The sequence below is a fragment of the Spirosoma litoris genome, from assembly GCF_054776755.1.
Map to the genome: position 1 here is coordinate 114,176 of NZ_BAAHBI010000055.1, position 57,517 is coordinate 171,692.

56 protein-coding genes and 1 tRNA gene (2 of these 57 cut by a window edge) are annotated in these 57,517 nt (G+C 45.8%); 30 read left to right on the forward strand and 27 right to left on the reverse strand.

Annotation, left to right across the window (positions count from 1 at the left end):
- From ACYVGR_RS29075 to ACYVGR_RS29095, 5 genes are all read left to right on the forward strand, one after another.
- Positions 1-333 carry the final stretch of an oxidoreductase gene (locus tag ACYVGR_RS29075; RefSeq protein ID WP_460963458.1) on the forward strand. The gene continues 573 nt to the left of window position 1, outside the view, so 333 of the gene's 906 nt are visible here — the last part of the coding sequence; the start codon falls outside the window, past its left edge; it ends in the stop codon at positions 331-333.
- 78 nt (positions 334-411) lie between these two features.
- Entirely contained in the window at positions 412-861 is a 450-nt protein-coding gene (locus ACYVGR_RS29080) for a carboxymuconolactone decarboxylase family protein (protein ID WP_460963460.1), read from the forward strand.
- A gap of 313 nt (positions 862-1,174) precedes the next feature.
- Positions 1,175-1,534 (forward strand): YciI family protein, encoded by a 360-nt coding sequence (locus ACYVGR_RS29085; protein WP_460963462.1) that lies wholly within the window; start codon positions 1,175-1,177, stop codon positions 1,532-1,534.
- A gap of 36 nt (positions 1,535-1,570) precedes the next feature.
- Positions 1,571-2,815: an RNA polymerase sigma factor gene (locus tag ACYVGR_RS29090; protein WP_460963464.1), complete on the forward strand. Its 1,245-nt coding sequence runs from the start codon at positions 1,571-1,573 to the stop codon at positions 2,813-2,815.
- Between the two features lie 157 nt (positions 2,816-2,972).
- A complete protein-coding gene (locus ACYVGR_RS29095; RefSeq protein WP_460963466.1) occupies positions 2,973-3,518 on the forward strand; it encodes a DNA-3-methyladenine glycosylase I in 546 nt (181 codons plus the stop codon).
- 34 nt (positions 3,519-3,552) lie between these two features.
- On the opposite strand, the gene ACYVGR_RS29100 is transcribed toward ACYVGR_RS29095, so the two are convergent.
- From ACYVGR_RS29100 to ACYVGR_RS29115, 4 genes are all read right to left on the reverse strand, one after another.
- Positions 3,553-4,722 (reverse strand): IS701 family transposase, encoded by a 1,170-nt coding sequence (locus tag ACYVGR_RS29100; RefSeq protein ID WP_460963468.1) that lies wholly within the window; start codon positions 4,720-4,722, stop codon positions 3,553-3,555.
- A complete protein-coding gene (locus ACYVGR_RS29105; protein WP_460963470.1) occupies positions 4,694-4,906 on the reverse strand; it encodes a hypothetical protein in 213 nt (70 codons plus the stop codon). The genes ACYVGR_RS29100 and ACYVGR_RS29105 overlap by 29 nt, the downstream gene beginning before the upstream one ends.
- 118 nt (positions 4,907-5,024) lie before the next feature.
- Positions 5,025-6,419 (reverse strand): glycosyltransferase family 39 protein, encoded by a 1,395-nt coding sequence (locus ACYVGR_RS29110; RefSeq protein ID WP_460963472.1) that lies wholly within the window; start codon positions 6,417-6,419, stop codon positions 5,025-5,027.
- On the reverse strand, positions 6,416-7,003 hold the full coding sequence (locus ACYVGR_RS29115) for a hypothetical protein (RefSeq protein ID WP_460963474.1): 588 nt from the start codon (positions 7,001-7,003) through the stop codon (positions 6,416-6,418). The genes ACYVGR_RS29110 and ACYVGR_RS29115 overlap by 4 nt, the downstream gene beginning before the upstream one ends.
- Positions 7,004-7,232: 229 nt before the next feature.
- Between ACYVGR_RS29115 and ACYVGR_RS29120 the strand changes: the two genes are divergently transcribed.
- The 5 genes from ACYVGR_RS29120 (at position 7,233) to ACYVGR_RS29140 (ending at position 10,303) form a co-directional block, all read left to right on the forward strand.
- Positions 7,233-7,748 (forward strand): molybdopterin-dependent oxidoreductase, encoded by a 516-nt coding sequence (locus ACYVGR_RS29120; protein ID WP_460963476.1) that lies wholly within the window; start codon positions 7,233-7,235, stop codon positions 7,746-7,748.
- Between the two features lie 74 nt (positions 7,749-7,822).
- Positions 7,823-8,062, forward strand: a complete 240-nt coding sequence (locus ACYVGR_RS29125) for a hypothetical protein (protein WP_460963478.1) — start codon at positions 7,823-7,825, stop codon at positions 8,060-8,062.
- Positions 7,977-8,726 carry a molybdate ABC transporter substrate-binding protein gene (gene modA / locus ACYVGR_RS29130; RefSeq protein WP_460963480.1) on the forward strand — a complete coding sequence of 250 codons (750 nt, stop codon included), beginning with the start codon at positions 7,977-7,979 and terminating at the stop codon, positions 8,724-8,726. Before ACYVGR_RS29125 ends, modA begins: the two co-directional genes overlap by 86 nt.
- A 96-nt stretch (positions 8,727-8,822) precedes the next feature.
- Positions 8,823-9,488: a molybdate ABC transporter permease subunit gene (gene modB / locus ACYVGR_RS29135; RefSeq protein WP_460963482.1), complete on the forward strand. Its 666-nt coding sequence runs from the start codon at positions 8,823-8,825 to the stop codon at positions 9,486-9,488.
- Positions 9,485-10,303 carry an ATP-binding cassette domain-containing protein gene (locus ACYVGR_RS29140; protein ID WP_460963484.1) on the forward strand — a complete coding sequence of 273 codons (819 nt, stop codon included), beginning with the start codon at positions 9,485-9,487 and terminating at the stop codon, positions 10,301-10,303. Before modB ends, ACYVGR_RS29140 begins: the two co-directional genes overlap by 4 nt.
- A 26-nt stretch (positions 10,304-10,329) precedes the next feature.
- On the opposite strand, the gene ACYVGR_RS29145 is transcribed toward ACYVGR_RS29140, so the two are convergent.
- Complete coding sequence (locus tag ACYVGR_RS29145) at positions 10,330-10,857, reverse strand: YceI family protein (RefSeq protein WP_460963486.1); 528 nt, start codon at positions 10,855-10,857, stop codon at positions 10,330-10,332.
- A 137-nt stretch (positions 10,858-10,994) separates the two neighbouring features.
- Positions 10,995-12,542, reverse strand: coding sequence for a c-type cytochrome (locus tag ACYVGR_RS29150; RefSeq protein WP_460963488.1), 1,548 nt, complete (start codon positions 12,540-12,542; stop codon positions 10,995-10,997).
- A gap of 243 nt (positions 12,543-12,785) precedes the next feature.
- On the opposite strand from ACYVGR_RS29150, the gene ACYVGR_RS29155 reads away from it, so the two are divergent.
- Complete coding sequence (locus ACYVGR_RS29155; protein WP_460963490.1) at positions 12,786-13,838, forward strand: spore photoproduct lyase family protein; 1,053 nt, start codon at positions 12,786-12,788, stop codon at positions 13,836-13,838.
- Positions 13,839-13,879: 41 nt separating this feature from the next.
- Here ACYVGR_RS29155 and ACYVGR_RS29160 read toward each other — a convergent pair whose 3' ends face one another.
- The 3 genes from ACYVGR_RS29160 to ACYVGR_RS29170 all read right to left on the reverse strand — a co-directional run bounded on the left by ACYVGR_RS29160 (position 13,880) and on the right by ACYVGR_RS29170 (position 16,503).
- Positions 13,880-14,314 carry a DoxX family protein gene (locus ACYVGR_RS29160; RefSeq protein ID WP_460963492.1) on the reverse strand — a complete coding sequence of 145 codons (435 nt, stop codon included), beginning with the start codon at positions 14,312-14,314 and terminating at the stop codon, positions 13,880-13,882.
- Between the two features lie 197 nt (positions 14,315-14,511).
- Positions 14,512-14,892 (reverse strand): DUF779 domain-containing protein, encoded by a 381-nt coding sequence (locus ACYVGR_RS29165; RefSeq protein ID WP_460963494.1) that lies wholly within the window; start codon positions 14,890-14,892, stop codon positions 14,512-14,514.
- A 96-nt stretch (positions 14,893-14,988) separates the two neighbouring features.
- On the reverse strand, positions 14,989-16,503 hold the full coding sequence (locus ACYVGR_RS29170; RefSeq protein WP_460963496.1) for an aldehyde dehydrogenase family protein: 1,515 nt from the start codon (positions 16,501-16,503) through the stop codon (positions 14,989-14,991).
- 115 nt (positions 16,504-16,618) lie between these two features.
- Between ACYVGR_RS29170 and ACYVGR_RS29175 the strand changes: the two genes are divergently transcribed.
- On the forward strand, positions 16,619-17,554 hold the full coding sequence (locus ACYVGR_RS29175) for a helix-turn-helix transcriptional regulator (protein WP_460963498.1): 936 nt from the start codon (positions 16,619-16,621) through the stop codon (positions 17,552-17,554).
- Positions 17,555-17,662: 108 nt separating this feature from the next.
- Complete coding sequence (locus tag ACYVGR_RS29180; protein ID WP_460963500.1) at positions 17,663-18,373, forward strand: DUF2461 domain-containing protein; 711 nt, start codon at positions 17,663-17,665, stop codon at positions 18,371-18,373.
- 24 nt (positions 18,374-18,397) lie between these two features.
- Here ACYVGR_RS29180 and ACYVGR_RS29185 read toward each other — a convergent pair whose 3' ends face one another.
- The 7 genes from ACYVGR_RS29185 to folP form a co-directional block, all read right to left on the reverse strand.
- Positions 18,398-19,429: a hypothetical protein gene (locus ACYVGR_RS29185; protein ID WP_460963502.1), complete on the reverse strand. Its 1,032-nt coding sequence runs from the start codon at positions 19,427-19,429 to the stop codon at positions 18,398-18,400.
- Positions 19,426-21,258 (reverse strand): hypothetical protein, encoded by a 1,833-nt coding sequence (locus tag ACYVGR_RS29190; protein WP_460963504.1) that lies wholly within the window; start codon positions 21,256-21,258, stop codon positions 19,426-19,428. Before ACYVGR_RS29190 ends, ACYVGR_RS29185 begins: the two co-directional genes overlap by 4 nt.
- A gap of 382 nt (positions 21,259-21,640) precedes the next feature.
- The gene (locus ACYVGR_RS29195; protein WP_460963506.1) at positions 21,641-23,131 is read right to left on the reverse strand and encodes a glutamate synthase subunit beta; all 1,491 of its coding nucleotides are present in this window, start codon (positions 23,129-23,131) and stop codon (positions 21,641-21,643) included.
- A gap of 6 nt (positions 23,132-23,137) precedes the next feature.
- The gene (gene gltB, locus ACYVGR_RS29200; protein ID WP_460963508.1) at positions 23,138-27,715 is read right to left on the reverse strand and encodes a glutamate synthase large subunit; all 4,578 of its coding nucleotides are present in this window, start codon (positions 27,713-27,715) and stop codon (positions 23,138-23,140) included.
- Between the two features lie 385 nt (positions 27,716-28,100).
- Positions 28,101-29,387 carry a metal-dependent hydrolase family protein gene (locus ACYVGR_RS29205; protein WP_460963509.1) on the reverse strand — a complete coding sequence of 429 codons (1,287 nt, stop codon included), beginning with the start codon at positions 29,385-29,387 and terminating at the stop codon, positions 28,101-28,103.
- A gap of 208 nt (positions 29,388-29,595) precedes the next feature.
- A tRNA-Lys gene (locus ACYVGR_RS29210) sits at positions 29,596-29,668 on the reverse strand.
- An 80-nt stretch (positions 29,669-29,748) separates the two neighbouring features.
- Complete coding sequence (folP, locus tag ACYVGR_RS29215) at positions 29,749-30,606, reverse strand: dihydropteroate synthase (protein ID WP_460963511.1); 858 nt, start codon at positions 30,604-30,606, stop codon at positions 29,749-29,751.
- A gap of 73 nt (positions 30,607-30,679) precedes the next feature.
- Between folP and ACYVGR_RS29220 the strand changes: the two genes are divergently transcribed.
- The 3 genes from ACYVGR_RS29220 (at position 30,680) to ACYVGR_RS29230 (ending at position 33,029) form a co-directional block, all read left to right on the forward strand.
- Positions 30,680-31,219: a DUF1599 domain-containing protein gene (locus ACYVGR_RS29220; protein WP_460963513.1), complete on the forward strand. Its 540-nt coding sequence runs from the start codon at positions 30,680-30,682 to the stop codon at positions 31,217-31,219.
- Between the two features lie 75 nt (positions 31,220-31,294).
- Entirely contained in the window at positions 31,295-32,437 is a 1,143-nt protein-coding gene (locus tag ACYVGR_RS29225) for a BT_3928 family protein (protein ID WP_460963515.1), read from the forward strand.
- Between the two features lie 85 nt (positions 32,438-32,522).
- Complete coding sequence (locus ACYVGR_RS29230; RefSeq protein WP_460963517.1) at positions 32,523-33,029, forward strand: shikimate kinase; 507 nt, start codon at positions 32,523-32,525, stop codon at positions 33,027-33,029.
- A 13-nt stretch (positions 33,030-33,042) separates the two neighbouring features.
- Here the strand turns inward: ACYVGR_RS29230 and ACYVGR_RS29235 are convergent, their stop codons facing one another.
- Positions 33,043-33,420, reverse strand: coding sequence for a VOC family protein (locus ACYVGR_RS29235; RefSeq protein ID WP_460963519.1), 378 nt, complete (start codon positions 33,418-33,420; stop codon positions 33,043-33,045).
- Positions 33,421-33,507: 87 nt separating this feature from the next.
- Here ACYVGR_RS29235 and ACYVGR_RS29240 point away from each other — a divergent pair, with 87 nt between their 5' ends.
- From ACYVGR_RS29240 to ACYVGR_RS29265, 6 genes are all read left to right on the forward strand, one after another.
- Positions 33,508-34,374, forward strand: a complete 867-nt coding sequence (locus ACYVGR_RS29240) for an alpha/beta fold hydrolase (protein ID WP_460963521.1) — start codon at positions 33,508-33,510, stop codon at positions 34,372-34,374.
- Between the two features lie 501 nt (positions 34,375-34,875).
- A complete protein-coding gene (locus ACYVGR_RS29245) occupies positions 34,876-35,307 on the forward strand; it encodes a hypothetical protein (protein ID WP_460963523.1) in 432 nt (143 codons plus the stop codon).
- A gap of 230 nt (positions 35,308-35,537) precedes the next feature.
- The gene (locus tag ACYVGR_RS29250) at positions 35,538-35,909 is read left to right on the forward strand and encodes a LytTR family DNA-binding domain-containing protein (protein ID WP_460963525.1); all 372 of its coding nucleotides are present in this window, start codon (positions 35,538-35,540) and stop codon (positions 35,907-35,909) included.
- A gap of 17 nt (positions 35,910-35,926) precedes the next feature.
- Complete coding sequence (locus ACYVGR_RS29255) at positions 35,927-36,268, forward strand: hypothetical protein (protein WP_460963527.1); 342 nt, start codon at positions 35,927-35,929, stop codon at positions 36,266-36,268.
- Positions 36,269-36,467: 199 nt separating this feature from the next.
- Entirely contained in the window at positions 36,468-36,788 is a 321-nt protein-coding gene (locus ACYVGR_RS29260) for a hypothetical protein (RefSeq protein ID WP_460963529.1), read from the forward strand.
- A gap of 118 nt (positions 36,789-36,906) precedes the next feature.
- Entirely contained in the window at positions 36,907-37,398 is a 492-nt protein-coding gene (locus ACYVGR_RS29265; protein ID WP_460963531.1) for a hypothetical protein, read from the forward strand.
- Here the strand turns inward: ACYVGR_RS29265 and ACYVGR_RS29270 are convergent.
- The 4 genes from ACYVGR_RS29270 to ACYVGR_RS29285 all read right to left on the reverse strand — a co-directional run bounded on the left by ACYVGR_RS29270 (position 37,395) and on the right by ACYVGR_RS29285 (position 39,732).
- Positions 37,395-38,039, reverse strand: a complete 645-nt coding sequence (locus ACYVGR_RS29270) for a DedA family protein (RefSeq protein WP_460963533.1) — start codon at positions 38,037-38,039, stop codon at positions 37,395-37,397. The two genes, ACYVGR_RS29265 and ACYVGR_RS29270, sit on opposite strands and share 4 nt — an antisense overlap.
- Before the next feature lie 131 nt (positions 38,040-38,170).
- Entirely contained in the window at positions 38,171-38,407 is a 237-nt protein-coding gene (locus ACYVGR_RS29275; RefSeq protein ID WP_460963535.1) for a hypothetical protein, read from the reverse strand.
- Positions 38,408-38,417: 10 nt separating this feature from the next.
- Positions 38,418-38,984, reverse strand: coding sequence for a metallophosphoesterase family protein (locus ACYVGR_RS29280; RefSeq protein ID WP_460963537.1), 567 nt, complete (start codon positions 38,982-38,984; stop codon positions 38,418-38,420).
- Positions 38,985-39,153: 169 nt separating this feature from the next.
- Complete coding sequence (locus ACYVGR_RS29285; RefSeq protein WP_460963539.1) at positions 39,154-39,732, reverse strand: DUF4142 domain-containing protein; 579 nt, start codon at positions 39,730-39,732, stop codon at positions 39,154-39,156.
- A gap of 128 nt (positions 39,733-39,860) precedes the next feature.
- Here ACYVGR_RS29285 and parS point away from each other — a divergent pair, with 128 nt between their 5' ends.
- The 4 genes from parS to ACYVGR_RS29305 all read left to right on the forward strand — a co-directional run bounded on the left by parS (position 39,861) and on the right by ACYVGR_RS29305 (position 45,063).
- A complete protein-coding gene (gene parS / locus ACYVGR_RS29290; protein WP_182462951.1) occupies positions 39,861-40,244 on the forward strand; it encodes a type II RES/Xre toxin-antitoxin system antitoxin in 384 nt (127 codons plus the stop codon).
- Between the two features lie 9 nt (positions 40,245-40,253).
- Positions 40,254-40,703, forward strand: coding sequence for an RES family NAD+ phosphorylase (locus ACYVGR_RS29295; RefSeq protein WP_460963541.1), 450 nt, complete (start codon positions 40,254-40,256; stop codon positions 40,701-40,703).
- Positions 40,704-40,969: 266 nt separating this feature from the next.
- Complete coding sequence (gene gyrA, locus ACYVGR_RS29300) at positions 40,970-43,483, forward strand: DNA gyrase subunit A (protein ID WP_460963543.1); 2,514 nt, start codon at positions 40,970-40,972, stop codon at positions 43,481-43,483.
- A 143-nt stretch (positions 43,484-43,626) separates the two neighbouring features.
- Positions 43,627-45,063 carry a tetratricopeptide repeat protein gene (locus tag ACYVGR_RS29305; protein WP_460963545.1) on the forward strand — a complete coding sequence of 479 codons (1,437 nt, stop codon included), beginning with the start codon at positions 43,627-43,629 and terminating at the stop codon, positions 45,061-45,063.
- Between the two features lie 744 nt (positions 45,064-45,807).
- Here the strand turns inward: ACYVGR_RS29305 and ACYVGR_RS29310 are convergent.
- From ACYVGR_RS29310 to ACYVGR_RS29320, 3 genes are all read right to left on the reverse strand, one after another.
- Positions 45,808-46,401, reverse strand: a complete 594-nt coding sequence (locus ACYVGR_RS29310; protein ID WP_460963547.1) for a TetR/AcrR family transcriptional regulator — start codon at positions 46,399-46,401, stop codon at positions 45,808-45,810.
- A 51-nt stretch (positions 46,402-46,452) separates the two neighbouring features.
- Complete coding sequence (locus ACYVGR_RS29315; protein ID WP_460963549.1) at positions 46,453-46,971, reverse strand: helix-turn-helix transcriptional regulator; 519 nt, start codon at positions 46,969-46,971, stop codon at positions 46,453-46,455.
- Positions 46,972-47,192: 221 nt separating this feature from the next.
- Positions 47,193-48,008: a 2,3,4,5-tetrahydropyridine-2,6-dicarboxylate N-succinyltransferase gene (locus tag ACYVGR_RS29320; RefSeq protein WP_460963551.1), complete on the reverse strand. Its 816-nt coding sequence runs from the start codon at positions 48,006-48,008 to the stop codon at positions 47,193-47,195.
- A gap of 1,116 nt (positions 48,009-49,124) precedes the next feature.
- Between ACYVGR_RS29320 and gap the strand changes: the two genes are divergently transcribed.
- Positions 49,125-50,117, forward strand: a complete 993-nt coding sequence (gene gap, locus ACYVGR_RS29325; protein ID WP_460963553.1) for a type I glyceraldehyde-3-phosphate dehydrogenase — start codon at positions 49,125-49,127, stop codon at positions 50,115-50,117.
- A gap of 91 nt (positions 50,118-50,208) precedes the next feature.
- Here gap and trmB read toward each other — a convergent pair whose 3' ends face one another.
- Genes trmB through ACYVGR_RS29340 form a run of 3 tightly spaced genes read right to left on the reverse strand, consistent with a single transcriptional unit; the run spans position 50,209 to position 53,103 of the window.
- Complete coding sequence (gene trmB / locus ACYVGR_RS29330) at positions 50,209-50,871, reverse strand: tRNA (guanosine(46)-N7)-methyltransferase TrmB (protein ID WP_460963555.1); 663 nt, start codon at positions 50,869-50,871, stop codon at positions 50,209-50,211.
- Position 50,872: 1 nt separating this feature from the next.
- Positions 50,873-52,159, reverse strand: coding sequence for a bifunctional folylpolyglutamate synthase/dihydrofolate synthase (locus tag ACYVGR_RS29335; RefSeq protein ID WP_460963557.1), 1,287 nt, complete (start codon positions 52,157-52,159; stop codon positions 50,873-50,875).
- A complete protein-coding gene (locus tag ACYVGR_RS29340) occupies positions 52,159-53,103 on the reverse strand; it encodes an energy transducer TonB family protein (RefSeq protein ID WP_460963559.1) in 945 nt (314 codons plus the stop codon). The genes ACYVGR_RS29335 and ACYVGR_RS29340 overlap by 1 nt, the downstream gene beginning before the upstream one ends.
- Before the next feature lie 176 nt (positions 53,104-53,279).
- Between ACYVGR_RS29340 and menD the strand changes: the two genes are divergently transcribed.
- The 3 genes from menD to ACYVGR_RS29355 form a co-directional block, all read left to right on the forward strand.
- Positions 53,280-55,028: a 2-succinyl-5-enolpyruvyl-6-hydroxy-3-cyclohexene-1-carboxylic-acid synthase gene (gene menD / locus ACYVGR_RS29345; protein WP_460963561.1), complete on the forward strand. Its 1,749-nt coding sequence runs from the start codon at positions 53,280-53,282 to the stop codon at positions 55,026-55,028.
- Positions 55,029-55,139: 111 nt separating this feature from the next.
- The gene (locus ACYVGR_RS29350; RefSeq protein WP_460963563.1) at positions 55,140-56,738 is read left to right on the forward strand and encodes a serine hydrolase; all 1,599 of its coding nucleotides are present in this window, start codon (positions 55,140-55,142) and stop codon (positions 56,736-56,738) included.
- Positions 56,739-56,785: 47 nt separating this feature from the next.
- Positions 56,786-57,517, forward strand: the 5' portion of a protein-coding gene (locus ACYVGR_RS29355) for a sensor histidine kinase (RefSeq protein WP_460963565.1). It continues 552 nt past the right edge of the window; 732 of the gene's 1,284 nt are visible here — the first part of the coding sequence; the start codon lies at positions 56,786-56,788; its stop codon lies beyond the right edge, outside the window.

Consider the following 57,517-nt stretch of genomic DNA (forward strand, 5'->3'; position numbering starts at 1 on the left):
TTTGAGCGGGTAGGCGATACGCTTATTTCAGTAGCTGCCCATCCCGGCGTAACCCAAACAGCCTTGTCCCGGCATATGCCTACTGCTGAGTATCAGGCAGCCGTCACCCGATTCGGGGAGCTAATGCCTGCCTGGCAGGGTGCTTTACCAGCCCTATTTGCGGCAACATCCCCAACCGTAAACGGTGGTGACTATTACGGGCCTGATGGCGAAAGTGAACTGCACGGTTATCCGGCATTAGCCAGGATCAGTGATGCGGGTCGAAATATAGAGGCTGCTAAACAGCTCTGGGAATTTGCCGAACAGACAACGGGAGTGCGGTTCCCTGAATAAAATTTGAAAAAAGTTTTGTCAGTTTGTCCAATCTGGAAAGTTCGATTGTCAATGGGGCGTAAAACAAAAACGTAAACCATGGAACAACGATTGAACGTCCACGAAAAAGGGCAAGCTGCCCTGAAAACACTTTTTGGAATCGGAGGCTATCTAAGGAAATCTTCAGTTGAACCGGCCCTTCAGCATTTGATTTATTTCCGGGTATCGCAGATCAATAGTTGCGCGTATTGTCTGGATATGCATTACAAAGACGCCCGCGCTAACGGCGAAACCGAGCAGCGATTATATGGCCTGAGTGCCTGGCGGGAATCTCCCTATTATACCGACCGAGAACGGGCCGCTTTCGCCTGGGCCGAAGCGGTTACGGCCTGTCATGTGCCGGATGACGTGTACAGTCTGGCAAAAAGCCAATTTTCTGATGAGGAATTAATTGACCTGACGCTGGCCGTTACGACTATTAATACCTGGAATCGCATGAATCATGCGTTTGAAAACACGCCAGGAAGTTATCAGATCGGCCAGTTTTGATGCGCTTATGGCAGACAATGGCAGTATCAACGCTCCTGACCTCATCCATTGGTCGAAAAGTGGCAATGGCACTCTCGGGTGTTTTTCTGATCTCGTTTTTGGCGCTACATGTCTCGCTGAATATGACATCGGTAATTGACAGAGTAGGGGCATGGGATTGTTTCATCCCTGCAATCGATTGGGTTTACTAATCAGTATGCACGAGCATTGGGAAAGTTGGGGAGGATATTTGCCGTTGTTGTACCTGCCGGTTTTATCGTAATCGCTTTGTATCATCATTTCGGTCATTTAAATTTCTAAATTTAGACACGCCATGAACGAATTCTTGTTAGTGATTCATCGGGACCTGATCAGCAAAGATGCCAGCCCGTCGCCCGAACAAATGCAGGCATCCATCAAGCCTTTCCAGGATTGGATTGGCGGTATTGCCGCCCAAAACAAACTAGTCAGTCCACCTAAACGCTGGGACGGCGGTGGTCGGGTTATCAAACAAAATAACACAGTGATCAATGGCCCATATGCCGAAATCAAGGAATCGGTAGGCGGTTTGTTCCTGATTCGGGCTGCCGACTACGACGAAGCCGTCGAAATAGCCAAGGGCTGTTCTGGAATGGGGAGCCGTTGTAGAGGTGCGTATGGCTCTATGAACTATGCCGTAAATTTTCTCGAATGACCTCTGCCCACTGGTAAAGATCGTTCTATCAACGCTATGGAAAACAGTGACCTGTTGCCACATTTATTCAGAACAGAGTACCGAAAGCTGGTTTCGGTACTCTGTTATTTGTTTGGGATTGAGCATATTGAGATCGCTGAGGATATTGTCAGCGATACGTTTCTGTCGGCAACTGAACTGTGGAGTTTCAATAAAGTACCCGAAAATCCAACGGGTTGGCTGTATACAGTTGCGAAAAACAAGACCAAAAATTACTTAAAACGGAATGCACTTTTTGATCAGAAACTTTCGGCCGACCTAAAATACAATGCGCCCAAAGGTGAAGAACTGGATCTGGATTTATCGACCAAAAACATCGCCGACAGTCAGTTAGCCATGATTTTTACCGTATGTAATCCATGTATTTCTGGCGAATCGCAAATTGCGTTAGCCTTAAATTTGCTTTGTGGCTTTGGTATTCAGGAAATTGCAGACGCCTTTTTGACCAGTAAAGACGTCATTTATAAGCGAATAAATCGGGCGAAATCAGCCCTAAAAGAAGCTCAGATAAAAATTGAGCAACCTACAGTAACGGAAATCAGTAATCGGCTGGATACTGTTCTGACAACCTTATACTTATTATTTTCTGAGGGCTATTTTTCGACGGCTCAAAACAGACTTCTCCGTAAAGATCTGTGCGCGGAAGCCATGCGCCTGACCTATTTGTTGATCGAGAATGAAGCGACCAATACGCCTTCTGTCAATGCCCTGTTTGCCCTGATGAGTTTTCATGCGTCTCGATTTGATACCCGGACGGACGACCAGGGCGACATTATTCTGTATCAGGATCAGGATGAAACCCGATGGAACAAGGAGTTGATTGAACAGGGTACCTATTATTTAAATCTGGCGTCAACGGGTACTATACTGACCAAATTTCATCTGGAAGCAGGCATCGCCTATTGGCATACGCATAAAGAAGATACCCCCGAAAAATGGGAGAGTATTCTGCAGCTTTATAACCAATTGCTTATGCTGGACTATTCGCCATTAGCGGCATTAAATCGAACGTTTGCGCTGGCCAAAGCAAATAGCAAGCAGGAGGCCATTCGCGAAGCCGAAAAGCTGAAGCTCACCGACAATCATTATTACTACGCCTTGCTAGGCTATCTATACACTGCTATTGACAGTACAAAGGCAGTACGTCATTTTGAAACAGCCTTAACATTAACTAATTCAACCGCTGTGAAAACGGCTCTACTTAAAAATATCGACCGACTGATGAATCCAGTAGCCTTATAGCAAGTGGCTGTTTGTCAGACTGCTTAGTGTGAAATTTGACGTAGACATACCTTCATCCAAAGTTTAGCTTTGCTACAACAAACCTCGATTGGGATACATTTTTCTGGGTATGATGTTCGAGTTTTGCGGTATTTTTAAGCCCAAACTCACCCATTCTATGTCTTACTGTCGTGCCATCGACTTTATGCCCGAAGAGCGTAAAGCTTTACACAAAGCTTACCACGATCACCTCTATGGTTTCCCCATCCACGACGATAATGAATTGTTCTGTCGTCTGGTATTGGAAATAAACCAGGCGGGTCTGAGTTGGGAAACCATTCTGAAAAAGGAAGCCACCTTCCGGAAAGCCTACGATAATTTTGACCTGCAAACCGTAGCCGCCTACACCGATGCTGATCGGGAGCGCCTGCTGGCTGATCCGGGTGTCATACGTAATCGCCTGAAAGTGAATGCTGCCATTGACAATGCCAAAACCATCCTGCGGCTGCAAGAAGAGTACGGATCGTTTGAAAAATGGCTGGAATCGAATCATCCAAAAACTAAAGCAGAGTGGGTGAAGCTGTTTAAAAAGACGTTTCGGTTTACGGGCGGTGAAATTGTGAACGAATTCTTAATGAGCATTGGCTACCTACCCGGCGCCCATACCGAAGACTGTGCGATTTATGGCAAGGTAGTGGAGGCTAAACCATTATGGGCTCAATAGTTTTTTCTGACAGGATTTACACTTGACTTTAGCTTTACGCAGCCCATGCTAAGGCCTGCTGCCATAGCTGGTACTGCTGTCGACTCATTTTTACATGGATTAGCTCCTGATCAGACATCGAAAAATGCATTCCTGACCATAAATACTGACGCACACTCGCTAACGCATCACTGAACGTGGGAGTCGATTTGGTATACCAGCTACTAACTTGACTAGTGAGTAAACCCATCGATTCAAGTCGATGGGCCACCAAGGTGACCACCGAAAACAAACCTAATAAACTCGGGGTGGTGCGGCCAATGGCCTGGCTACTCCACTGTCGTTGGGTTTCCACCCCTAAATGCGCACGTACCAAACCAAAGGTGGTTTCCATTGACCAGCGACGGACGAAATAGCCGATGATCTGTTCACCACTCAGCGAAACATCATTACTCACTAAACCCGTTACTTTTCCCTCAAACCGAGCCAATACCCAACGAATGGCTAGTGGCTTTTTGCCGCCATGATACCATAAGGCCGTCCCGCTTGTACACTCGAGCTGGCGGGATTGCTTTCCATACCAAGCGATGGTCACAGACTGCCACTGGGTAGCCGGATCAGTCGCCACTTGCCCTAACGAGGCTAAGCGCGCCCCCGTTAGCCGGTTGCGGCCACGCTGACCGGGTTGACGGGCCACAACGGGGCCATACAAAGCCGCATCCAGCCGAAGCCGACTGATCAGGCTCACTTGCCCCTGTAGAGCCAGTAACAAATCAATCACCGCATAGCTGCTGTCTCCCACGGCAATCAGTTGACGATCAGGCAACCATCGCTTGACTTGCCGCAACAACTGGCGGGCCCAGTCGGTCAGCGTTTTGGGCGCACGGGGCTTGTTTTGATAGTATCCACTAGCGGGGGCCAGAGCCGTCAGAAAGGGTAGAGCCCAGACCCCACCCGCCCAACTAATACGTATCAAGGCCATCACACTCACCCATCGTAAGCCACTGCACTTGACGGTATACTTTTCACTACTGCGAACGGCATCCCGAAAAATACCTTTGGCCGCAATGCGTTTGCCCCAGCGCCGTTCCAGGGTCTCATCGATACCGACCACCAGTGGCCCTTGTCCAATGAAGACACGCACCAGTTGAGCCAGCAAAACTCGACTGGCTTGTAAAGCTGACCACTGGGCCTGACTAAGTACTCGCCGGGTGGCCGGTGCCATGGTACTTGTGGAAGGTAGTGTTGGTGGCTTGTCCCATGATGCGCAAGACGGAAGAAATGGTTCGCTTTCCCGGCGTAAGTAGGGCACCGGCAAGCAAGAGTTGAACATGGTTAAATACTCGTTTGCAAAACAAGCTGGCAAACGGTAGTATTACAGGTAGAAACTCGCTGGGTAGTGTAAGCATGGAGAGATAAGTTTGGCGACCTAAATCTACATCGTAAACCCTCAGCGGGTTTCCCATAAATGCGAAAGTCAAGTTACAGGATAAAACAAGATTCTAATTGTAGAAAAGAAAATCCTGTTTATCCTGTAAATCCTGTCGAATAAACCTTAATCCGGTCTGACAACCAACGGAACAGGCTCGTCGTGCCGAGATAGAAATACATCAGAAAAAGGAGCTTGAAGAAACCGCGCCGGAACGTAAAGGGGACATTCGCGCCATCGACATGCTGAATAATCAGGCCAAACAGCATATAAATACTTACAATCCAGATAAGCGTGAAAAGTCCCTGCCTATCTCTGAAAACTAGGACATTAACCACGCTTACTAGTAGAAAAAACCATACCGCGTAGCCCCAATATACATCGTGGAAAACTACCTCTTTACCCATGTTAGCGTATGTTCGTATAAGTTGAGCCAGATAATCGTCGGTGATGCCATGAAGTAAACCCGGCTTTGCATGGGCAGGTAGAGGAAGATATCCGCGTAAAAAGATATAATTCCAGAAAATGACCGGTAGCAAACAAGCAATTGATAGCGCAATTGCCCGAAGAATAGCCTTGTTTCCAGGGATGTCAGGGGATTGGATTAGTACTAATAACGCTCCAATGGGCACGAAGAAAATTGTTTCGGTACGTGTCCAGCAAGCAAAGGCCAGAAGCAGTGCACTTCCTATAAATGGACCTCGCTGCCCTGATTCACAATAGTGTTGCAGTAAAATAACGCCCGTTGCAAAGAAGGCCGCATTCGCCCAATCGGTTTGAACCAGAAATGTGTAGGCAAATAACTCTGGGGAACAGGCCAGAATTGTGAGAAGTACACCCGCCAGCATCGGATGAATACGCTCGCGTAGTTCGGCGTAGAAAAACAGACCAAAGGAAATGACCAATATCGTAAGCCAGCTTTTCCCGAAAGCAAAAGGGCCCACACCGTCGGCAGCCAGTAAATAGATGACTTGTTGCATCGCCGTAAACGGCGCATAAAATGGCTGATTGCTAAAGGTCGATACCGAAGAGAGGTGTTGTGTAAAGACAGATGATACCAGAGTATGTTCGCGAACGGCATAGGTGGCTACCAGATCGGGCCCGACGATGGTATCGAAGGGTAGATTCGGGAACCACGCACATTTCCAGGCGCTTATGAATAACAGATAACCCCAGAATCCCAGAAATGGCAATTCGTAGGGCTGTACCTTAAGTTGCTCTGAACTAAAGGCTTCGCGCAGATATAGCCACTGTCCTCGTAGTAGCACAAGCGAAAGTGCTGTCAGCAGACCCAGGCCAATAAATAGGGGAGTGGTGGCTATGGGTAGATGTAAAAATTGCAACAGAAAAGGGAGTATCGAACTAAAGCCAAGCCCTGTCAGCATCGCCAGTCCCAGCAAACTATACCCACTTTTTACGGCTCTAAGTCGGGTTATTGGCCCGAAACCAACTAGGAATTGGGTTAGCATAACGAATACGGTAGCTGAACTCATGGCTTCGATTGGTAGTAGGCCCGTGCCTGTTCAGGCGTATAGGCAAAAAAATGAGGGTCGTATTTTTTGAATTCAGCCATCACTAAAGGACGATTATGAGCCTTGAATGTTAGTAGGAAAACCTTGTTCTCATACACCCAAAACGTATGCGTAGCCCGCTGTAAAAGCGAATCGGGTGCCGTCATTTCCAGCAGGTGAACCGACTTGCCCAAGTGATAATAGAGCACGCTGGGGTACAGCCAGTTATAGCCATTCGCTTTGCCTTGCTGCCAGGCGTTCCGAATAAGATAGCGTTGTGGAGGAATCAGAAAGTAATCAGTTGGTTGACAACGTTTTCGGATTAATTCGGTATAGGTGTAGGCGTCTTTATAACCTTCCTGTTTTCGAATCGAAATATCGCTTTGCTGCCCAAGCGTTTGGCGTTGTTTATAAAACCGATCAATGGTTGTCGTCAGCCATTTCTGATTCCTGGGCAAGAGGAGAAAGATCAGCAAAAAAAGACCGCTTGCTACCAGATAAATAACCTGCATCTGCCAGAATTGCCTGCGTGCTGCCGGGCCTGGAAAGTTGTGAAGAGTTGCCATACCGCAAAATCAATCGGCGAAGATAAAGCGCAAAGTCAGGATAGATAGTATCAAACGGTTTATCTAAGCTGATTTATCGCGTTATATTTGTTGAACTATAGCGACCTGGTTTTTGCTCAACTTTACGTAGGTAGCTCTTTGGTCGGAACTGTGCGCTGGCAGAAGGTTTCCCAGGAGCGGGGCGAAATTTCTTTGTTCACCTAGTAATCACCAATTTATAAGACGTGTCATGAACCAACCGAAATCCCGAAATCAGTCTGCTACTCGCTTATTCATTGCCATAACACTTTCCTTTTTCTTTTCGACATTGGTTAGTCGGGCCCAGACCGTGTTGACTATCTCCGGTGAAGTAACAAAACCTTTGACTCTCCAGGCGGCTGATTTGAAAGCAATGCCACATACCGAAGTGATGGGAAATGACCGGGATGGCAAAGAACATAAGTACTCGGGCATACCGCTTTCCGAATTGCTCAAGCAAGCGGGCGCTACGCTGGGGAGCGCACTTCGGGGTGAAAACCTGACGAAATATGTGGCTATAAAAGCCATCGACGGCTATGAAGTCATCTTCGCGCTCGCTGAAATCGATCCTGAATTTGCAACCCGGACCATTATCTTAGCCGATGCGGTCGATGGAGCGTCATTGCCCAAGGGTGTTGGGCCTTACCGAGTGGTAGTGCCCGGCGAGAAAAAGCCCGCTCGTTGGATACGGGAAGTAAAGTCGATCGAAGTGCGATTTGCGAAGTAATAATTAATGGATAATGTGTGATGTATTTTGCTGGTAATCATTCATTTACATTATTAATTCAAACGAAACACATAATGCGAAAGGGGTATAACGGTCTTGGTTTGGCATTGGTTGCTGTTTGGGTTTCGGCCTGGACGGCTGCCGATGACCCTGTGCCAACTGGCCCGTATACTCTGCATTACCCTACGTTGTTTGGTGGACGGTTTACTATTCCAGCCTACTATGGACATGAAAAAATTGCTTATACTCTTACTTCTTCTTCCTGCAACGCTATTAGCCCAAACCCTCCCATTGCGGGTGGCGGTGGCGGCTAATGCACAGTTTGTGATGGTGCAATTGAAAACGGCGTTCCAGAAAAAGACGGGCATTGAGGTCGAATCGATCGTCAATTCGTCAGGGAAATTGACAACCCAGATTCAACAGGGCGCTCCTTACGATATCTTTTTGTCGGCTGATATGGAGTACCCGCAAACACTCCACAAAGCCGGACTCACGGTGGCAGCGCCGGTAATCTACGCCTATGGGTCGCTGGTGTTGTGGACGCTGACGGATTTGCCACTATCGACCAATTTGAAAATACTCTCAGATCCGGCGGTTCGGCATGTTGCCATTGCCAATCCAGCCACGGCTCCCTATGGCGAAGCGGCTGTTTCGTTTCTGAAACACAAAAAGTTACTGGATCAGGTGCAGCCCAAGGTTGTATACGGTGAAAGTATTGCCCAGGTGAATCAATACATTCTGTCGGGAGCGGCAGAGGTTGGCTTCACGGCCAAATCGGTAGTGCTCGACCCTAGTTTGACGAAGCGCGGTCACTGGATTGATTTGCCGACAACGGGTTATTCGCCCATTGCGCAGGGTGTAGTGGTGTTGAAACGAACTACAATCCCTAAAGAAGCCGAGCAGTTCATGACGTTTTTGCGTAGCCCGCAGGCCCAACGTATTTTGCAACAGTTTGGGTATCGTTCGGCTGGAAAATAGGTTTACGGTTTGTGGTTTACGGTTGACTGACGCTCCAGCAATTTAGGCGTCAGCCAACTGTAAATCATAAACCGTAAACCACAAACCCATAATCTTATGCCCATCGACTGGGAACCTATCTGGCTAACATTGCGCTTAGCGGGTATCACAACCTTCATTCTGCTCCTGATTGGCGTTCCGTTGGCGGGTTGGCTGGCACTTAGTCAGTTTCGGCTCAAACCAGTTATTGAAGCCATCATTAGTCTCCCGTTGGTATTGCCTCCATCGGTAGTTGGCTTTTACCTATTGCTCGCGTTCAGTCCGACCAGCTCGTTCGGGGCCTGGCTATTGAAAACGGTCAATCTACAACTCGTCTTTTCGTTTCAAGGGCTGGTTGTGGCTTCACTGTTGTATAGCTTGCCGTTTATGGTGCACCCGATTCAGGCCGGATTGGAAAATCTGCCTGCTTCCTGGCGAGAAGCGTCGTACACACTAGGCCAATCGCGTAGGCGAACCTTGTGGCGGGTGCTTTTACCCAACTGTAAACCAGCCTTGCTCACCGGAATTGTGCTCACATTTGCTCATACCATTGGTGAATTTGGTCTGGTGCTAATGATTGGCGGCAACCTGCCCGGTCAGACAAGGGTCGCGTCAATTGCTATCTACGATGAAGTCGAATTGCTTCATTTCGAAACAGCTCATGCCTATGCAGCGCTCTTGCTAGGTCTCTCGTTTGCTATTTTGTTGCTGGTCTATGCGATCAATAAACGCGTAACGGTATGATCCACATCGACGTTGTAATGCCACGATTGTTTGTGGAAGGAGCCAGTGACCTTCACGTACAACTTGAGATAGCATCGGGTAGTTTAACGGCAGTGGTTGGGCCTTCTGGGTCGGGAAAAACGACTTTGCTTCGCTTACTGGCTGGTCTGGAGAATCCGCAACAGGGCCGAATTATGGTTGAGAATGACGTCTGGTTAGACAAAAATCAGGGGATAAATTGGAAACCTCAACAACGATCGATTGGCTATGTGTTTCAGGATACAGCCCTGTTTCCAAACATGACCGTTCGGGAAAATATGCAATACGCTGCCCCAGCAGGCCAACAAACGCTACTGGATGAATTGATTGAAGCTACGGGTCTAAACGCATTGGTCAATCAGAAGCCTGAGCGTTTGTCGGGAGGCCAACGTCAGCGAGTGGCATTGGCCCGTGCGTTGGTGCGTCGGCCCCAGCTCTTGCTGCTGGATGAACCGTTTGCCGCGTTGGATGCTGAGGCCAGTCAAACGCTTCGGCAAGTATTGTTGACCCTTCATCAGACATGGGGAACAACAACGCTTCTGGTGAGCCATCACGAGGTAGATGTGCAGACACTCGCCGACCGGGTCGTTCGCCTGGTACAAGGTCGTATTCAAACAGATGAGATTATAGCGAACCGAATTGCTGACAAAAGTGAACTGGAAGTAATTCTACATATTGCCTATGATGACGCCCGACAACAATGGGTTGTTGAAACCGCGACGACGCAAATTCAATCGTCTAATCCGATTTGGGCAAATCGACGCGTGGGCGATTTAATTCGGATTGGGGGACGATAGACCAACGTGAATCAGCTTAGGTGGAATTATGATCCCTCGGCCATTTTAACCCGAATGCTGACCGTTACATCATCGGCTAAAACCAGACTGGATTTACCGATATTAAAATCCAGGCGATTGACTTTCAGACTACCCATAAACTCGTTTTTGGCCGATACGGAAAACGGCATCTTTACCTCTCGGCGAATACCTTTCATGGTTAGCTCAAAAATGCCTTCGTACGTGTTAGAACTGATTTTTTGGATGCTCTTCGACTGTAGCGTAATCAATGGATTCTTTTCGGCGTCGAAATAATCCGGTTTCTGTAAATGCTTATCTCGTAGAGCCAGTCCCGTTTTGATGGTATTGACCGGAACCGACGCTGAAATTTGAGCCTGTTCAGGATGTTCAGGATTAAACTGAATGGTTGCCTCCAGGCCTGTAAACGAGCCATTTACAGTTAATCCCGCATTGGTGATCTGAAAACGGATTTCCGATTCGTCAATTTTGGTGCGCGAAAAAGCAGCACCGACAAACAGGCAAAGCAGCAAACAAAGCCGTGAACGTGAGTACATACTAGTGCTTTGGTAAAATAGATTCTAGATGTTTCTATAGATTCTCGGGGCCGCCCGCGCGGTTGATTCTATTGTGCTGATAATCAGAAACGATAGAGCCAAGAGGATCTATAGAATCTAAATTGGAACAGCACTGGTTAAAGCGTTTTTAGGAAAGCCAGTAACGCATTTCGATCGGTTGCTGATAGCTCAAGCCCAAACTCATGTCCCCGAACGGCTCTCGTTTTAACATCGGCTCCTTTAAATCCTGTTGGTACATACTTGTCCTGTAGTCGATTTGGGTCGAGCATATCAGGTAGGGTGGCTAACGAACCATCGTGTAAGAAAGGCCCTCGATACCAAACACCCTTTAATGATGGCACTTTATAATAACCTGTACCACGTCGTGTTTTCATCGTATAACCCGGATCGGTCCCGATCGAAATATCGAAAATGTCGTATTTTTTTAGATGGTCATCAGGCACGGTAAACCCATCGGCAGGGGTTAGCATATTGTTCGTATAGAGCGGGGGCGTATGGCAACTAACACAGCCTTGCTCAATGAAAATGGTTTCACCACGCTTCGACAGTGCACTGGGTTTATTCGGATTGACGGGTGGTTTCAGGGAATAAACGTACTTGGATATGGCATACAGCTGGGCTTCGCTATGCCGATCGAATGTGCCTGTAAACTGACTTTTACCGGCTTCGGGTCGCGTTTTATGCTGAGCACCAACGGGAATGTAGCCGTCATAATCGCCTAAAAAATCCAGTGCCTGATTGAGAGCAATGTAACGCATCATATCACCAATATTCCGATGGCGGGATAAACCGCCGTGATCCAGATAGGTGCGTTCCTGAACGCCAATTAAGTCTGGCACCGAAGGAGGGAACAATATACTGGTACCCTGACGCCCAAATGCGCCAGGCGGTACGGCTTCGAAAGCTTTAACAATAGCCGCTTTTGAGCTATGGCTAAGCTGACTATTGGGATCGTCTTTGACAAAGGGGGCATCGAACAAAACACCCGTTAAAAATTGGGCGCTTGCCTCCGGAAAATTAGGATTACGGATCAACCAGGCGGTGGCCAGATCGCCAGGGAAGTTGCCCTGAGCGCCTTTGAGTACCGTACCGTTCGGCTCAACACGCGTATGGCACATACTACAGGCAAGATTTCCAGTGAGTACTTTCCCTTTTTCTGTAATAACGTAGCGGGCATAGGGCATAATGCCCTCTTGGGTTACTGGCATTTTGGTATACGCATAAAAAGCCGGATCGCGAACGTCTTCATTCGATAGGATAGCGCCGTCGGTGTCAATAGGCGTATCGAAAAGCACCTCGCCCGCCTTGATCCAGTCCGCTTCGGTTTTGAGCTTTGCTGGATCGAAAACAACCTGAGGCTCCTGTTTCTTCAGCCATTCCCAATAGCCTTTGGGTTCGCGCCCTGGTGCGTAAACCGGATAGCTTTTATAAATAACCCGTTCGGGCAGTTTATAATAATAATCACTCGACACGTGTTTGGGCGAAGCCTTTGAGGTAGCTAAAGGCAGTTCAACGGTCGCCATTGCGGTACTGTCCCAGGTGCGTGGAATATCGGGTGTGTAGGAAATGGATAAGTTAGCTTTATCGCCCTTTTCCTGAGTCGTATAGCTAAGAATACCCAGAAATAAACAGCTTAATAAGAGAATGGATAGAACCTGCTTCATGCGGTATAACCGGTTTTTTAGCAAAATATACCATCAGGTAATGTCTTTCACAACTCTTTGAGCGTGCGGTCAAGGTTAAAAGAAGGTAAGGCTATGAGTCATTATTCAAGAGAAGCATAAACTAAGACTGTTTTGCCTAGGTGAGGTTGTTATTTGTTTGTAAATCAATGTGTTGTGATAAGTTGATTTTGAACTTAGCCATGCAATAAGGCGTTTAGTTACTAGACACTCAACAACTGATTAATGCCTGATTTCAATCCATCGATTATTCTGTATACAGCCGATTCACTCAACGAACGGGGCGAAGCTGTGCTGGCCCAATTTCCGAATGCCGAAACGCTCGAATTGAAGCAGCATAACCGACTACCCGAGTTGGGTATGAATCATTTTAAGGTTAAATCCGATGTGCTGGTGCTGGGTAAATTGAAGGCCCAGGATATTAAATGGAGTGGTCGCAGTGCCGATTATATTGCGCCGAGTCTGGCGAATGGATGTTTTGGAGCCTGTACGTACTGTTACGTCGATCGGCATAAAAATGTCAATCCAATTACCTTGTTTACCAACATCGATGAGAATCTTGCCAGCGTTGATCGGCATGTTCATTCGCTTGCCTGGCCCAAACCAGCTAACCAGACCGATCCAGCTTTCTGGACGTACGACATCGGTTGTAACTCGGATATCTCGATTGATTATGACCTGACGGATGGCATACAGCAAGTATTTGCTTTTTACCGCGACCATCCACGAGCCAAGGCCACCTTTGCCACTAAATTTGTCAACCCGGCACTTCTCAACTTTGATCCCAAACGGAAAATACGGATTCGGTTTAGTCTGATGCCCAGCCATGTTAGTAAGCTCGTTGACGTTCGAACGGATAGTATCGAAAAGCGAATAGCGGCTATTAATGACTTTTACGATGCAGGCTACGAGGTTCATGTGAATTTCTCGCCCGTCATCGTTTATAGTGGCCCCGACGGTGACCGTAAGGCATGGCGTAACGACTATCGGGAGCTATTTCGCCAACTCAACGCGGCTGTTCGTCCTGAGGTCCGGCAGCAGCTCAACTGCGAAGTTATTTTCCTGACCCATAATCAATGGCAACATCAGGCCAATTTAATCATTAACCCAAAAGCCGAAGAGTTGCTGTGGGTGCCTGAATTACAGGAGAGTAAAGTCAGTCAATTTGGCGGGTGGAACATCCGTTACCAACATCAGTTGAAGCGAAAAATGATTGCCATTTTTGAGCAGTTGGTACAAGAGGAGATCCCGTGGTGTGGAGTTCGGTATATTTTCTGAACCGCACGGGCGGCCCCGCGGGGCCGCCCGTGCGGTTCAGACTAATGACTATGCTGCTTCACATATTCATCCATCGAAAACTTGCCTGAGCCGATGACCAGAAATAAGAGGAGGAGCAACAGAACGATGACGGACAACCAAAGTTCAGAATTCATGGGGGAAAATCCCTGACGAATGTTGACGAAGAAGAGCGCACCCACTAGAATGGGTAATTGGAGGATGACCATTAAACGGGTCAGGCAACCGAGTGCAATCAGAAAACCGCCCATGAGGTGGGCAAAGGCTACATAGTGGACCAGCATAACTGGCCAGAGGCTAAAATGTAAACCACCGACAAGTCGGGTCAAGTAGGCCGTATCACTAATAAAACTGACGCCTTTCAGCACCAGTATAATGCCCAGCATAATGCGTAGGGCGTCGGTCCAGGCTGGGTGATGCGTATCACCCCAGTTTTCAATTCGATTTAAAACATTCATACCTGTAAGCGTTTAGTGAAAACTAATCGAATCTACAGATACGATAGCTAAAAAACAAGCTGATTGTTAGTAGTTTACGGTATTCGGTTTGCGGTTTTTGGTATAAGATAACGAGTTGGTCTGCCTTAGGATAATTTCACGGGAGCTACCGTAGCGACGGATTGCCGTAAACTCAAAACCGAATACCAAAAACCGTTTTATACTTCCTCTAACGGGCCAACATGAACGGGTGGCAGTTTCGCATATTCGTCGTCATCAAAAATTCTTGACCGAATCAGAAACCGAACGCCCAGTGGAATTTCGAGTGAGAAACTGGCTCCCCGTCCACGGGTCACATCGACGGTTAAGTGCGTATGTTTCCAGTACTCAAACTGATCGCTCGACATCCAGAAGTCGCAACCATCAATTTGCCCGAGCAGCACATCCGACGAACCAATAATAAATTCACCCACGGCATAACACATAGGAGAGGAACCATCGCAACAACCGCCACTCTGATGAAACATGAGTGGTCCGTGTTCAGCGCGGAGTTTATCAATAATCTCGGCAGCCGCCGGAGTGAGGTCTATTCTATCCATAATGAGCGAAAGAATGAATGAGCGAAAGTGTGAATGAGTGAAGAATGCTATCCATTGTAATTCGCACTTTCACTCATTCACACTTTCGCTCTTTAATCAAAAGAAGCCCAATTTATTCTTGCTGTACGAAATCAGGAGGTTTTTAACCTGGCGATAGTGATTTAACATCATCAGGTGGTTTTCCCGTCCGAAGCCTGACTTCTTATAACCTCCAAACGGTGCATGAGCTGGGTAATCATGATAGCAGTTCACCCACACTCGACCCGCCTGAATCTGCCGGGGAATAGTGTACAGTTCATGCGCATCCCGTGACCAGAAACCCGCACCTAGCCCGTAAAGCGTATCATTGGCGATGGCAACAGCTTCCTCGGCATCTTTAAACGTCGTAACCGACAGAACAGGCCCGAAGATTTCTTCCTGAAAAATCCGCATTTTGTTGTTGCCCTTAAAAATGGTCGGTTGAATATAGAAACCACCTTCTACGCTGTTGGCTGGACCGCCACCTGTCAGTACTTCGGCACCTTCCTGCTTGCCAATGTTGATGTACGACAGAATTTTCTCGTACTGGTCGTTACTGGCCTGCGCTCCCATCATGGTTTCTGGATCGAGTGGGTGGCCGAGTTTGATGGCTTTGGTCCGCTCGATTACCCGCTCGATAAACTTATCATAAATGTCCTCGTGAACCAGCAGACGTGACGGACAGGTACAGATTTCGCCTTGGTTCAGTGCGAACATCACCGCGCCTTCCACACATTTATCGAAGAACTCGTCGTCGGCATCGGCAATGGATTTCATGAAAATGTTCGGCGACTTACCCCCCAACTCCATCGTAACAGGAACCAGGTTTTCGGAAGCGTACTGCATAATCAGTCGTCCGGTGGTGGTTTCGCCCGTGAACGCCACTTTGTTCACTCGCTTGTGTTGCGCCAATGGCTTACCCGCTTCGGGGCCAAATCCCTGAATAATGTTCACCACGCCAGGCGGTATGATACCTTCCAGTAATTCAATCATAATAGCCAGCGACGTAGGTGTTTGCTCGGCTGGTTTAATCACGACGCAACAGCCAGCGGCCAAAGCAGGCGCCAGTTTCCAGGTTGCCATCAATAACGGGAAGTTCCAAGGAATAATCTGGCCAACTACCCCAACTGGCTCCTTGATAATCAGCGACAGTGTATCGGCATTCAGCTCCGTTGCCGAGCCTTCTTCGGCACGAATAACTCCTGCAAAATAACGGAAGTGATCAACCACTAAAGGTAAATCGGCTGCCATCGTCTCGCGGAGAGCCTTGCCGTTTTCAACGGTTTCAACGCGGGCCAGAAATTCCAGATTCTGTTCAATCACATCTGCAATCTGGAGCAATACTTTACTACGCTCCGTAGCCGAGGTTTTTCCCCAGGATTCAAACGCTTTATGGGCCGCATCAACGGCTAGATCGACATCGGCGGCTTTGGAGCGAGGCATTTTAGCAATCAGGCTACCATCCACCGGCGATTCGTTGTCGAAATACTCGCCACCAACGGGAGGCACCCATTTACCGCCAATGTAGTTTTCGTATTGGGTCTTGAACATTGGCCGGGGCATAATTTTGCTCGGTGCTTCAACAGTTTGCATGGTTTAAAAGGATTTATGTGATTTAATTAGCTTCTTCACAAATTTTGCCGAAATTGTACAACTATAATTGCGTTATACTCTCAAATACTTACGGAATTCTCCCATTCTCGAACGCATGAAAAAAATTGAAAACGGTAGCAAGGATAAAGCGATTAGCGCGTGGGGAGCACGGTTGGATACGCTGGTAGAGAATAAGTTAACCCTTAGTCATGACGAAGCCGAGCTGCATTTATATGAGACATTTCAGCAAGCCGACCTGATTCAGCTACGGTTCAATGCGCCCGTAATGACCAGCATGTTGAGCGGGAGGAAAGTGATGCATCTGCGTGAAATGGACCCGTTCGATTATCAACCCGGAGAGTCCTTATTATTACCCTCTGATCGACTGATGCAGATCGACTTCCCAGATGCCACGACCGATGATCCGACGCGTTGTCTGGCCTTAACGATATCCGACGAGTTTATCCGCGACACAATCGCTGAACTGAATGAGAACATTCCAAGGGTAGAAACAGTGGATCAATGGCAGCTCAGTACGGATAATTACCTGCTACGTAACGACCCGGAAATCAGCTCGTTACGGGATAAGTTGATTCGGCTGTTTCGGGAAAATAACCCATTCAAGACGTTCTTTATCAAAAATACCCTGCGTGAACTGATCGTTCGGCTCACGCAAACGCAGGTGCGAACTGGCTTACTACTGCACACGAACCAGCATATCAATACGAACCGGCTGGCCTATATCGTGACGTATATCCGGGAGAATATCACCCGTAATTTATCGGTAGAGGAATTATGCGATAAAGCCTGTCTATCTAAATCACACTTTTTCCGACTTTTCAAAAGTGAGCTGGGTGTATCTCCGGCCCAATTCATTCTGACGGAGCGCATTCGCCGGGCGAAAACTATCCTGAGCAATCCGGCTAAAACCATTACAGATGCCTGCTACGAATCGGGTTTCAACAGCATAACCCATTTCAGTAACGCGTTTCGGTCGGTAGAGAACATCTGCCCTCGCCAATTCAAGCGGCAACTGTCAAGGCTGAATTAAAAGACTGTTTCAGGTTCAACGTTCCATGTTTCATCCGCCAATTGTGTCGTTAAAACATGGAGCATTGAACATGGAACCTGAAACAGAAATAACTATCTTTGGGTAGTTATGAAAGCAAAAACTGCCGCAAAAGCTGTCTTTACAGCACCTACGCTTGAGTTCATGAGCGAACTCGTTCAAAACAACAATCGAGAATGGTTTCAGGTGAATCGGTCTCGCTATGATGCAGCTAAAGCCGAGCTTTGTGGAGTAGTGGAACGAGTGCTGGCGGGCCTCAGCCCATTTGAACCACTGGCGAATACCAGTGTAAAAGATTGTATTTTCCGCATCAACCGCGACATCCGCTTCTCGAAAGATAAAGCTCCTTATAAATCAAATCTTGCCTTTGCCATTGGTCCCGGCGGACGGCATTCGGGGCGAATTGATTACTACGTACATATTCAGCCGGGTAACCAGTCGTTTCTGGGGGCGGGTATGTGGCAGCCGACACCGGCTAATCTGGCCAAATTCCGACAGGAAGTGGATTATAATGTTCAGGAGTTGAAAGATATTATTGAAGCCGACGAGTTCAAAGCGTATTTCCCCGAAGCGCATGGCGAGACCTTGAAAGTAATGCCCAAAGGTTACCCCGCCGATCATCCTGAAATTGACTTACTGCGCCGGAAAGAGTTATTCTTCATGCACCGCTACACCGATAAAGAGGTATTGAAACCTACCTTCGCGGATGAAATCGTACGCGGCTGTCGTATCATCAAACCCTACTGCGATTTATTGAATTACCTGTTCTACGACGAGAAGGAGGAGCAGGTGACGTTGTAGGAGGGGGGCATACCTTTATAATTCCTAAACTTTTATACCAAGTTCATTTGCAATATTTTTCGTCAGTTTCGATAAAACTCTTTTATGTAATTTTTCTTCTCGAAGGTGGTTACCAAATAACATCTCAATAATTTCTTCTTTTGAAGAAAAAACTTTTTCTCCGTTTGCCTTATGAAACTGCTCAATAAGTTCTTGAATTTTCGTGTCTGTATATAAATATGCTTTATAAATTATTTCTCCTGCATAAGCTTTATGAAAAGCATACTGCTCTTCAATGTGAAAAACACTTAAGCTTTTATTTGTTCTAGCTGCTTTACCTGTATTTGCCGTCACTATTGTTTGTAGCGTAATATCAAAATTCTTCTTGCCTAGCAAAAAATCTACTTTGCTTATATTAGTTTTGAAATGAATTGTATCTTCTGTACCTTCTATAAATGGATGAATGTGAGTACTAGGTCTAAATTCCTTCTGACCTTTAAGATTGGCATTGCATACATAGCAACTTGGAATCAAGTTGTAGAATGATAAGGCAAAGTAAGGATGTTTAGATTTTTTAAAGAAATGATCGTATTGTGGTCTTGTTTTTCCTTTCGAAGTTTTTATTGTGAAAGTATATTGAGTATTGCAATAAGGACAAACATTTAATTCCATTCTTAATGAGTGATCGTAAGCCCATTTTCCTTCATTATCTGTTGTAAAGAAATTGTAATTAAAGAGTGAGAAAATTTCATCTTTAAGTATTCTTTTTGCTTCACGTACTTGCTTTCTTGTTCTTGGGTCTGGAAAAATATTTACTCTGAATGTTTCTAAAGCTAAATAGAGTGGATAAAGTAGATTAGATAAATTTTCAAGGTCTGCTGGTTTACTAACAATTATATCTTTTAGGTGGGCTTTAATTTCCCTGTAAAAAATTTCTTCATCTACTAAGTGATTGTGAATTGCATTATTTATTTTTTGTTCAATAAGAGTAGGTAGATCAAGCTTACTTACTACTTCTTTGTAGAATATTTCAGCTAAGGTGTCAAGTTCTTTTATTGATTTTCCAATTTTAATCATTTTTTCTTTTTCTTTAGTTCTCTAATCCTACTTTGAAGCTCTGCTATTTCTTCTTCAACTCCAAATTTTTCAAACCACATTTCTTGTAATTTCCTTTTTAATATGGGCTCGCCGATGATATTAATCGTTTTTTTATAGTCGGCCTTTCTTTGTTTTGATTCGCTAGTCAAAAATTTAATTATTTTATTGATCTTTTCTTCAGCAAATTCTCCCATTAAAGCGCCTTTCATATAAAATGAATCCGAAAATAATGTATGAATGTTGCCGCCAAATGTTTCTGCTCTGTCATTCAATACGCCTTGAACATGAACATGCTTGTTTGGTGTTTTCTCAATGAATATCACATTTGACTTTGGTAAATCAGATGTAATAAATGGAGTGTTGGATGTGAAAATAAATTGCAGATTATGGTCTTTTAGGAGTTCGCTTAAATAGTTAATAGCTATTTGAAAGAATTTCTTTTGCCATGCTGGATGAAAATAGATATCACCTTCATCAATTAAGATTACTATATTCTTCTTCAAATCTTCATGCTGAATTTGATGGTGTTTTAAATAATAAAACCTTGAAATGAAAGTAAATAATGACTGTTCTCCTGAACTAAGATTACGCCAATTAAAATCAAGAAAATCTGTTAACCCTTTTAAATTTATATATAGATTCAAGAACTTTGTAAGTTCTTCAAGGGCTTCTTCTTTTATTGAATATTTAATTGTTCCTATTTTTCCTTTTTCGAGGTGGAAAGATTGTTTTTTTAGGAGCTTTTCAATATAATTAAAAAAATCTAATGCAATTTTAGATTTTCTTTTATAGGTATCAATAGAGATTCCATATTTTAAATTACTATCGTAATATTTAACGCTAGATAAATTTTTGAAGAAATTGAAAATGAAACTTTTTATTGTGTCTTTTTTTGACAAATGAATATTACTTATGTAGCCTTTTGGCGAAGAGAATTCTCGGTCAGTAATCAAAAAATTTAGAAAAACAGAAACATAAATATTGTATAAGAACCTCGTTCTATTATTTAATCTTTTTGAAGAGAGTTTTTTTTCAAAAAAACCTATTATTTCCTGAATATCAATATCTTTTTTATTTTTAAAATTTCTCAAATCGTTGTCAAGTATTTCAATAAATAGGTGTTCTGGAAGCGGGAAATTTTTGAGTAAACCTGTGTAATCCGAGAGTAAAAATTGAATATTCCTCCTTATTTCATTTGCTCGAAAGCTATCATAGTTTCCGCCACTTACTAATAATTGCTTTCCTTCGTATTCGCTTGTGTCTGATTTTAGAAAAGCCAAAGTTGACAAGTTGTGCATACCTGCCATGTTTATTTCTTCACTTTTTAAATCAAATATATTGGAATAGAAAACATATTCTGCAGCTGAATAGTCTTGCCCATAAAGTCCGTTTGCCTCTGTTGGTATGTCAAATGGATATTTACATATTTCAAAATCTGTCTTGTCTTGACTTACCACTACATCGAAACTATTATTTGGTATTAATAGTATTTTTCTTTCAATGTTACCTTTGAACCTATATGCAATAATTGCTTGAGTTTCGATTGATGAGTAACCTTCAGGGAAAGAATTTTTTATAAAATCAAGAATGTTTGATTTACCTGAACCATTTTGGCCAATAATTGCAGTTACATTTAGAATATTTTCTTTTTCAAAGAAGTTTGGGATGAACTTTTTATTTTTTGAAATATTAAGTTTATATAAATCTTGGTTACTCTTTCCAATATCGAAAATAAATTCAGGAGAGAAATTGAAACCTTGTTCCTTAAAGTTTTTGTAATCGTATAACCAAATATAAAGTATCTCCATGTTTGTTTATATATTTCGAGTAACATTGTCTTATTATAAAAGACTATTCTTCATAAATATACAATAACTTTGCTTTCTTTTTGAAGTAATTTGTATTTTACTAATATAATCCAGTACGGTTGATTGTTTTTTATTCTATTGAAACCGAACTTTTTAAATTTTAGAGACTAAGTTGATCAAAAAGATTTCCTATAGTCTTAATAATTTGTTAACTCATGTGTTTGTATCAAGGGGCTATTTTACCTCAACGTGATAATTAGTTATCATCACTTCACATTGATCAACTCAAAATTAGACACATGTTTTAAGAAAATATCCCCAACAAAAAAGCCTGCCGTTTGAGTAAACGGCAGGCTTTTTATATAAATAAAGAATTTAAATTCTACTCAACAGCGATCAGCGAGACAGCTTTTGCTTCGAGCAAACTTTCACCCATCAAGTAGCAATCAGCAGCACGGGCGGCCTCACGACCTTCCGAGATGGCCCATACCACCAGCGATTGACCCCGGCGCATATCGCCCGCAGCGAATACTTTTGGATTGGTCGTTGTCTGGTAGTTGGTCGCTTTTACGTTACCGCGTTCGTCGTACTCAACGCCCAGATCGTCAAGCAAACCGTTGTGTTGTGGGTGCAGGAAGCCAGCAGCCAGCAACGCCAGTTCGCAGGGAACGTCGCGCTCAGAACCGGGTAGCTCAACCATTTGCATCCGACCGTTTTCGTTTTTCCAGGTCAGGTCAACAATGCGGAGTGCTTTCAGATTGCCATTCTCATCACCAATGAATTCTTTGGTGTTGATAGACCAATGCCGATCGCAACCTTCCTCGTGCGAGGTGCTGGTGCGGAGCATCATTGGCCAGTTCGGCCAGGGCGTATTTTCTGCCCGATCTTTCGGTGGCATCGGCATCAGCTCGATTTGCGTTACGGTTTTCGCGCCGTGCCGGTTCGACGTACCTACGCAGTCGGAGCCGGTGTCACCACCACCAATTACTACAACGTTTTTATCGGTTGCGAGCAACTCACCATCGCCGTATTTTTCACCCCGATGATCGACCAGCACAGGAATGTTGGCATTCCGCTTATTCTGCTGGCTCAGGAATTCCATTGCTGGGTAAATTCCTTTCAGGTTACGACCCGGAATCGGCAGATCACGCGGAACGGTCGAGCCGCCAGTCAACATCACTAAATCGAAATCGTTTAGCAGGTCTTTCGCTTTCACATCGACGCCTACGTTAACGCCCGTTTTGAAGATGATTCCTTCGGCTTCCATGACCGCTATTCGGCGGTCGATGGTCCATTTTTCGAGTTTGAAATCGGGGATACCGTACCGAAGCAAACCGCCAATCTGATCGGCCCGTTCGAAGAGCGTAACCGTGTGACCCGCTTTGTTCAACTGAGCAGCAGCGGCCATTCCGGCTGGGCCGGAACCAACAACGGCTACTTTTTTACCCGTGCGCTCTTTAGGCACTTTCGGCGTTACATAGCCATGCTCGAAAGCCGCTTCGATAATTGATTTTTCGATGAACTCAATGGCAACGGGCGGCTTGTTGATGCCCAACACACACGAAGCTTCGCAGGGGGCGGGGCAAATACGGCCCGTAAACTCCGGGAAGTTGTTCGTCGAACTCAGAATCTCATAAGCATACGCCCAGTTTTGTTCGTATACGGCATCATTAAATTCAGGAATGATATTGCCAAGTGGACACCCGCTGTGGCAGAACGGCGTACCGCAGTCCATGCAACGAGCAGCCTGCCGCTGAGAATCCTGCTCAGAGTGCGGCATTTCAATTTCCTTGTAATCATGAATCCGCTGTTGCGGGTCGCGCTTTTTGGGTAGTTCACGCGTAAATTCTAAAAATCCAGTAGGTTTTCCCATCGTATTTTACCCCTGCGTCACGTCTACGGTTATGTCCTGATAAACAATGTTTTTGTCGCGAATCTGGTCAGCGAGCGAGATACCCCGACCAGCTAGCGCCTGTCGGAAGTCACTTGGCATTACCTTCACGAACTTACTCATCTGATTGTCCCAATCCTGAATCAGGGCCAGGGCAACGTTACTGGTTGTGTATTGGAAATGCTTATCGATGTACTCGCGGATGATGCCCTGATCTTCGCCGTTTAGAGCCTCCAGCGCTACCATTTCTGGGTTTACTTTTGAGGCAAATGTGCCGTCCTGATCATAGACGTAAGCCACACCGCCCGACATACCAGCCGCGAAGTTTTTGCCTGTTTTGCCCAGAATGACTACCAAACCACCCGTCATGTATTCCAGACCGTGATCGCCCACGCCTTCAACAACGACTTTAGCACCTGAGTTACGAACACAGAATCGCTCACCGGCCATCCCGCGAATGAACGCTTCGCCCGATGTGGCTCCGTAGAACGATACGTTACCAACGATGCTGTTTTCGTCAGGCTTAAACTGAGCGGTGCGATCTGGGTACACAATCAATTGTGCCCCACAGAGACCTTTGCCGAAGTAGTCATTCGCATCGCCTTCAAGTTCGAGTTTAATACCACTCGTGCTGAATGCGCCGAAGCTCTGACCCGCTGTGCCGCGGAGTTTGATATGAATCGAGCTATCTGGCAAACCGGGGCCGCCATACACTTTCGAGATCTCGTTCGACAGCATCGTGCCGATACTCCGGTCGATATTCTGTACGGTGAATTCTCCATAAACGGACTCTACGGTACCGTCTATAGCAGGCTGGGCCAGCTCAATTAACTTACGGTCGAGTACTTCATCCAGGTGGTGGTTTTGTTCTTCCTGTTTGTACAGGGCCACGTCCAGATTCGTTGGCTCTTTATAGATCAGCGCGTCGAGATTGACTTTCTTATATTTCCAGTGCGCCAGGTTATTCCGTAGTTCAAGCATTTGCGACTGTCCAACCATCTCGTTGATAGTACGGAAGCCTAGTTCAGCCATGATCTCACGCAACTCCATGGCCAGGAAGGTGAACATGTTCACAACATGTTCGGGTTTGCCGGTAAACAGCGCACGGAGTTCCTTATTTTGCGTGGCCACACCCACTGGGCAGGTGTTCAGGTGACACTTCCGCATCATGATACAACCCGTAGCTACCAGCGCAGCCGTAGCCACCCCAAATTCTTCGGCACCGAGCAAAGCCGCAATCGCTAAATCACGCCCCGTACGCATCTGCCCATCGGCCTGTACCGTTACGCGACCCCGCAGTTTGTTTTTAACCAGCGTCTGGTGCGCTTCGGCTAACCCTAATTCCCAGGGAAGACCCGCGTGGCGAATCGATGAGAGGGGAGATGCACCCGTTCCGCCATCGTGTCCCGAAATCAGGATGTGGTCGGCATGGGCTTTGGCAACCCCAGTGGCAATGGTACCAACACCTGCTTCCGACACGAGTTTAACGCTGATTCGGGCGGCCCGGTTAGCGTTTTTAAGGTCAGAAATCAACTGCGCTAAATCCTCAATCGAATAGATATCATGGTGAGGTGGGGGCGAAATCAGACCAACACCCGGTGTGGAGTGACGTGTCCGGCCAATCCAGTCATCGACTTTGAAGCCAGGAAGCTGACCACCTTCGCCAGGTTTCGCTCCCTGGGCCATTTTGATCTGTAACTCCTGCGCATTGGTCAGGTAGTAGCTCGTTACGCCGAAACGACCCGAAGCCACCTGCTTAATTCCTGAATTCATGCTGTCGCCATTTTCGAGCGGAGTATAGCGGAGTTCATCTTCACCGCCTTCGCCCGAGTTGCTTTTACCGCCAATGCGGTTCATGGCAATCGCCAGCGTGGTGTGGGCTTCCCAGGAGATCGACCCAAACGACATGGCACCCGTCGCAAAGCGTTTGAAGATGCTTTCAATAGGTTCAACTTCGTCGATTGGGACGGGTGTACCTTTCTTGAACTTCAGCAGACCACGAAGGGTAATTGCCTTCTGGGTCTGATCGTCAATAAGCTGCGAGTATTTCTTAAAGATCGAGTAATCGTTCTTCTTGGTAGACTGTTGCAGTAAGTGAATCGTATCGGGATTGAAAATGTGTTTTTCACCCCGCTGTTTCCACTGATAGATACCACCAACTTCCAGGCGAGGAGTCGAAACCGACATGTCGGGGAAACAAACCGAATGACGAACGAGAATTTCCTTCGCGATTTCGTCGAGGCCCATGCCGCCAATGCGCGACACCGTACCGGTGAAATAGCGGCTAACCACATCCTGGTTTAAGCCAAGACATTCAAAGATCATGGCACCCTGATACGATTGCAGCGTTGAGATACCCATCTTCGAGAAGATCTTGAGCAACTCGCCATTGACCGCCTTCACATAATTCTTAAAGAGTTTGTCGAGGTCATAATCTACAGCCAGCAAGCCCTTTGCTTTCATGTGGGCAATCGTTTCGAACGCCATGTAGGGGTTCACGCCCGACGCGCCATAACCAATAAGCGTAGCTACGTGGTGGGTTTCCCAAACATCACCTGCTTCGACCACAATCCCGACTTTCCCCCGTAATCCCTGACGAATCAGGTAGTGGTGAATGGCGGCCGTTGATAATAACGATGGAATAGGCGCATGGCTTGAGTCAATAGCCCGGTCAGACAGAACCAGAATGGAATAGCCATCCTGAATGGCATCTTCGGCGTAGCGGCAAATCCGTTCGAGTGCCCGTTCGAGCGAGCGACCTTCCCCATCTGCGGTAAACAGACAGTTAATGGTTTTTGCCTGGAAATTTGGCTTGTCGATAAACCGAAGCTTGTCAAACTCCTTGGTTGTCAGAACCGGCTGGTCCAATTCAACCTGACGGCAGTGGACCGGCGATTCACTCAACAGGTTATACGTTGCGCCAACAAACGAAATTAGCGACATAATAGACCGCTCCCGAATGGAGTCAATCGGTGGGTTGGTTACCTGCGCAAATAGCTGTTTGAAATAGTGGCTCAGGTGCTGGCTCTGTTCCGAAAGGATGGCCAGGGGAATATCGATACCCATCGAGCCAAGCGCTTCTTTCCCTGTCTCCACCATCGGCGCCAGAATCATCCGCAGATCTTCCGATGTAAACCCGAACGCCTGTTGCATCCGTAGCAACTTGGCTGGTTCGTAAGGGCTATACGTCCGAACAGGCGCTTCTAAATCCTGAATTCTGATTTTATTGTCGTCGAGCCATTGCTGATACGGTTGACGGGCACAAATCTCGGCCTTAATTTCTTCGTCCGATACAATGCGGCCCTGTTCCATATCAACCAGGAACATCTTGCCCGGTTGCAAACGACCTTTCGAAACTACCGTAGCCGGATCGATGTCCAGAACCCCTACTTCCGACGCCATGATGACAATATCGTCATTAGTCACCCAGAACCGGGATGGACGTAGCCCATTACGATCTAGGGTAGCGCCTACGATACGGCCATCCGTAAATGAAATGGATGCCGGGCCATCCCAGGGCTCGATCAGAGCTGCGTGGAATTCGTAAAACGCTTTCCGAACCGGGTCCATGTGCTGGTTACCGTCCCAGGCTTCCGGAACGAGCATCATCATTACATGCGGCAGCGACCGGCCGCTCATCACCAATAATTCGATCGCATTATCGAGGTTGGCTGAGTCCGACTGTTTAGGGTCGCAGATGGGCAATAACATGTCCATCTCATCCTTCGTAAACTTGGATGATTCGAGCAGACCTTCAGCCGCTTTGATCCAGTTTACGTTACCACGTACCGTATTGATTTCCCCGTTGTGGGCAATGTAACGGAAAGGCTGAGCCAGTTTCCACGATGGGAACGTGTTCGTTGAGAAACGAGAGTGAACTACGCCCAGGGCCGAAACGACTTCCTCGTTCTGTAGATCAGGAAAATAAGGCTCTAATTGTAAGGTCGTTAACTGACCTTTATAGGTAATAGTCCGGCAAGAGAGCGACGAAAAGTAGAAGTGATCAACGCCAGCAATCGTCTCGTTAATAATACGAGTACTGTAGTTGCGCAGAATATAGAGTTTCCGCTCAAAATCTTCGGCAGTCGTCACATCGACCGGGCGTTTAATAAACACCTGTTCCATTTGCGGTTCGGCTGAACGCGAACCGTTGCCCAAATCACTGTTATTGACCGGCACAACCCGATAACACAGGAGTTCAAGACCGAGCCGCTTCATTTTCCGATTCAGAATAGCCCGGCACTCTTCGCGAAGCCACACGTCTTTCGGGAAATACACCATCCCTACACCGTATTCGAATGCGGGCGGGAGGTGAACACCCAGCTTACGGGTTTCGTCCACGAAAAACTCGTGCGGAATCTGGATGAGTAATCCAGCGCCATCGCCGGAGTTGGGTTCAGACCCAACGGCTCCCCGGTGTTCCATACGCCGAAGCATCTGGAGCGCATCCGATACAATCTGGTGAGACTTGCGACCTTTAATATGGGCCACAAAGCCAATACCGCAATTGTCGTGTTCAAACTCGGGGCGGTAAAGTCCCGCCAATTGGTCAACCTGATCAGACATGGTCGTAACAGTGTTGGATAAGGCCGTTGTTTCCCGCTCATCTGATTATCAGAATTGCAAAAAACTAGGGCGATTATTAAGAAAATCTAAATTAACTAGTAGCCCGGCGATTCTTAAATCCGGAGATGGTAGTCGGGCTGAAGGGCGTTTGTGACAAAGTCATGCAATATACTACCAAAAAAAATTGGCAAAAACAGCCTTTTCCAGAATTTTATAGTAAATGGTATTAATTGTGAATTTGATCATAAATGTTCTTGAAAAATGCCAATTTAATAGTACTCGGTGGGCCTGAAAGCGTACAATATAGCGCCTTCTGTAACTCAGATTGCCCAAAACCCTGATTCCTGATTAGGTAATTTCTGCAACGAGGGGCTAGCTGAGCGGACTACTTTTCGTGTTTTACAACTTTCCCGCCAATCATCACAAATTTAACCCGCTGTAGTTCAGTGATATCGGTTAAGGGGTCTGCTTTTACGGCGATAAGATCGGCCAGTTTACCTACTTCAAGCGTACCCAACTCGTTCTCTTTTCCCAGCATTTCGGCATTTACTTTGGTCCCTGCCTGTATAGCCTGCATAGGTGTCATGCCCAATTTAACCAGTTCGGCAAATTCACGGGCGGGAAACGTAGGTGGAAAACCTACATTATCGGTGCCCAGCGCAATTTTGACCCCTTTCTTAATGGCTAGCGAGAGCATACGATTCTTAACGTTCTCTGACTGGTCGTGTTTCCCTAATTGAACGGCCTTTGCGAGTGCTTTACTGTTAAAGTATTTTTCCTGAAAGAATAAACCTACGGCTAAGGTTGGTACAAGGTACGTTCCATGTTGTAGCATAAGATCGATGCCTTCTTCGTCCAGATATGAACCATGCTCGATAGAACGAACACCAGCTTTGACGGCCATTTTGATACCGTCGGTAGCATGAGCATGGGCCATGACCGGTCTGTGTCGCCGGGCGGCTTCATCCATAACGGCCTTTAATTCTTCAGAACTGAAATGGACATCCTGCGGATTATCGCCGACGGTCATAAAAGCGCCTGTCACTAATATTTTTATCCAGTCGCTGCCGTGTTTGATTTCCTCCCGAACGGCTTTGCGCATTTCCTCCGGGCCGTTTGCAACAAGGCCATCGGCAATCATTGGCTGTTCGTACGACAGAAAATTAATATCGCCACCACCACCGGTTACCGATATATAATGACCTGCCCCGTAAATGTGCGGACCAATGAATAACCCTTTATTAATTGCGTTCCGAATATCGAATTGCGCATAGGCCACATCGGCATCGCCAGCAATGCGGAGAGTTGTCCAGCCAGCCGACAGTAAGTCCTGCATAATCTTGAGGCCTTCCAGTGCTTTCTGAGCGGATGACCGGCGGAGATGGTCAACCTGATAATCGTCTTTATCGATAAAGGGATGGACGTGAGCATCAATCAGGCCGGGGAGTACCGTATAATTACCGAGATCAGTAATGGGAATACCCTTAGGGATACTATCCTTACTACCTATTGCAACAATCCGGTCGGCATCGATAATGATGGCAGCGTTTTGCGTGACTTTTCCCGTACCATCAATTAATTGTTTACAAACAACGGCGGTTTTTTGCGCGAGCGTTCTCGTGCTTACTAGCCCCACCATCATAAACCCTACCCAATAATTTTTTAATCGCATTTGCCGATCGCATAAAGGTTCGATGTTTAAGGTTGTTGAGTAAATAATTTTTTTGACAGGATTCCATTCCTGTCAAATCTTGTTAATCCTGTCAAAAAATAAGCTTTTAGAAAAGGAGCACTTCCTCAAAAATAGCCAAAAACAGACAGATAACCTAGCTCGAGAGGCATAAAAAAAGCCGCTCAATTGAGCGGCTTTGCAGTTTTTGTGATTCGGCTGGGATTCGAACCCAGGACCCATACATTAAAAGTGTATTGCTCTACCAGCTGAGCTACCAAATCATTTCCCTTGCGTTAAACGGTGTCGTTCGTCGTTTGGGAATGCAAAAGTAGAGGTTTCTTTTTATAAACGCAATAGCACCCTAAAAAAAAGTTAATTGCTGGGTAAGCTTTATGGCTTCAACGGCTTCACGAACATCATGAACCCGCAAAATCGAGGCCCCTTTTAGGAGGGCGGCCGTGTTTAAAACCGTAGTGCCATTCAGGGCTTCATCGGCTCTGATGTTCAGGGTTTTCCAGATGGTTGTTTTGCGGGAAAGACCCACTAGAATAGGCTCGTCGAATAGCTGAAAGGAGTCCAGTTTACTGAGTAATTCAAAATTTTGTTTGGGGGTCTTCGCGAAGCCAAATCCAGGGTCTAAAATAATATCGTTAGCACCCAAGGCTCGCAACTCGGCCAGGCGGATGGCTAATTCATCAATAACCTCCGTAACGACATTAGTATAGGTTGCCAGCGACTGCATGGTTTGTGGGGTGCCGCGCATATGCATTAGTATATACGGAACGCCGAGCGTGGCTACCGTTTCGAACATGGCCGGGTCGAGTGTGCCACCTGCCACATCGTTGACTACAGACGCTCCTGATTGTACGGCCTGTCGGGCTACCGATGCGCGAAAGGTATCTATGGAGATCAGGGCATCCGGGAAGTTTGCCCGAATCGATTCGATGACCGGCACTACTCGGTCGGCTTCTTCGGTTGGGCCAACGGGGGCAGCGCCGGGTCGGGTTGAGTAACCGCCAATATCTAAAAAGGTAGCTCCATGATCGAGCATCTGTTGCGCTAGCTCAACGGCCATCAACGTAGCCGTTTTGTCGGGTATGATCCGGCTATCGGCAAAGAACGAATCAGGGGTTGCATTTAGAATGCCCATAACCACGGGTTGACTCAAATCAACCAGCCGCCCCCGGCAGTTCAGCGTTTTTTTCGTAACTTTCGGCATAAAAAGAGTCAATAGTCATTAGTCGATAATTGCCAGTAGCTTACTATCGACTAATGACTATTGGCTATCGACTATGAACAATACAGAATCCGAATATCGGCAGGTTATCCAACGCTGCAAAGACCTTTTCCTGAAAAAGAATAAAGATTATGGCACCGCCTGGCGTATTCTGCGGCTGTCGAGCATCACCGACCAGATTTTTATTAAAGCGCAACGAATTCGTACGTTGCAGGAAACGGGGGTGAGTCGCGTAGGGGAGGGCATTGAGCCTGAATTTGTGGGGATCATTAATTACTGCGTTATGGCCTTGATTCAGATTCAGTTAGCTGGGGACAAACGCACCGATATTCCAACCGATGAACTTGAACAGCTTTACGACAAAGAAATTGGCGAGGTTATTGAGTTGCTTTTTGCCAAGAACCACGATTATGGCGAAGCCTGGCGTGAGATGCGGGTTAGCTCCATGACGGATATTATTCTAATGAAGCTATTACGTACGAAGCAAATTGAAGATAATCGGGGTGCTACGCTGGTATCCGAAGGCGTAGAAGCTAATTATATGGATATGATTAATTACGCCGTTTTCTGCTTGATAAAACTAACAATTAAGTAGACAGGATTGCCAGGATGAACAGGATAATCATCAAGAATGAAATCCTGTTCATCCTGGCAATCCTGTCAAAAAAATATGAATCCAACTACATCGCAGCCTAAAGTCAAAACCGGCACGCCACCCATGCTGATTGCCGCCCGTATTGCTCGTATTCTGGTCGGGATTGTCTTTATTTTTTCAGGATTGATCAAACTCAATGACCCCGTTGGGACGCAGATTAAGTTCGAAGAGTATTTTGAGGTGTTCGCGCAGGATGTCCCGTTTTTGCACGATTTCTTCATGGCGTTAGTGCCGTTCACGCTAATTATGTCGGTCTTGTTCTGCGCGGCAGAAATTATTCTTGGCGTAGCTTTACTGGCGTCTTATAAGCCGAAAGTAACGGTCTGGCTGCTGTTCTTCCTGATCGCCTTTTTTACCTTCCTGACGTTCTATTCGGCTTATTTTGATCGGGTAACCGACTGCGGCTGTTTTGGGGATGCCATTAAGCTCAAACCCTGGACATCCTTTTCGAAAGACATTGTCCTAATGGTGTTGATCCTGTTTATTATCGGTCACCGAAACCGGCTTCGATCGCGTAATACGGGTTGGCTGGTGGGTATTACCGTTGCCCTAACGCTGGCGCTTGGGGTATATGCCGTTCAGTTTTTGCCCCCAATCGATATGCTGCCTTATGCCGTTGGCAAAAGTATTCCGGCACAAATGAAACCATCTGAACCCCTGCGTTACAAATATGTGATGGAGAAAGATGGAAAGACGGAGGAGTTTGAAACGTACCCAACCGACCAAAGCTATAAGTTCAAAGAAATGGTGTTGGTCAATGAAAAAGCCAAACCCAAAATTACAGACTACCGTGTCTGGAACGATGAGGGCGATTTTACACAGCAGACGTTTGAAGGGAACAAGCTGTTTATCATCGTAAAAAATACAAAAGGCATTGACGCCGGAAGCCTGCCTGCCATTCGGGCCTTGATCGAGGGTTTACGGGGTACCAACATCGCTCCCTATATTCTGACCTCTACCAGCGACGAGGAGATTAAAGCGTTCCGTAAAGAGTATCAATTAGAAAACGTTCCCTATTATAAAGCCGATGCCACCGTTCTGAAAACCATCATGCGATCAAACCCAGGTACCTGGCTAATGAGCAATGGTGTCGTGCGCGGCAAATGGCATTATAATTCAACACCGGATGCGGCTGAGGTGAAAGAAAGAGTAAAATGAGTGAAAGAGTGAATGAGTGAATGAGCGAAGAACTGCTGTGTCCAGTATTCGCTCATTCACTCATTCACTCTTTCACTCTTTAAGTATGAAAAATATCTTCCTTATTGGTATGCCCTCGTCGGGCAAGAGTACGTTGGGTAAACGAATTGCCGATATATTACATTATCGGTTTATCGATACCGACAAGATTATTGTTCGGGAGGAAGGTCGTTCCATCCCGGAAATTTTTGCCCAATCGGGCGAAGCGTATTTTCGGGAGGTCGAGCGTCGGGTGTTGCGCACTATACGACCGGGTGATAGTCTGGTTGTATCAACCGGGGGTGGTATGCCCTGCTTCCACGAAAATATGGACTATATTAAATCGACAGGCGTATCTATTTTTCTGGATGTACCCGTTGAGGTGCTCGTTCGTCGAATTCTGGCGCATGGGCATGAGGATCGACCGCTAAACAACCCGAATGATCCAGAGTTGCTCGCTGTTTTGCAAAAACGATACGAAACCCGCTTACCTATTTATACGCAGGCAACGATTACGGTTTCGGGCGAAACAACCGAAGATGAAATCCTGCGACGAGTGGGCGCGTGGCTGTAGGAAGTCTAAAGAACTAACTGATATCTTCCCAAAGCTCAAGGCTATTTCCTTCCGGGTCAAGGATATGCACAAACTTCCCGTAGTCATAAACGGCTATTTCATCCAGTATCGTTACGCCATTACGTTTTAGTTCTTCTACCAGTTCTTCAATATTCTCGACCCGGTAATTGATCATGAAGTCCTTTTTGGAGGGGTCAAAGTATTGGGTGTTTTTGTCAAAAGCTCCCCAAACGGTTGACCCTTTTTTGCTGGGGTCGTCTGCATCGAGCCAGTTGAAGGTGGTTCCATAAGCATCCATGGGTAATCCTAGATTTTGAGCGTACCAGTCTTTCATTTTCTGCGGATCATCGCACTTGAAGAAGATGCCGCCTATGCCAGTTACTTTTTTCATGTATCTAATGTAAATAATGGAATAAGATAAACTACGGTTTTTGTGGATATTTACTGCACCTCATTACCAAATTACCAAAACATACTCATGAGCATCACCAAAACGGTATTTATATTTCTTGTGACCTATCTGATAGGCCATTCGCTCGTTGCTCAGTCAACCGTAGCTGTTTCTTCAGGTGGCCCTGCTGGGTTCGGTAACAATGCCAGAGCCGGGAAATACGCTACTATCCGGGGTTTCAGAATGTATTACGAAGTATATGGTACTGGTAAACCATTGCTCCTGATTCACGGGAACGGGGGCTCTATCAATAATTTCAGTAATCAGATTCCTTATTTCGCCAAAAACTACAAAGTGATTGCTGTCGATAGTCGGGCACAGGGAAAATCGGTAGATACCCGCGATTCGCTTACGTACGAAATGATGGCTGACGATTTCAATGCGCTCCTGAATCAGCTGCATCTCGATTCGTGCTACGTGATTGGCTGGAGCGATGGCGGCATCAATGGCTTGTTGTTGGCTATGCGGCATCCCGAAAAAGTAAAGAAACTGGCCATTACCGGCGCCAACCTGTGGCCCGATACAACGGCCATTGAACCGGGCCTTTTTCAATGGATTATCTCACGTAATGATAGCCTGGGTAGGGTAACCCAAACCGTATCGGTAAAGGCGGAGAAAAAACTGCTTAATCTGATGGCGTTTAATCCTCATATTTCGACCACTGCGTTGAAAAAAGTAAACTGCCCAACGCTGGTCATTGGGGGGGATCATGACGTGATTCTGCCGAAACACACGCTGGCAATTGCCGAAGCCATCCCGAACGCTTATCTGTGGATTTTACCCAATTCCGGCCATTCGACCCTCGTTCGCTACAAAGATTTATTCAATCAAATCGTTGGGGAGTTTTTCAAAACGCCTTTTCGGAAAATCGACGGAATGGGTAAATTGGATTGAACTTGAGAACGGTTCGTTTTTAGTAAGTAGGCATTCTGCGTTCGGTGAGTGAACTGGTATGAAAATCAGTTTGTCTTCTTAATGACGTATAGGAATAGGCGTCAATTTAGACTTATTAAAATGAAACTATATTGATTATTCTCTTTCTCAACTCTGTAGAATTTATTCCTCATAAGTAGCTAATAACGTTACTAGCCTGTTGCCCTTTCAACCTATACTGAAGTAGTAGAAATGGCGTATACAGCGGAAATACGACGTATTTAAGTCTAGGACTCGCTCATGTCGTTATCCTGAATAATCCATTGGCAAGCATTTTGCCAATACATGACCATCCCGCTCGCCTTCTCGATTGACAAGACTGTTATTTTCTTAAACGTGATCTTCGCGTGTATGACAGAGATTTCTGTACTGCTGTATGAAAAACGAAGGGTATCCTTCCAGCTGTAACCACGAATCGTTGATCAAAAGTCTGTTTGTTAGTCAATCTGTTTTACCTAGTCTATGTTTAGTACGTCCATGTTGAGCCTGTCAATAACTTCTACTAACAGTCCGATTTTTCGGGATGCTTCCTTGCAGATGAGAGGTGGTTTGTTTAGCTGGAGTCGTCAGGTAATGGTTCAATTCACGGTACTTTTGGTAGGCTTATTTTATATGTGTGCTGTACTGGAGGTTGATCTGGGTAACACCGAGGATAGCTTTGGCGATGTTTATGATACCTATGTTTTCAGCACTCCCGTACAAGCGCCCAAGCTGTCTTCGGGGGTCTATCGGAAAATTCTGCCAGCCCAGGCAGTTGGTACTCCCGACAAACGTCCGATAGTGTTTTCTGTAGACTGGTCGTTTGTGTTCGCTTTAGTACCGCTGGCCTTTTACGTAGACAAGCCTATTAAACGTAGGTGTCTGCAAGTGGTGCATGCCATCTGGCGGCTCTGAGCCCTTCTATTCTCTTCTTGTAACCTATTGATCAATTGCACGTCTCAGTCTGTTAAAGGCAGCGGCATGGCGTTGATTCCGTGGGCATCCATTATGGATCGAGTCCCGAATCAGCCAGATCAATTGACTTCCTTATGTTTCTCAAGCTTGTCGTCAACGAAATGAATCGTTGGAGCAAGTGGCTGTTACCATGTATTTCTTACTTGCTTCTATTGTTAATCACTTTCGTTATGGCTCCTGCTGATAACCCAATCGACGTATCTATTAAAGTTCCCGGCTGTGAAAGCCCAATTCTGTTGAGCACAATTGTTCGTTTACAAGGGTTTGGCAATTACACCTGGCTGCATCGGAATGCTCATAAACCGTTGCTGGTTACTAAAAGTCTGATTTGGTTTGAGCAATTGTTACCTGACTTTGTGCGTGTCCATAAGTCGGATTTGATCAACCCTAGTTTTGTGCAGACACTGACTAGTCTCGATACCAAGACGCTCGAATTAAGCCTGCCTAATCAGCTGATTATTAAAGTGTCGCGTCGGCGCGTTGATCCCGTGTTGAGCAAACTTAGACTGTACCGACATTCCTACACTATTAACGCGAATTAACCCGCGTGGATTCAACTATGAAAAGCTCAAAAATAGTACAAAGCGTCTTCCTGGTCAGCATCCTGTTGTTTGTAAGCTACTGCTGGTTGCTGATTAGTTGGTATGAGGATATGCAGATAGGCCGTTATGAACGAGAACCCATAACGACAATAATCGAGATCGGGATCGTACTTGGTTATGGCTACCTGGCTTATCGATTCATCCGGGCTAGAATGACTGTTATCCAATCCCCTACAAACATTAAGAAGCAGGAGGCTAGTCAGATTCGCTCATTGCGACATTCGTATAGTCTCCTTCGTAAGATGACATCGCCTGTCACTACGAGTCAGGCGGACACTCGGGCGCAACGCTCGAAGTAGGACTTTTTTGACTGATTTCGGAAGCTTTTCCGCTTCTGGGCAACCGTTTTCCAATCCATCATTCATTACCAGCCTGGCGTCAGGAGGACTCCGGTGCCAGGTCTACCTCAATGGTTACCCCCCTGATGAACAATGCATTCAAGGGGCAATAGACAGTGCAAATCGTTAATTATCCTTTCACTAAATTAAAACAATCGTTATGAACAAGATCATTTTAGGGGTTTCGCTATTGAGTATGCTGACCGTAGCCCAAGCCAGTTTTGGACAGGCAGCCCAGGTAGCTAAGGCCGAGAAAAAAGAAGAAAAGGCTGAAAAGAAAGTGGCCAAAGCCAAGGAGTTACGCTCGAATGCCGCTACGGGCAAAGGCCTTGAAATAGCAGGTATTTCGGACCCAAAAACACGCAATGCAAAAGCGGATCGAAAAATGGAACACGCTCGCAAGAAAGCGTTGAAGAGTGATGCCAAGGAGTTGAAGGCTGTTGCCAAGGAAAAGACTAAACAGGCAGCTGGTGTCAACTAACGGGCAGCTGATTCAATATAGGTTATAACTATAGAGGCACAGAGAACAAAAAAGCTCTGTGTCTCTGTGGTTAACTAGTATCTGCTTACTGGCTATAAACCAAAAAACTCTCCTGACTATGAAACCAATAGTTTACGTTCTTTCCAGTCGCCTTTTAGCTATATTGCTCTGTTTATTGGCCGTGCAAACCAAGGCTCAGTATGCTCCTTTTGTGGGAGCCAATACGATTTTACTGTCTACTTTTTTAGCCGATAAGCAAGCCTATGATGCTATAACGATTGTACTTACAGAGCAGTCGCTTTCCTTTACTGACGTTGACAATCGACTACTGATTCGATCGCAAAGCAACTCTACCTTTGCGGCCAAAGGCTTAGTCTTTGAAGGGCAGATAAAGAGTGTTGGCGGTATAATTGAGTTAACCGGCCATGTGATAGAAGGCGTAACGGGAGCACAGCTGGCACTTTCTACCCGAAGCACTCCCATTCTTTTCGCCAAAAATCGCAACTCTGCGCAACGATTCGCTTTTGCCTATATGGATGGATTGGCTAAACAATTACAATCGGCCTTGAGGGCTAGCTTAACTTACAAATATCAGGCACCGACGATTTAAGGTTTACTGGCTAACTCATCGTTAGGATATACTCTCATGAGCGGCTGAGATGGCTGCTCGACCACAGCCGTATCAATCGGCTGTTTTTTTAAGCGAGATCCTTTAATGAACTGGTAAACAAGCCATACTGATAAGGTTACCATCCCAGAAAGAGCCATTATTTCGGTAGGTTGAAGGCTATCATAGAGTTGTTTAAGTCCCTGGGCCAGATTATTGCCTAAAAAAGCAACAGCCATAGCCCAGATTAAAGCTCCCAGTGCATTGTAAACCATAAACCGGGCCGAGGAATAACCAGCCAGCCCTACAGCGGCTGGTATAGCTCCCCGTAGGCCATAGAAAGCCCGAAAGCCGATCACTAACCCCGTGCCGTAGCGATTCATCAATCGCTCAACTCGCTGGTACCGAATCTGCCAACGAGGCCGCGTGCTGATAAACGTACTGCCGTAGCGATAGCCCAGCAAAAAACAGAGCTGCGTGATACAAAACGAAGAAAGTGCGGCCAGGCCAACAACAGCTGGCAAGGAGAAATACCCCTGATGGGCCAAATAAACTCCGACTAATAAAAATGCTTCACTTTCTAGCAACACGCCAAGAAATAGTATGGGATAACCATACGTGAGCATGAGTTCCTGGAAATCCATAGTTCATCAGATAGCGTTGAGTCTTAGTAAAACTCACTAAAGATAAAATGGTTATCGCCAGGCTGTTGTATTCGAAAAATCGACTGAATGGCTAAACTGGAGTAAAGCTGAGAACGATGTGTTTTAGTGAGTTAAGCTGTTAGGCGGCATGCCAGCTTTTCGCCCAGAAACTCAGCGTAAAAATCGGGAATGTCACTGCGCTGAATTGCCTGAATCGTCTGCTCAATTGGGTAGTCTACCCGAATGAGGTCGTATTGAATTGACTCGGTAGTATAGGGGGCTTGCTGGTCAGAAACAGTCAGAAGGAGATAGGTTGCCGAGGGGTTTGCTTCTTTGGTACGGCCAACAGATCCACAATTAATGGCCATCTTGAATCCACTAGTTTCGTTCTCTCTTGAATCCACTAGTTTCGTTCTCTGCTATTTTCCGGATATAGGATTGATGCGTGTGTCCCATAAGTAGAACGTCAGCCTTGCGCTCATTCATCATGGCTACTACATCTGCCTGATCGTGGGATTCGTAAATGTATTCGTCAATGGAGCGTGTGCTGGCATGGACCAGTAAAATATTGATAGAATTACCCTGAAAAGAAAAGGTGATCATCAATTCCCGGGGCAGGCTGGCTAAAAAGCGTTTATTCTCGGGATGGATGACCTGACGGGTATTGGTAATAGCCGCTACCCGAGCCTGCGTTTCGGTGGTATTATGTTTTTTAAGCGGAATAATCGGGAGATCAAACGCAATTCGTTCGTCGTGGTTACCTAATAGGCTTGGAATGCGGTTTTTTCGGAGTAAATCAATTACCTTATTAGGCCAGGGGGCAAAGTCAACCAAATCGCCTAGACAAAAAATCTGATCCACCCCCTGGGTATCAATATCGTCCAGAACAGCCTTGAGGGCTGGAAGATTTCCGTGGACATCACTGAGAATGGCAATTTTTAGCATCGTTGAGTGGGTATGCGGTGGGTATTTGTAAAGCTAACTAAGGGCAAAGATAAATCGAGGATGTTCAGCGATAAGCGTGGGTCTATAAAAAAACAACGGCCTCTGTACAGCACGGATAGACCGTATTCCTGTACAAAGGCCGTTTGATAAACAACAGGCGTGAACTGACTTACTTCATTTTCTTGTCAATCGCGTTAATGGCATCCATATGCTTTTGAAGCGTTGGCAGCGTCTTTGTGGCAAAATCCTTAACGGCTGGATTCGTTTTTTCATCTTCAGCCGCTTTCTTAAATTCCTCAATGTCGTCCTTGTGATCATCGACCATCATGCTAACGTACTTCTTATCGAAATCAGCCCCTGACAATTTTGCCATTTCATTGACATGTTTTTGCTCATCCTCGCCGAGTGTTGAGGGCAAGGTAATATTTTGGGTGGCGGCTATCGTCTTTAATTCTTCATTCGCTTTAGAATGATCTTTTACCATCATAGCACCAAAGTCTTTTACATCCTTACTGGCTGCTTTTTCTTCGGCCAGGCGGCCTAGTTCAACTTCCAGCATACCTCCATTGGCTGCTTTCACCGCAAATTCATTGGTGTCATCAGGCTGCCCGGTTCCTGCTTCCTCTTTGGCTTCATTGGATTTCTCGGCGTTTTCGACGCTATCCGTACTCTCTGTCTTTTTGCTGCTGCAGGCCTGGAAGCTTAGCGTGCTAACGGCCAATAGTAAAATTAAACTTACCTTTTTCATAACGTAATTAATTATTATGGTTCTGTGTGCTTTAACCTGTCTGTGGCTAGTTAGGTTTTGAAAAATGATATTCTGGAATTTATAGACAAAATTCTGTGTTTGTCAGACAAAATTCCTATGTTTGTCTTATGGTACTATCTGATCGCACAGCACTCGTCTTTTCGGCCCTCAAAGGAGTTCCGGCTACTCGATTCTTTGAGATAGCGGATTTAACCGGCTACAAACGTGAACAGCTCGCGGAGGTGTTTGATACCTCGCTCAAAACGTTTCAGCGGTACGAGCGGGAGCATAAGAAACTAAATCCACAGGATAGTGAGAAAGTCCTCAAGATCATGGCGCTGTTTCAGACCGGTGAATCGGTTTTCGGCTCCGGGGATTCCTTTCGGCGGTGGATGGATAAGCCGGCTTATGGGTTAGGTAATCAAATTCCATTCGAGTTGCTTCATACATCAGGGGGGATTGACCTGGTGATGGATGAGGTGATTCGTATTGAATACGGTGATTTAGCCTAAAAGAACCGAATGTTCGTTTATCGAATTACAAAAGCTACCTATGCCGATCGATTAGTGGCGTCGGGTGGGGCCGCCCGCTGGAATAGTCGTGGGCAGTTTGTCATTTATACGGCTGCAACCCGGGCATTGGCTTGTCTCGAAAATGTTGTTCACCGAAGTGGGGAGGGGCTTTTGGATAACTTTCGGGTTATGGTGATCGAGATTCCGGATACACTCTCCGTTGTGACGATTGCCCCCGAAAACTTACCCGATAATTGGTTTGATTTTCAGCAGTATGACGCCTGTCAACGGATTGGGAATGACTGGCTTCGAATGGGTCAGTCGGCTGTTTTGCGTGTGCCCTCGGCCATTATTCCTAACGAGTGGAATTTTCTGATTAGCCCTTCTCATCCCGACTTCTCCCGTATTCAATTAGTAAGGACTGAAGCGTTTGCGTTCGATCCAAGGATCAAGGGATAGTAGCGGATTTCGGGCCAATCAACCGGATCGGGGCCAGTATATTTCAGTTGGAATACAATTGTATTTCAGATGGGTGATGCTCGTTCCCAGATAGCGAGTAAATCGGATTTATAAACGCTGAATTTAAGGGTTATTTCGCTTGTTTGCGCGCTATTTTACGGGTTTATTTCTGTTTTCTCCTGAAAATTTTGTATATTTGTCTATAACGTGATCTGCGCAGATTGTGCAGATCAGAATAGTAATTTTCTTCGAAACTCCTTTAACAAATGGCGGACGAAAATCCCGACCTCGAAGCCCCCAGTAACATCATTCCTATCAACATTGAGGACGAAATGCGTGGCGCGTACATTGACTATTCAATGTCGGTTATCATTTCGCGTGCTCTGCCCGACGTTCGCGACGGTCTGAAGCCGGTACACCGTCGGGTGTTGTTCGGGATGGCTGAACTGGGCGTTAGTTACAATAAACCCCATAAAAAATCGGCTCGTATCGTAGGGGAAGTATTGGGTAAGTATCACCCTCATGGCGATTCGTCGGTATACGACACCATGGTGCGTATGGCCCAGGACTGGTCCTTGCGGTATCCATTAGTCGATGGCCAGGGGAATTTTGGTTCTATTGATGGTGACTCACCCGCTGCGATGCGGTATACCGAAGCGCGACTGAAGCGGATTGCGGAAGAGGTTCTGAACGACATCTATAAAGAAACGGTTGACTTTCAACCTAACTTCGATGACTCGCTGGAAGAGCCAACGGTTATGCCGGGTAAACTTCCCAACCTGTTGCTCAATGGATCGTCGGGTATTGCGGTAGGGATGGCCACGAATATGGCGCCCCACAACCTGACCGAAGTGGTAGATGGTATTATCGCTTATCTGGATAATAACGATATTACGGTAGAAGAACTGATGCAGTTCGTGAAAGCCCCCGATTTTCCAACGGGTGCTACGATCTATGGGATGGAGGGGGTGAAGTCTGCCTTCAAAACCGGTCGTGGTCGTGTGGTGATGCGGGCGCATGCCACGATTGAGGAGAATAAAGGCAAAAGCCAGATCATTGTTACGGATATACCGTACATGGTGAACAAAGCGGTTATGCTGGAGAAAACAGCGGAACTCATCAACGAGAAAAAGATTGAGGGGATTACTGCTTTCCGGGATGAATCGGACCGGGATGGTCTTCGGGTGGTATACGATCTGCGGAAAGATGCGATTCCGAACGTTGTCCTGAATAATCTGTATAAACATACGGCCCTTCAATCCTCATTCAGTATTAACAATGTTGCGCTGGTAAAAGGGCGTCCGATGTTGTTGAATCTGAAGGATATGATGAAATACTACGTCGAGCACCGATTCGATGTAGTAACACGCCGGACCCAGTACGAACTTCGTGAAGCCGAGAAACGGGCGCATATTTTAGAAGGTCTGTTAATTGCGCTGGACAATATCGATGCGGTAATCAGCCTGATTCGGTCATCACGCGATACAGAAGTAGCCCGAGTAGGTCTGATGCAGCAGTTTTCGTTGAGCGATCTTCAGGCGAAAGCTATTCTGGAAATGCGGTTGCAACGGCTGACGGGTCTGGAGCGGGATAAGCTTCAGGCTGAGTACGACGAGCTGATGCGGGAGATTACAGATCTGCGCGAAATTCTGGCGAGCGAAGAACGCAAGCGTCAGGTGATCAAAGATGAGTTGATCGATATTCGGGCTCGCTACGGCGACGAACGCCGGACTGAGATCAATCCGCTTGGCGATGGTAATATTAGCGACCTGTCGTTGATTGCCGATGAAGATATGGTCATTACCATTTCTCACGAAGGGTATATCAAACGGACGCCAACCACGGAATACCGCTCGCAGGGTCGGGGTGGGGTGGGCGCTAAAGCAGCCGCTACCAAAGAGGAAGATTTTACGGAGCATCTGTTCACCGCTACGATGCACAATACCTTACTGGCATTTACGCAGAAGGGACGGTTATATTGGTTGCCGGTCTATGAACTGCCCGAAGGATCACGAACATCGAAAGGTCGACCCCTGGCTAACTTTATCAATATCGAATCCGATGATAAAGTACGGGCAGTCATTAACGTGACCGATCTGAAGAATGAGGATTACATCAACAATAATTACATTGTGATGTGTACTCGTCAGGGCACGATTAAGAAAACGATGCTGGAAGCATACTCTCGTCCCCGCCAGAACGGGATCATTGCTATTACGATCGATGAGGAGGATCAACTGATTGGTGTATGTATGACCAATGGAGATAATGAAATCGTAATTGCATCGAGTGCTGGTAAAGCCGTTCGTTTCCACGAAAGCCGGGTTCGGCCGATGGGACGTACAGCCGCTGGGGTTCGTGGTATCTCGCTGGATGAAGACGATTCGACTGATCACGTCGTGGGTATGGTTTGCCTATCGTCTCCCGAAACCCAATTGCTGGTCATCTCACGGAATGGATATGGTAAACGGTCGGATATCGATGAGTACCGAATCACGAACCGGGGCGCTAAGGGAGTCGGTACCTTAAAAGTTACCGAAAAAGTAGGTCGTCTTGTTGGTGTGCTGGATGTAACGGATACCGATGACCTGATGATTATCAATAAATCAGGCATTGCTATTCGGACCCCAGTTAGCGAAATCAGCGTGATTGGCCGGAATACCCAGGGCGTTCGCCTGATTAGTCTGCGCGATGGCGATGAGATTTCATCGGTGACTAAAATCAAACAGGAAGAAGGGGAGGAGGTAAGTCCCTCTGAGCCAGAAGCTGTTGCCGAATAAATAGACCAACTTGTCGTCGTTTTGAGCCGTCAGTATTGATTGATAATCAGTCTGACGGCTCAAACAATTTAGAGGAGGTCATGCTTATACAGACAGATTCCGTAATTTCGTTTCTGAATTAATAACACAACCCCGATTTACACATGAAACAAGTTTTTGTAATGCTCGTCGCGTGTTGCCTGGCAGTAGGTGCACACGCACAACAAGCCGCAGATGCTGCGGCTACAGATGCCATTAAAAAGGAAAAGGAAAAAAGCGATAAGGATATAACGGATGCGAAAGCGGCTGCCAAGGCTAGTACCTGGATGGACCGTGCCAAAACGTATCAGAACATTGCCAGCAGTGGCAACGTAAAAGTTGACTCAGCCGCTGCCACAACGGCTTATGATGCGTATAAAAAAGTAATTGAACTGGATAAAGACAAGAAAGGTGGTCCAGGTAAATTAGCGAAAGAAGCAGAAGAAGCCCTAAAGAGCCCAGGTCTCTATAGTGCGTTTATGCAGCAAGGGGTTGCCAAGTTCCAGGCTAAGAATTATGGCGAAGCGGTGAAGTCACTGACGATGGCCAGTGATATTAACCCTAAAGACACCTTAGCTCCACTTTATTCCGCTATTGCTGCGCAACAGGTAAAAGATAACGCAACCGCGAAGACCCAACTGGAGAAATACATTGCCGGTGGTGGTAAGGATGTGGCTATCTACGGTTCGCTGGCGATGTTGTATCGGGGCGATAACGAAGTAGATAAGGCCCTGGCTACGCTGGATAAGGGTATCGCCCTGGCTCCATCGAATAAAGATCTGGCTAATGAGAAGATCAATATTATGTTGTCGACGAACCGGATGGATGAAGCGATTTCGGGCATGAAGGCCATGGTTGAAAAAGATCCGAACAACGTTCAGAATCTGGTGAACCTGTCGATCGTTTATAACAACATTGCCCATAAGAGCGACGAAGAGGTTCGGAAACTGGAAGGGGATACGAAGAAGGGTGGTAATACCGCTAAGCAACTCGCCGATTCGAAAAGTATCATTGATGCCTACAACAGCGAAATTGCCCGCTTAAGTGCTTCCATCAAAAAAACGCCTAAGAATGCCGAACTGAAACGTCAGCTGGCCGATGTTCAGAAAAGACTGGCTGAGCAAAAAACAGAAATGGCTACGTTAGAAGCCGCTGCTAAAGAAGCCGCAGCTAATGCATCGGTAGCAGCCGCCAATGAAAAGAAGCTGGCTGATATCCGTCAGATGCAAACAGAGAACTACAATCTCGAGAAGCAGTATCTGGACAAAGCACTAGCTGTTGATCCAAATAACTTCGATGCTAACTTTAACATGGCTGTTTGGATCTTTAACCGCGCCGTTGAAATGAAGCGTAATGTTGATAAGATGGACATGGCGGAGTACAACAAGAATGGCAAAGAGCTGGATGGTAAAGTTTGTGGTAAGTTTAAACAAGCGCTTCCATATTTCCAGAAAGCAAAATCGATTAAAGATGAAGCTGAGGTAACCGAAAATTTGACGAATACGGAAAATATTCTGAAACAGTACGAAGAGAAGAAGATCGTTTGTATCGAGAGTAAATAAGTAGAATAGGGTCGGTGTCAGGGATGCCGACCCTATTTAATGAAAACTTTACTTAACATAATATAAATTATAAAACAAAATAATTGCTCTAATCCACAGGGTTATCAACATGTTATCCACGTGGAACACTAAAGTATTGCTTTACAGAGAGTTAGGTTGTATTTAGTCAAAAAATGCCCTTTTTGAGCCTATAAAGGGCATTTTTTGACTGTATGAACTTTAGTAATCTATCACATCATGGATTAATTCAGCTTAAAAATATCTAATGAGTATCTAAACTCATAGCAGATTAACACCAGTTGAAGTAGTTATTCAGTACTGTACTTTGAAACTATGAGTTACCAACGAGAATCTGTTGTCATGGTGAATGCCTGCAAGCCAGTTCTGGAGAAACCAGTACAAAGTCATCTTATGTATTATGGTATAGTTTTACCAAGGTTTTATAAGGCTGATAAATAACTAGCAAATCAAAAATATTACCAAGCCCGTGCCTTGCGGGACATGCTGTTTTTCCAGGCTTGCCTGGTTCAAACGTAGAAATCTAGTGTTGTTTGACCCAGGGCTTACGTTGATTTTTTTAGTTGCACACCGACCGTTAAGTGGTCGGCCGACTACCGCAGAGCCCATCAACTTCGCCATAACTATGCTGTGGTCAGGCCCTCACAATTATGATCAATAATGCATTACCTAGCTCCTAGCTGCAAATCATTAAAGATCTAGTGCCATGCTAAAGCAAATGTGATTCTATAAGGTTTCTGATTTGACAAACATAGCCCAGGTCAATTCAGCAATCTCATTAATTGTCTCCTTCTGTTTTTCAACCGATAGATCGGACTGAATAAGGTATTCATAAGTGCCAATAATCTGATTGACACAAAGTGATGAAATCAAGCCGACAGTCAAAGGTTTGAATAGATTATCTTTTATCGCTTCTATATATAAGCTCTGAAATAAACTTGGTTGTAGGATTGGCTCTGCACCCAATTGTTTGAAATATGGCGAATGTCGGAACTGCTGAGTGAAATAAAATTCATATTTATAGTCTACAGCCCATTGCACAGAATGATAAAAAAGATCTTTAAATCGATCTACAACGCTCGTGGATGGTTTCGTTTGTTCAGAAAGATAGACGGTAAATCCCTCCTGTATGGAATTATAGAGAGTAACGATAAGTTCGTCTTTTGTTTTGAAATAATGGAATAAGGTACCATGGGCAACGCCGGCCTCACGCGCGATTTTGCTAGTAGGCGTTCCATGAAAGCCATACTCAATAAACAAACCTAGCGCGGCTGATAAGATGGCTTCTTGTTTATCGAAAGATATTGATTGAGTAATCACTCAGTAAAGTTAGATAAAAAATAATCGTTTATATAATAAGACGGTATACGATTAAGTTGTTGGCATATATTCTCTGAAAGACCCGTCTGTATAAAAGATAAGAATTCGCTCTACTTTCTTTTCCGAAGAGATACCTACGTTAGGGGTTGGTTCTGGCAGATTGGATTCGTTAACCAACATCGGATTGGGCGTATTCAAGGGCGGAATTTCAGTCCGTTGACTACGAATACCTGATGGTTTAGGTGGATAAGACGGCATTGACGGCTGGATAGTAACCGGTTCGGCGCGATCAATTGTGGGACGCCCTACTCCTGTTCCTCGGTTAAAATTATAGCCTGAAGAATTGGTCGTAGCGCGTGGAGTTACCTGGCCGTCTTCTTCCATAATCCATTCATAACCTAGCTCAGGAAAACGTCGAATGATTTTCTGAATGATATCAAAGCTAGGGCGATTTCGGCCCGATAAAATGTGAGAAATACTCGATCGTTGCACACCAATTTCGTCAGCGAAGTATGATGGAGTCAGATTCTTATCAAGAAGGATCTGTTTAATTTTGTCATTTATAGTCATATATAGATTATAGCTACGTAAACTATGTAACGGGTCTATTTACAGGTGTTGTTACAAATATATACCTAAATAATTTACAATATGTTATTGCGGTATGTAATTTACAAAAAAAACTACACTAGTCTAGTGTAGTTTTTTAAATTTACCGATGTGTATTTCTTATTTTATCAATTGTGAATGCGCAATTGAGAGTTTTAAACTATTTACAATTGAGTGATAATTTAAACTGATACATTATTTTCCCGGAGTGCATCATTCAGGGAAGTTTTTAAATCGGTAGATGGTTTCCGCTGACCGATAATAATAGCGCAGGGTACGTGAAATTCTCCCGCTGGAAATTGTTTAGCATAACTTCCTGGAATCACAACAGAATTAGCAGGAACATAACCTTTATATTCAACAGGCTTGTCACCCGTTACATCGATTATCTTGGAAGACCCTGTAATTGTAACGCCTGCTCCTAAAACCGCGCGTTTACCAATGTGTGCACCTTCAACCACAATGCATCTTGAACCAATAAATGCCCCGTCTTCTATAATAACCGGTGCTGCCTGGGGCGGCTCTAGTACTCCACCAATACCTACTCCCCCACTTAGGTGAACATCCTTACCAATCTGTGCACAACTACCAACGGTTGCCCAGGTATCCACCATCGTACGCTCATCTACGTACGCACCAATGTTTACGTATGATGGCATAAGAATAACACCGGGCGCCTGGTAAGAGCCATAGCGAGCAACAGCTGGTGGTACAGCTCTGACTTTAGCTTCGGCGAAATTGTTTTTTAAGGGAATTTTGTCGTTGAAGGTAAAGATACCTACCTCTTCAGTCTTCATTTGCTGACTGACAAAATAGAGGAGAATCGCTTTTTTGACCCATTCATTGACGATCCATTCGCCATCTTCGGTACTAGGTGGAGTGGCCACCCGGAGCTCCCCTTTATCTAATTTATTAATTACCTCCTTTATGATTTGTATAGATTCATCATTGGCCAATAGTTCTCGGTTGGCCCAAATTTCCTCGATTTTGTTAGTCATGTAAGTAAAGTAAAAATTTATATATAAGACTATAACTTTCTGAATATCTGATAATTAACTATTAGTGCCAAATTTTATATTGTTGTACATCGATATTATACTTGTATATTCTTCTCGTTTTTCAAAGGTAATAATAAGACATGTATACTTGTAATATAAGGGCTGAAATTATTTATTACGCTCTTTTTAAGCAGTCTAAAAGGTAGTGTGGGCTTTTCTAATCAACGACTTCCTATTTGGGTAATAAACGCCCCGGTATACTGTGTGTAGGCATTCAAATAGTAACCGTAGTGAGTCTAGTTCCGTCGTTGCAGCTTCTTCTTATAAGTAAACATCAAAATTGATGCCAGCGAATTGACTTTGTATAAAACAACTCAGAATAGCAACCTGGCCTAGATTCTGTCTAATTGATTCATGTTTCATAAAGCATAAACGCAAAGCAGCATTGCTATGGCCCCGGCCTTAATACATCCAGTGTATGGGTAATTAGATAACGGGTAAGGAAGGTAGGGCTAGATTAAATAGATATTCTTCGTTCTGTCAACGTAGCTGAGAAATCATACTCTGAGTAAAGATTAAGTGAGTGTGAGAAATATGCTAAGATTTATTCCAAGTAGATTACTATCAATTAAGGAAGATAGAAGCTAACAGCAAAAATGAACGTGTGATTACTCAGTTGTACGCGCTATAATAAATGAATATGATGCAAATACGCATTTATAGCAAATACGCTATAAATAGACTATTAGACTGTTGTTGGATAAAATAAAATAATTAGTATCACTCCTATCCTACCTATTCCAGATAGCCTTTCAATGTTGTTTCAGATGCTCGTGGAATACTTTAGTAAAAGAGCAATTTTTAGCATTTAGTAATAATTTAGTAGTTTATTTAGTAATTATAATAGCAAATACTAAATAAAATTGGCAAAAATGCTAAAAATTGCTATTAATTTTAGTAAAATGCCAATAATTTACTAATAAATCTGCTAAATATCTGAAATTACTAAAATGCAACCTTTCTAAATACTAAAAACTATAGCTAATACACTTCTGTGTGAATACCCCTATTTAATCAGTATATTTGACCCCGAAAACAAACCAATTTTCACTGTACATGGAAAAAATACGCGTTGCTATTAATGGCTTCGGTCGTATCGGACGGTTATCGTTCAGACGGCTTCTGGAAAAAGAAAACATCGAAATAGTTGCTATCAACGACTTAACTGACAATGCAACACTCGCCCACCTACTAAAATACGATTCTGTCCATGGGAAATTCCCTGGCACAGTTTCTTCTGACAGCGAAAGCCTAACTGTTAACGGAGCACGTATCAATGCTTACGCAGAACGTGATCCTAAAAATCTTCCCTGGAAAGAACTAAACGTAGACGTAGTTCTTGAATCAACTGGCCGTTTCGTTGATGAAGCTGGCGCAGGGCAACACTTAACTGCCGGTGCTAAGAAAGTAATCATCTCGGCTCCTGCTAAAGGAAATATTCCAACAGTTGTTTTAGGTGTTAATGATGATACGCTAACCGGCGAAGAAACGATCATCTCGAACGCTTCCTGCACAACCAACTGCTTAGCCCCAATGGCGAAAGTTCTGGATGATGTTTTCGGTATCGAAAAAGGCTACATGACAACCATCCACGCCTACACAGCCGATCAGAATCTGCAGGATGCTCCTCACTCCGATTTACGTCGTGCACGCGCAGCCGCTTTATCAATCGTTCCAACCTCAACGGGTGCTGCTAAAGCTGTGGGTCTGGTTCTTCCCCAATTAAAAGGAAAACTGGACGGAAACGCATTACGTGTACCAACCCCAGATGGCTCATTGACCGATTTAACGGTTATTCTTAAAAAAGAAGCCTCAATTCAGGAAATCAACGATGCAATTAAACAAGCATCTGAAACAACATTGAAAGGCTATCTGGAATACGTTACTGACGAAATCGTTTCAATCGATATTGTTGGTAACCCCCACTCCTGTATTTTCGATTCGAAATTAACGGCCGTAAACGGAACGTTAGTGAAAGTTGTTGGCTGGTACGATAACGAATATGGCTATTCTAGCCGCGTTGCAGACTTAATTGCAAAATTATTTTAAGTCTGTAAATAAAACATCCTTACGATACAGTGTTGGCTATATCGTAAGGATAAAATGTAAATCAATATAGTTGTAAACGGCCGTGATTAAGTTAAATCACGGCCGTTTTGCATTGTAAATAGTTAATTGTAAATCCTTTATCGAAGAATAGTTGTTCGTATTTCGTCTTAATACCAATGTGAATTCCGTTTAACGGTGAGTTATATAAATCGGTAGTAAATTGTAAATCGGTACAACCCATCGCTTGAACCTGTTCCAAGCTATACGCAAACAATTCTGGATTATCGGTCTTTAAATGTAATGTCCCTCCTGGCACGAACAGCTCTTTGTAAATAGCTAAAAAACGAGGATGAGTTAGTCTGTGCTTTTCCTGACGGGGCCGTGGCTGGGGATCAGGGAATGTAATCCAGATTTCATTGACCTCCTGCTTCGCAAAAAACTCGTGAAGAAAGTTAATATCGGTCCGTAAGAAAGCAACATTTGTCAATCCAAGATCTTGCGCAGCCTTCGAACCTCTCGCAATCCGATCCCCTTTAATATCGACACCAATAAAGTTTTTATCTGGAAAGGCCTGCGATAAACCAACCGTATACTCCCCTTTCCCGCAGGCAAGTTCTAATACAATAGGATTGTCATTCTTAAAATAATCACTCCGCCAATTCCCGCGAATAGTTTTGTAAAGTGGTTTACCTACTTCAATAACATTCTGGCTTTCAGCGTTTTGTAGAAAGCGGTGCGTTTTCCTTCTTGTCACGTTATAACTTTGTTAATTCGGCAATTGTATAGTTACTGCCAGTTATCAGAATTAAATCATCAATTGATGATTGTAAAATTGCACTTTCTAAAGCGAAATTTACATCAGTGAACGAGTCGCCTAACCGGCCGGTTTTAGCTGCTTCAGCCTGTAAATCGCTAGCCGATAGAGAGCGGGGCGTTTGGGCTTGACAGAAATAATAAACTGCCGTTTGAGGCAGCACACTCAGCACTTTTGATCGATCTTTATCGGCCACCAGCCCAATCACAATCCGTAACGTTTGATAAGGAATCGTTTCAATTGTTTCGAATAAAGACACTAATCCAGGCTGATTGTGGGCCGTGTCTGCGATGACTCTGGGGCGCTGCTGTAAGGTCTGAAAACGGCCTTTCAATCCAGTTGTTGCTGTGACGGTAGACACACCTTTTTGTATAGCCTCAACTGATACTGGCCAGATAGGTTGAAGCACCGAAACAGTAGCCAGAACGCCACCCAGATTATGGAGTTGATAGGTTCCTAATAAATCGATTTCGACAGCCAGGGGAGCCTCTCCTTCTCGCGACACCTCCACCTGGCGCTTGCCAGAAACCAGCCCTTTATCCAGAATCGAATAAACCTGATCGGCAACTAAAATGGGCGCGTTCAGCTCATCCGCCTTTTTACGAAATACGAATTCTGTTTCCGGATGGGTTTCGCTAATCACGACGGGAACGCCAGGCTTAATAATCCCTGCTTTTTCTGCGGCTATTTCGCCCAGGGTTTCACCCAGAATATCCGTATGATCATAGCCGATGTTGGTAATCAGCGACGCTTCAGGTGTGATAACATTCGTCGAATCGAGTCTTCCCCCTAACCCCACTTCAATAATCGCTACATCAACCTGCTGCCGGGCAAAATAATCGAACGCCATCGCTACCGTCACCTCAAAAAAGGACGGTTCAACTGATTCGATTAAAGCCTGATGCTGTTCGACAAACGCAGCGACCTCCGCTTCGGGCATGGGTTGCCCATTCAGGCGAAAGCGTTCGGTAAACGATTGAAGATGGGGAGAGGTGTATAATCCCACCCGATAACCCGCCGACTGATAAATTGCAGCCAGCATGTGCGAGCTGCTGCCTTTACCATTGGTACCAGCCACATGAATAGTCCGAAACTGGTTTTGTGGATTGCCAAGGGCTTCACATAAGGCAAGGGTATTTCCTAATCCGGGTTTTAGCGCTTTTGCACCAATCCGGTGAAAAACGGGGAGCCGACTGTATAAATAGTCGAGTGCTTCCGGGTACTGCATTAATCTTTAGACTTTATAATAAATGTAATGGTGCCCGTGGCCGTGGGTGGCGTTGATCCTCCTTTGGGCCGCAGCCGAAGCTTTTGAACGGCCTTCCGGTATACTTCACTTACCGAAGGACTTACGGTACTTTGTAACTGACGAACATTGATAATATCGCCACTCTCATCCACTTTGATCTGGAAGACAATTTTACCCGTCTCATCGGAATCATCATTAATCGTTGGGCGACTAGCCAACGACCAGCCCGATACATCGAAGGCTACACCGGTTGGCGCCCCCCCTGGTGTCCCGTAAAATTCCTTGGCATTGATTTTACCATTCGGATTCCCTTTATCCCCTACACCGCTGGCATCGTCCCCGTTGTTGTTTCCGCCCGCACCTGTTGCTTTCCCAACCGTACCATTGGAACCACCCCCACCCGAAGATTTTTTGAAGAGCGCATCGTTATTGACGGTCTCCACTTTCTTGGGCGGAGTCACCGGGGCTGGCCGTTCAGCAGGTGCCGTTGCTTTAGGCGATTCAACCCGTTTGGGTTCGGGACGTTCCGGCGTGGTTACCGGACTTTCGGCTTTACTAACAATCAGCGGTTTTTCCGTATGAGTTTTGGCTGGTTTCGCATCCTCTACTTTAGGAGCTGGGGTTGCTCGGGTCTTTTCAATACGGGGTGTCGTATTGATTTTCGGATTAGGACGCTTTTCGGCGGCTTTGACATCCTCCTTGTTCGGTGAATCGGAAGCCTTGTTATACGTTTGTATCCGGCCACTGCCCCGGGCATCGGTACCGAAATTTACCTCCACGAACTGAATCGGTGGTGGGTTCGGAACCGTCTGCGATAGCTTAACCAGTAAAAGTATAGCGATCAGAATCCCATTAATAACAAGGGTCCCTGCTAAGGATTTAACCCGAATTTCGTCCTCGTTTTCGTAGGCAATGCGGTTCATAGGGTGTATGATTTTCTGAGACTATAACGCTAACAATCACCGCTTCGTTTATGAACACGAAACGATTACTACCGTCTAGCTAAGCAAAGTAACAGAAAATCTACCATAGAAAGCCAGACAGCACATGTCGTTTCGGGCTTATGTTTGTATTCTGTTGCTCTTTTACTCGTTAAATTATGCCCGTTCTTCAGCCAATCGTCAACATTGCCGAACTGCTTTATCAAAAAGGAATAACCGATGTGGTCGTCTCTCCTGGTTCCCGATCGGCTCCTTTAACCCTGGCTGTCGTACGGCACCCCCACCTCCGGGTACGAGTCATGGCCGATGAACGATCGGCCGGGTTTGTTGCCCTGGGGCTGGCGCAACAAACCCGGAACCCAGTCGCGATTATCTGCACGTCGGGAAGTGCGGTGTATAACCTGTCTCCCGCCGTTGCCGAAGCCTATTTTCAGCAGGTACCTCTCCTGCTCCTGACTGCCGACCGTCCCCACGAATGGCTTCATCAGCAGGACGGGCAAACCATCGATCAGGTAAATCTGTTTGGCAATCAGGTTAAGCGATCGTATGACCTACCGGCCGACTATGCCCACCCCGACGCCCGCTGGTTCATCGAACGATCGGTCAACGAGGCTGTCTCGCTCACTCGATTGGCGCCTGTAGGTCCGGTCCATCTGAACGTTCCCCTACGTGAGCCCTTTTATCCAACGGCGAATGAGCCCTTCCAGGCAGAACCGGTACGACTGATTACAACCCTTTCGGCAAGCCCTACACTAGCACCTGAAACCTGGCATGCCCTGCTTACAGAATGGGAACGGAGTGATCGTATCCTCATTGCCGTTGGACAGTTACCCAGAAACCCGGCCCTGTTGGCGGTGCTGACAAAGATCAGCGACGAACTGGGGGTTCCTATAGTGGGTGAGATCGTGAGCAATCTGCCCGTCAATGATCGGTTTATTACCCATACGGATACATTTCTATCGGGCATTCCAGATGAGCAGGCCGAAGCATTCCGCCCTGACTTATTGATCACCATCGGGAATTCGCTCCTGACCCGGAACCTTAAAACGTTTTTTCGCCAATACCCCGCTCACCGGCACTGGCACATTCAACCAACGGTAGATCGGATTACGGATGCCTTTCAGAGTCTGACCACGCTCATTCCTGCCGAACCCCTTGCCTTTTTAGACAAGTTGTTTGCGGACATCGACTATCAGCAATTTTTGCAGGGCGATGATGATGACGATTCGCACGAGTTTCTGAATCACTGGCAGCAGGCCGATCGGAAAGCAGCCCGGCTGGTGGCGCAAACCCTGTCGAAACCCAATCAATCCCTCACGGACTGGTCGGCAGTCCAACTGGTACTCGAACAGATTCCCTCTCAATCCATCCTCCACCTGGCCAACAGTATGCCCGTTCGATACGCGAACCTCTGTGGACTCACCGAACAACAGGCGGTGAGTGTATCCGCGAATCGAGGAGTTAGCGGAATCGATGGTTGTTTAAGTACAGCTGTTGGGGCAGCGCTCGCAACCGACCAGATCGTGACACTGCTGATTGGCGACGTTGCCTTCTTCTATGACCGGAATGCGCTCTGGTCAGCCCCTGTCCCTCCGAACTTACGAATTGTGCTCCTCAATAACGATGGCGGCCACATCTTTCGACTGATTGATGGACCCAGTCGACAACCCGAGCTGGAAACCTATTTTGAGACCCCTCACGGGTATACCGCCCGCAACACGGCCGCTGATGCTAAGATACAGTATCAGATAGCCGCTAAAGCCGAAACGTTAAGCTCACTCCTCCCCGATTTCTTTCGCCCCGGCAGTCAGGCGAAACTGCTGGAAATAAAGACAGACAAACGAATTAATCAGGAACAGTTTTTGGCGTACAAATCGCAGCTCAAAAATCTATATATCATCAACTAAAACTACAGTTATAGTTGATTAGGTGTTACGGACTTTTCCTGGCGAACGATTAAGAATAAGCAGAAATCTGTTTTCTTTGTTTATCAATCCTCCGTTACGAACCTTACGCTCATGAACCAACGTCTACGCCTGTCCATTACCTGCCTTATACTTATGGTGCAGGTGATCTCCTTTTCCTGCGCTATTGCCCAGGGTATCTCCTCCCCGCAAATCGATGCCCTGGTACAGAAAACACTGACTACATTCGATGTGCCGGGTATCGCTGTCGCTGTTATTAAAGATGGAAAGGTGATTCATAGCAAAGGATATGGCGTTCGTTCCCTCAAAACGGGGGAAAAGGTCGACGAAAATACCCTTTTTGGCATTGCCTCGAACAGCAAGGCCTTCACCTCAGCGGCTTTAGCGATCCTGATGGACGAAGGAAAACTGACCTGGGATGATAAAGTGATTGACTACATTCCGGAGTTTCGGATGTATGATCCTTACGTAACCGATGCCTTTACTATTCGGGATTTATTAACGCACCGAAGCGGGCTGGGGCTGGGAGCAGGTGATCTGATGTTCTGGCCCGACTCCAGTAACTTCACCATGAAAGACATCATTCATAATCTGCGTTACCTGAAACCCGTTTCGGGTTTTCGAACGAAGTATGATTATGACAACCTTCTCTACATGGTCGCGGGTGAAGTTGTTGAACGGGTGAGCGGAAAAACCTGGGAAGCTTTTGTGGAAGAGCGGATCATGAAACCCTTAGGCATGAACCGAAGCGCGGGAAGCTATAGTCGTCTGGCTGATAAGGTCAATGTTATTGATGCGCACGCGCCTGTTAATGGGAAAGTACAGGTGATTAGTCGGGATATGTTTCGCTTTGGGTATTCGGCTGGGGGCATCAACTCCAGCGTGGCCGACATGAGCAAATGGGTCATTATGCAACTTAATAAAGGCAAGTACGGCGGTAATCAACAATTGTTCAGTGAGAAACGGCAGGCCGATATGTGGGGAGCCCAGACCATTCTCCCAGTAAACCCTACCCCCATTCCGCCCTACAACACTCATTTTTCCGCGTATGGATTAGGCTGGGGCCTAAGTGATGTAAAAGGCTACAAGCAAGTAACGCATACGGGTGGGCTCGCAGGCATGGTGACGCAGGTAACGCTTCTACCCGAACTTCAATTGGGGATTATCGTTTTTACCAATCAGCAATCGGGAGCAGCTTTTAGCTCAATTACCAATACGATTAAAGACAGTTATCTGGGGGTAACCCCTACTGACTGGATCAAGGTGTATAGCGACCGGGTAAAAAAGGGACAGGATGAAGCCGATGCCATCACCAAAGGCATCTGGGAAACGATCGAGAAAGAGCAGAAAAGCAATAAGACCCCTGTCAACTTCGCGGCCTATATGGGAACTTACCACGATCTCTGGTTTGGGGACGTCCTGATCAGTTTAAAAAATGGAAAACCCTGGTTCCAGTCGCTGCGATCACCCAAGCTGACGGGCGAATTGTTTTTCTACAAAAACAACACGTTCATTGTCAAGTGGACTAACCGGAGCTTCGATGCCGACGCTTACCTCACGTTCCAGACCGATGAGAATCAGCAACCCGTCTCGATCCGGATGAAACCCATTTCGCCCCTCACCGATTTTAGTTTCGATTTTCAGGATCTCGACCTGAAGCGAGTACCCGCAGAACCAACCGGTAAACCCTGATGCACTCCACTATCGTGACATAACGTACCTATCTCCTCGTTATTCTTATGGTCTGGAAAAATCCTTTCCACACGCTCCAACCACCTGGTCTCACCGGCAATGATCAGGTTAAATTCAAGATCATTTTAGGCGCTCAACTGATTATTATCGCTGGATTATGGCTATCTGTTCTGGCACATCTCGTCGTTAATCAATATGGCCGGATTCTTGAACTGGTTTGTGTCTCGCTTACTCTTTTACCCATTTTCATCCTGTTGAAACGGTATCCCTATCGGATAGCAGCCTTGTATTTCATCAGCATAGCGATCCTGGATACCTTTTGGGTCGCGGTTTTACGCATCAGTCAAGGCACTGATTCGCTTGTTGAAAATAATTACTTCTATATTGTCTGTATTTCCATCTTTATATTGGATGGAAGAATAGCCTATTTTTTTGCTATTGTATCTGGTTTATTAGGCTTACTCTGTCGAGGTATAGCCGTTTATTATTTGCAGGAGCCTACTGATATTGGCCAATATCTTGCTTATATAGGTTCCTTCATGGTAGTTGCTTTCTTTACTGATTTGGTAAAAAAACTAACGGACGAAAATCAGGCGGCCATTGAAAGCAAGAATCGGCGACTCTCTGAGCTGAACAGCCTGAAAGATAAGCTGTTCAATATCATCGCCCATGATCTGCGCATCCCCATCGCTATCCTGAAAATGCAGCTCGAGCAGCTTCGGGATCGTAACCCGCAATCGAAACGGATTACGATTTCACTGGAAGAGTATCACCGATTG

Excerpts from the sequence above, each read along its gene's own strand:
- ACYVGR_RS29145 (WP_460963486.1), bottom strand. The coding sequence starts at position 10,857 with ATGTACTCACGTTCACGGCTTTGTTTGCTGCTTTGCCTGTTTGTCGGT.
- gyrA (WP_460963543.1), top strand. The coding sequence starts at position 40,970 with ATGGCGGACGAAAATCCCGACCTCGAAGCCCCCAGTAACATCATTCCT.
- ACYVGR_RS29340 (WP_460963559.1), bottom strand. The coding sequence starts at position 53,103 with ATGAACCGCATTGCCTACGAAAACGAGGACGAAATTCGGGTTAAATCC.
- ACYVGR_RS29120 (WP_460963476.1), top strand. The coding sequence starts at position 7,233 with ATGAACCAACCGAAATCCCGAAATCAGTCTGCTACTCGCTTATTCATT.
- ACYVGR_RS29305 (WP_460963545.1), top strand. The coding sequence starts at position 43,627 with ATGAAACAAGTTTTTGTAATGCTCGTCGCGTGTTGCCTGGCAGTAGGT.
- ACYVGR_RS29320 (WP_460963551.1), bottom strand. The coding sequence starts at position 48,008 with ATGACTAACAAAATCGAGGAAATTTGGGCCAACCGAGAACTATTGGCC.
- ACYVGR_RS29205 (WP_460963509.1), bottom strand. The coding sequence starts at position 29,387 with ATGCGATTAAAAAATTATTGGGTAGGGTTTATGATGGTGGGGCTAGTA.
- menD (WP_460963561.1), top strand. The coding sequence starts at position 53,280 with ATGCCCGTTCTTCAGCCAATCGTCAACATTGCCGAACTGCTTTATCAA.
- ACYVGR_RS29260 (WP_460963529.1), top strand. The coding sequence starts at position 36,468 with ATGAACAAGATCATTTTAGGGGTTTCGCTATTGAGTATGCTGACCGTA.
- ACYVGR_RS29125 (WP_460963478.1), top strand. The coding sequence starts at position 7,823 with ATGCGAAAGGGGTATAACGGTCTTGGTTTGGCATTGGTTGCTGTTTGG.
- ACYVGR_RS29095 (WP_460963466.1), top strand. The coding sequence starts at position 2,973 with ATGTCTTACTGTCGTGCCATCGACTTTATGCCCGAAGAGCGTAAAGCT.
- ACYVGR_RS29230 (WP_460963517.1), top strand. The coding sequence starts at position 32,523 with ATGAAAAATATCTTCCTTATTGGTATGCCCTCGTCGGGCAAGAGTACG.
- folP (WP_460963511.1), bottom strand. The coding sequence starts at position 30,606 with ATGCCGAAAGTTACGAAAAAAACGCTGAACTGCCGGGGGCGGCTGGTT.
- ACYVGR_RS29170 (WP_460963496.1), bottom strand. The coding sequence starts at position 16,503 with ATGCAAACTGTTGAAGCACCGAGCAAAATTATGCCCCGGCCAATGTTC.
- ACYVGR_RS29245 (WP_460963523.1), top strand. The coding sequence starts at position 34,876 with ATGTTTAGTACGTCCATGTTGAGCCTGTCAATAACTTCTACTAACAGT.
- ACYVGR_RS29315 (WP_460963549.1), bottom strand. The coding sequence starts at position 46,971 with ATGACTATAAATGACAAAATTAAACAGATCCTTCTTGATAAGAATCTG.
- ACYVGR_RS29250 (WP_460963525.1), top strand. The coding sequence starts at position 35,538 with ATGGCTCCTGCTGATAACCCAATCGACGTATCTATTAAAGTTCCCGGC.
- parS (WP_182462951.1), top strand. The coding sequence starts at position 39,861 with ATGGTACTATCTGATCGCACAGCACTCGTCTTTTCGGCCCTCAAAGGA.
- ACYVGR_RS29240 (WP_460963521.1), top strand. The coding sequence starts at position 33,508 with ATGAGCATCACCAAAACGGTATTTATATTTCTTGTGACCTATCTGATA.
- ACYVGR_RS29110 (WP_460963472.1), bottom strand. The coding sequence starts at position 6,419 with ATGAGTTCAGCTACCGTATTCGTTATGCTAACCCAATTCCTAGTTGGT.
- ACYVGR_RS29195 (WP_460963506.1), bottom strand. The coding sequence starts at position 23,131 with ATGGGAAAACCTACTGGATTTTTAGAATTTACGCGTGAACTACCCAAA.
- ACYVGR_RS29155 (WP_460963490.1), top strand. The coding sequence starts at position 12,786 with ATGCCTGATTTCAATCCATCGATTATTCTGTATACAGCCGATTCACTC.
- ACYVGR_RS29285 (WP_460963539.1), bottom strand. The coding sequence starts at position 39,732 with ATGAAAAAGGTAAGTTTAATTTTACTATTGGCCGTTAGCACGCTAAGC.
- ACYVGR_RS29220 (WP_460963513.1), top strand. The coding sequence starts at position 30,680 with ATGAACAATACAGAATCCGAATATCGGCAGGTTATCCAACGCTGCAAA.
- ACYVGR_RS29150 (WP_460963488.1), bottom strand. The coding sequence starts at position 12,542 with ATGAAGCAGGTTCTATCCATTCTCTTATTAAGCTGTTTATTTCTGGGT.
- ACYVGR_RS29280 (WP_460963537.1), bottom strand. The coding sequence starts at position 38,984 with ATGCTAAAAATTGCCATTCTCAGTGATGTCCACGGAAATCTTCCAGCC.
- ACYVGR_RS29235 (WP_460963519.1), bottom strand. The coding sequence starts at position 33,420 with ATGAAAAAAGTAACTGGCATAGGCGGCATCTTCTTCAAGTGCGATGAT.
- ACYVGR_RS29140 (WP_460963484.1), top strand. The coding sequence starts at position 9,485 with ATGATCCACATCGACGTTGTAATGCCACGATTGTTTGTGGAAGGAGCC.
- ACYVGR_RS29080 (WP_460963460.1), top strand. The coding sequence starts at position 412 with ATGGAACAACGATTGAACGTCCACGAAAAAGGGCAAGCTGCCCTGAAA.
- ACYVGR_RS29275 (WP_460963535.1), bottom strand. The coding sequence starts at position 38,407 with ATGGCCATTAATTGTGGATCTGTTGGCCGTACCAAAGAAGCAAACCCC.
- modB (WP_460963482.1), top strand. The coding sequence starts at position 8,823 with ATGCCCATCGACTGGGAACCTATCTGGCTAACATTGCGCTTAGCGGGT.
- ACYVGR_RS29350 (WP_460963563.1), top strand. The coding sequence starts at position 55,140 with ATGAACCAACGTCTACGCCTGTCCATTACCTGCCTTATACTTATGGTG.
- ACYVGR_RS29270 (WP_460963533.1), bottom strand. The coding sequence starts at position 38,039 with ATGGATTTCCAGGAACTCATGCTCACGTATGGTTATCCCATACTATTT.
- gap (WP_460963553.1), top strand. The coding sequence starts at position 49,125 with ATGGAAAAAATACGCGTTGCTATTAATGGCTTCGGTCGTATCGGACGG.
- gltB (WP_460963508.1), bottom strand. The coding sequence starts at position 27,715 with ATGTCTGATCAGGTTGACCAATTGGCGGGACTTTACCGCCCCGAGTTT.
- ACYVGR_RS29160 (WP_460963492.1), bottom strand. The coding sequence starts at position 14,314 with ATGAATGTTTTAAATCGAATTGAAAACTGGGGTGATACGCATCACCCA.
- ACYVGR_RS29255 (WP_460963527.1), top strand. The coding sequence starts at position 35,927 with ATGAAAAGCTCAAAAATAGTACAAAGCGTCTTCCTGGTCAGCATCCTG.
- ACYVGR_RS29295 (WP_460963541.1), top strand. The coding sequence starts at position 40,254 with ATGTTCGTTTATCGAATTACAAAAGCTACCTATGCCGATCGATTAGTG.
- ACYVGR_RS29180 (WP_460963500.1), top strand. The coding sequence starts at position 17,663 with ATGAAAGCAAAAACTGCCGCAAAAGCTGTCTTTACAGCACCTACGCTT.
- ACYVGR_RS29175 (WP_460963498.1), top strand. The coding sequence starts at position 16,619 with ATGAAAAAAATTGAAAACGGTAGCAAGGATAAAGCGATTAGCGCGTGG.
- ACYVGR_RS29335 (WP_460963557.1), bottom strand. The coding sequence starts at position 52,159 with ATGCAGTACCCGGAAGCACTCGACTATTTATACAGTCGGCTCCCCGTT.
- ACYVGR_RS29090 (WP_460963464.1), top strand. The coding sequence starts at position 1,571 with ATGGAAAACAGTGACCTGTTGCCACATTTATTCAGAACAGAGTACCGA.
- ACYVGR_RS29165 (WP_460963494.1), bottom strand. The coding sequence starts at position 14,892 with ATGGATAGAATAGACCTCACTCCGGCGGCTGCCGAGATTATTGATAAA.
- ACYVGR_RS29115 (WP_460963474.1), bottom strand. The coding sequence starts at position 7,003 with ATGGCAACTCTTCACAACTTTCCAGGCCCGGCAGCACGCAGGCAATTC.
- ACYVGR_RS29100 (WP_460963468.1), bottom strand. The coding sequence starts at position 4,722 with ATGGCACCGGCCACCCGGCGAGTACTTAGTCAGGCCCAGTGGTCAGCT.
- ACYVGR_RS29105 (WP_460963470.1), bottom strand. The coding sequence starts at position 4,906 with ATGCTTACACTACCCAGCGAGTTTCTACCTGTAATACTACCGTTTGCC.
- modA (WP_460963480.1), top strand. The coding sequence starts at position 7,977 with ATGAAAAAATTGCTTATACTCTTACTTCTTCTTCCTGCAACGCTATTA.
- ACYVGR_RS29265 (WP_460963531.1), top strand. The coding sequence starts at position 36,907 with ATGAAACCAATAGTTTACGTTCTTTCCAGTCGCCTTTTAGCTATATTG.
- ACYVGR_RS29225 (WP_460963515.1), top strand. The coding sequence starts at position 31,295 with ATGAATCCAACTACATCGCAGCCTAAAGTCAAAACCGGCACGCCACCC.
- ACYVGR_RS29185 (WP_460963502.1), bottom strand. The coding sequence starts at position 19,429 with ATGATTAAAATTGGAAAATCAATAAAAGAACTTGACACCTTAGCTGAA.
- ACYVGR_RS29085 (WP_460963462.1), top strand. The coding sequence starts at position 1,175 with ATGAACGAATTCTTGTTAGTGATTCATCGGGACCTGATCAGCAAAGAT.
- ACYVGR_RS29190 (WP_460963504.1), bottom strand. The coding sequence starts at position 21,258 with ATGGAGATACTTTATATTTGGTTATACGATTACAAAAACTTTAAGGAA.